This is a genomic window from Streptomyces prunicolor NBRC 13075, assembly GCF_000367365.1.
GTDB classification, from domain to species: domain Bacteria; phylum Actinomycetota; class Actinomycetes; order Streptomycetales; family Streptomycetaceae; genus Streptomyces; species Streptomyces prunicolor.
This window is the reverse complement of sequence record NZ_BARF01000133.1, coordinates 1-55,966: the sequence shown is the minus strand read 5'-3', so window position 1 is coordinate 55,966 and position 55,966 is coordinate 1. Positions and strand designations below refer to the sequence as shown.

The 55,966-nt window shown below is 65.8% G+C and carries 33 protein-coding genes and 2 pseudogenes; 25 read left to right on the top strand and 10 right to left on the bottom strand.

The features are described 5' to 3' along the window. Window positions 1-150: 150 nt before the first annotated feature. Window positions 151-1,092 carry a DUF5655 domain-containing protein gene (locus SPR02S_RS50050; protein WP_019064610.1) on the bottom strand — a complete coding sequence of 314 codons (942 nt, stop codon included), beginning with the start codon at window positions 1,090-1,092 and terminating at the stop codon, window positions 151-153. Window positions 1,093-1,608: 516 nt separating this feature from the next. Here SPR02S_RS50050 and SPR02S_RS63665 point away from each other — a divergent pair. The 4 genes from SPR02S_RS63665 to SPR02S_RS50025 all read left to right on the top strand — a co-directional run bounded on the left by SPR02S_RS63665 (window position 1,609) and on the right by SPR02S_RS50025 (window position 12,470). After that, the gene (locus SPR02S_RS63665; RefSeq protein WP_158698006.1) at window positions 1,609-2,937 is read left to right on the top strand and encodes a hypothetical protein; all 1,329 of its coding nucleotides are present in this window, start codon (window positions 1,609-1,611) and stop codon (window positions 2,935-2,937) included. 490 nt (window positions 2,938-3,427) lie between these two features. Next, window positions 3,428-6,913 (top strand): helicase-related protein, encoded by a 3,486-nt coding sequence (locus SPR02S_RS50035; protein ID WP_158698005.1) that lies wholly within the window; start codon window positions 3,428-3,430, stop codon window positions 6,911-6,913. Window position 6,914: 1 nt separating this feature from the next. Continuing rightward, window positions 6,915-9,629: a DUF1156 domain-containing protein gene (locus tag SPR02S_RS58240; RefSeq protein ID WP_019064606.1), complete on the top strand. Its 2,715-nt coding sequence runs from the start codon at window positions 6,915-6,917 to the stop codon at window positions 9,627-9,629. A gap of 45 nt (window positions 9,630-9,674) precedes the next feature. Next, entirely contained in the window at window positions 9,675-12,470 is a 2,796-nt protein-coding gene (locus tag SPR02S_RS50025) for an ATP-binding protein (protein ID WP_506410169.1), read from the top strand. 249 nt (window positions 12,471-12,719) lie between these two features. Here the strand turns inward: SPR02S_RS50025 and SPR02S_RS58235 are convergent, their stop codons facing one another. Beyond that, window positions 12,720-16,079 carry a patatin-like protein gene (locus SPR02S_RS58235; RefSeq protein WP_019064604.1) on the bottom strand — a complete coding sequence of 1,120 codons (3,360 nt, stop codon included), beginning with the start codon at window positions 16,077-16,079 and terminating at the stop codon, window positions 12,720-12,722. Window positions 16,080-16,767: 688 nt separating this feature from the next. Between SPR02S_RS58235 and SPR02S_RS50015 the strand changes: the two genes are divergently transcribed. The 8 genes from SPR02S_RS50015 (at window position 16,768) to SPR02S_RS49980 (ending at window position 25,879) form a co-directional block, all read left to right on the top strand. Then, window positions 16,768-17,901 carry a lipase family protein gene (locus SPR02S_RS50015; protein ID WP_158698004.1) on the top strand — a complete coding sequence of 378 codons (1,134 nt, stop codon included), beginning with the start codon at window positions 16,768-16,770 and terminating at the stop codon, window positions 17,899-17,901. Then, window positions 17,898-19,067, top strand: coding sequence for a caspase family protein (locus tag SPR02S_RS50010; protein WP_019064602.1), 1,170 nt, complete (start codon window positions 17,898-17,900; stop codon window positions 19,065-19,067). The genes SPR02S_RS50015 and SPR02S_RS50010 overlap by 4 nt, the downstream gene beginning before the upstream one ends. Window positions 19,068-19,106: 39 nt before the next feature. Next, complete coding sequence (locus tag SPR02S_RS50005; protein ID WP_019064601.1) at window positions 19,107-20,729, top strand: hypothetical protein; 1,623 nt, start codon at window positions 19,107-19,109, stop codon at window positions 20,727-20,729. Between the two features lie 352 nt (window positions 20,730-21,081). Further along, window positions 21,082-22,044, top strand: coding sequence for a PIN domain-containing protein (locus SPR02S_RS50000; RefSeq protein ID WP_019064600.1), 963 nt, complete (start codon window positions 21,082-21,084; stop codon window positions 22,042-22,044). A gap of 90 nt (window positions 22,045-22,134) precedes the next feature. Next, on the top strand, window positions 22,135-23,706 hold the full coding sequence (locus SPR02S_RS49995; RefSeq protein ID WP_019064599.1) for an AAA family ATPase: 1,572 nt from the start codon (window positions 22,135-22,137) through the stop codon (window positions 23,704-23,706). Beyond that, window positions 23,706-24,539 carry an HNH endonuclease gene (locus SPR02S_RS58225; RefSeq protein ID WP_019064598.1) on the top strand — a complete coding sequence of 278 codons (834 nt, stop codon included), beginning with the start codon at window positions 23,706-23,708 and terminating at the stop codon, window positions 24,537-24,539. The genes SPR02S_RS49995 and SPR02S_RS58225 overlap by 1 nt, the downstream gene beginning before the upstream one ends. 155 nt (window positions 24,540-24,694) lie before the next feature. Continuing rightward, window positions 24,695-24,916, top strand: coding sequence for a transposase (locus tag SPR02S_RS58220; protein ID WP_019064597.1), 222 nt, complete (start codon window positions 24,695-24,697; stop codon window positions 24,914-24,916). Window positions 24,917-25,165: 249 nt separating this feature from the next. Beyond that, window positions 25,166-25,879 carry a hypothetical protein gene (locus SPR02S_RS49980; protein ID WP_019064596.1) on the top strand — a complete coding sequence of 238 codons (714 nt, stop codon included), beginning with the start codon at window positions 25,166-25,168 and terminating at the stop codon, window positions 25,877-25,879. 441 nt (window positions 25,880-26,320) lie between these two features. Here SPR02S_RS49980 and SPR02S_RS49975 read toward each other — a convergent pair. After that, a pseudogene (locus SPR02S_RS49975) lies at window positions 26,321-26,740 on the bottom strand (tyrosine-type recombinase/integrase); the annotation flags it as partial. Window positions 26,741-27,502: 762 nt separating this feature from the next. Between SPR02S_RS49975 and SPR02S_RS49970 the strand changes: the two are divergent. The 3 genes from SPR02S_RS49970 (at window position 27,503) to SPR02S_RS49960 (ending at window position 38,066) form a co-directional block, all read left to right on the top strand. After that, the gene (locus SPR02S_RS49970) at window positions 27,503-31,207 is read left to right on the top strand and encodes a laminin G domain-containing protein (RefSeq protein WP_019064594.1); all 3,705 of its coding nucleotides are present in this window, start codon (window positions 27,503-27,505) and stop codon (window positions 31,205-31,207) included. 155 nt (window positions 31,208-31,362) lie between these two features. Continuing rightward, window positions 31,363-37,809, top strand: a complete 6,447-nt coding sequence (locus SPR02S_RS49965; protein WP_245607767.1) for an RHS repeat domain-containing protein — start codon at window positions 31,363-31,365, stop codon at window positions 37,807-37,809. A gap of 2 nt (window positions 37,810-37,811) precedes the next feature. Beyond that, window positions 37,812-38,066 carry a DUF7660 family protein gene (locus SPR02S_RS49960; protein ID WP_026151629.1) on the top strand — a complete coding sequence of 85 codons (255 nt, stop codon included), beginning with the start codon at window positions 37,812-37,814 and terminating at the stop codon, window positions 38,064-38,066. A gap of 222 nt (window positions 38,067-38,288) precedes the next feature. Here SPR02S_RS49960 and SPR02S_RS49955 read toward each other — a convergent pair whose 3' ends face one another. After that, entirely contained in the window at window positions 38,289-39,902 is a 1,614-nt protein-coding gene (locus SPR02S_RS49955; protein WP_019064590.1) for a tyrosine-type recombinase/integrase, read from the bottom strand. Beyond that, complete coding sequence (locus SPR02S_RS49950) at window positions 39,899-40,594, bottom strand: helix-turn-helix domain-containing protein (RefSeq protein WP_019064589.1); 696 nt, start codon at window positions 40,592-40,594, stop codon at window positions 39,899-39,901. The genes SPR02S_RS49955 and SPR02S_RS49950 overlap by 4 nt, the downstream gene beginning before the upstream one ends. Before the next feature lie 94 nt (window positions 40,595-40,688). On the opposite strand from SPR02S_RS49950, the gene SPR02S_RS49945 reads away from it, so the two are divergent. The 5 genes from SPR02S_RS49945 (at window position 40,689) to SPR02S_RS49925 (ending at window position 46,457) form a co-directional block, all read left to right on the top strand. After that, a complete protein-coding gene (locus tag SPR02S_RS49945; RefSeq protein WP_019064588.1) occupies window positions 40,689-40,919 on the top strand; it encodes a hypothetical protein in 231 nt (76 codons plus the stop codon). A 233-nt stretch (window positions 40,920-41,152) separates the two neighbouring features. Next, window positions 41,153-42,478: a DUF3631 domain-containing protein gene (locus tag SPR02S_RS49940; protein ID WP_019064587.1), complete on the top strand. Its 1,326-nt coding sequence runs from the start codon at window positions 41,153-41,155 to the stop codon at window positions 42,476-42,478. A 498-nt stretch (window positions 42,479-42,976) separates the two neighbouring features. After that, window positions 42,977-43,840 carry a DUF2637 domain-containing protein gene (locus SPR02S_RS49935; RefSeq protein ID WP_019064586.1) on the top strand — a complete coding sequence of 288 codons (864 nt, stop codon included), beginning with the start codon at window positions 42,977-42,979 and terminating at the stop codon, window positions 43,838-43,840. A 344-nt stretch (window positions 43,841-44,184) separates the two neighbouring features. Further along, window positions 44,185-44,745 carry a MobC family plasmid mobilization relaxosome protein gene (locus SPR02S_RS49930; protein ID WP_019064585.1) on the top strand — a complete coding sequence of 187 codons (561 nt, stop codon included), beginning with the start codon at window positions 44,185-44,187 and terminating at the stop codon, window positions 44,743-44,745. Beyond that, window positions 44,742-46,457: a relaxase/mobilization nuclease domain-containing protein gene (locus tag SPR02S_RS49925; RefSeq protein ID WP_019064584.1), complete on the top strand. Its 1,716-nt coding sequence runs from the start codon at window positions 44,742-44,744 to the stop codon at window positions 46,455-46,457. The genes SPR02S_RS49930 and SPR02S_RS49925 overlap by 4 nt, the downstream gene beginning before the upstream one ends. Before the next feature lie 318 nt (window positions 46,458-46,775). Here the strand turns inward: SPR02S_RS49925 and SPR02S_RS49920 are convergent, their stop codons facing one another. The 5 genes from SPR02S_RS49920 to SPR02S_RS49900 form a co-directional block, all read right to left on the bottom strand. Further along, complete coding sequence (locus SPR02S_RS49920) at window positions 46,776-47,609, bottom strand: hypothetical protein (RefSeq protein ID WP_245607766.1); 834 nt, start codon at window positions 47,607-47,609, stop codon at window positions 46,776-46,778. Window positions 47,610-47,806: 197 nt separating this feature from the next. After that, the gene (locus SPR02S_RS49915; protein ID WP_019064582.1) at window positions 47,807-48,379 is read right to left on the bottom strand and encodes an HAD domain-containing protein; all 573 of its coding nucleotides are present in this window, start codon (window positions 48,377-48,379) and stop codon (window positions 47,807-47,809) included. Window positions 48,380-48,409: 30 nt separating this feature from the next. Continuing rightward, window positions 48,410-49,108: a class I SAM-dependent methyltransferase gene (locus tag SPR02S_RS49910; RefSeq protein WP_019064581.1), complete on the bottom strand. Its 699-nt coding sequence runs from the start codon at window positions 49,106-49,108 to the stop codon at window positions 48,410-48,412. Next, the gene (locus SPR02S_RS49905) at window positions 49,109-50,020 is read right to left on the bottom strand and encodes a phosphotransferase family protein (RefSeq protein WP_019064580.1); all 912 of its coding nucleotides are present in this window, start codon (window positions 50,018-50,020) and stop codon (window positions 49,109-49,111) included. It lies immediately after the preceding gene. A gap of 76 nt (window positions 50,021-50,096) precedes the next feature. After that, window positions 50,097-50,864: a hypothetical protein gene (locus SPR02S_RS49900; RefSeq protein WP_019064579.1), complete on the bottom strand. Its 768-nt coding sequence runs from the start codon at window positions 50,862-50,864 to the stop codon at window positions 50,097-50,099. Window positions 50,865-51,088: 224 nt separating this feature from the next. Between SPR02S_RS49900 and SPR02S_RS49895 the strand changes: the two genes are divergently transcribed. The 5 genes and pseudogenes from SPR02S_RS49895 to SPR02S_RS63660 all read left to right on the top strand — a co-directional run. After that, complete coding sequence (locus tag SPR02S_RS49895; protein ID WP_019064578.1) at window positions 51,089-52,444, top strand: NsdA family TPR-like regulatory protein; 1,356 nt, start codon at window positions 51,089-51,091, stop codon at window positions 52,442-52,444. A 36-nt stretch (window positions 52,445-52,480) separates the two neighbouring features. Continuing rightward, window positions 52,481-52,981: an NUDIX domain-containing protein gene (locus SPR02S_RS49890; RefSeq protein WP_043259048.1), complete on the top strand. Its 501-nt coding sequence runs from the start codon at window positions 52,481-52,483 to the stop codon at window positions 52,979-52,981. A 182-nt stretch (window positions 52,982-53,163) separates the two neighbouring features. Continuing rightward, a pseudogene (locus tag SPR02S_RS58215) lies at window positions 53,164-53,702 on the top strand (GNAT family N-acetyltransferase). 397 nt (window positions 53,703-54,099) lie between these two features. Then, a complete protein-coding gene (locus tag SPR02S_RS49880) occupies window positions 54,100-55,116 on the top strand; it encodes a nucleotidyltransferase domain-containing protein (protein ID WP_026151626.1) in 1,017 nt (338 codons plus the stop codon). Between the two features lie 128 nt (window positions 55,117-55,244). After that, window positions 55,245-55,966, top strand: a 722-nt coding sequence (locus tag SPR02S_RS63660) for a hypothetical protein (RefSeq protein ID WP_158698002.1), incomplete at its 3' end; no start/stop codon positions are given.

Sequence of the window (55,966 nt, the reverse complement as noted above, 5' to 3'; positions counted from 1 at the left end):
GGCTCCAGGCGGAGCTGACCCAGGATGACTTCGAACTGGCAGGACCTGAAGAATGAGACCAGACCACGCCAGGCGGCCACCACTGACGACACGCGAAACGGGGGCGGGTGTGTATCGGAATACCGATGCACACCCGCCCCTGAACGAACGTCAGCGGCTTTCGACGCTTCGCCGGACGAGGTCAGTAGCTCTCACCAGGTCCTCCTGCGACCGGATCCGCAGCTCCAGAGGGCCGGTCCCCAGACAGCCGATCTTGCGTACGTCACGGGCGAAGCCCTCAACCAGTTCGACCGTGTCCGGGTCGACCGCAAGCCGGACCACGAGAGTGTGGCTGCGCGGTTGGAGGCGGACGGTGGCGACGTTCTTGATCCGCCGGTAGGCGACGTAATGCAGCTGGAACTCCTTCTGCACATCGGCATGAGAGATCAGCCTGGCGTCGAGGTCTGCATACAGATCCCGCAGCGACTGAGGCGACTCGTTGTAGAACTGCCGGACCGACTTGACCGTCGAGCCACCACCCTCAGCACCCGAGGAGGGTGCACTCGCCCCCGCGGACGTGTTCGAGGTCCGCAGTGGTGTTGCCGAGCCGGTCACGGAGGCGAGCAGCTGCAGAGCCAGCAGGCCCCCACCGAAGTCCCGGTAGCTTACGAGATCGATCCGACGACCGATCTCCTCCAACGCGTGCGCGTCGTGCGACGTGAAGTCTCCGGCGATGCACACCAGGCGGGGGTTGCTCCAGTCAACGGTGCCAGCTGCTTCGTCTCCTAGCCGCTCCTTCACCAGGTTCTCGAACTCATGCCGATGGTCACGCAGCCAGGACAGGTATGAAAGAGCTTGAGTGATCACCGCCCTGCCATTCGAACGTTTGTACTCAATAATCACCGGGTTGCCGTACTCGTCCAGCCCCAGCGAGTCGATCCGCCCTCTGTGCCGCGAACCGGTGCCGTACTCCGAGGCCAAGAACCGGATCCCGAGCATCGCGTTCATGTTGCGCTCGACCAACGTCTGCAGTTGGCGTTCCAGTGCCACCGCTGCTCCCGGTATCTCGGTCGCCTTGCCGTCAGCGACGCGGAACAGCTTCAGATCGTTCACCGGCTTCCCCCCATTCACCTCGATGGCCTCGCTCGGAACAATTGATTCCGGGTAGGCGTGTATTCCGCAGCGGTACTTGGCTGGCCCGATCAGGAGTGGTCGCGTCCCGTCTCGTGCACTCGGCGGGACACCATCTCAGGAGCACCTGGCAAGTACCCGGATGAGCCAGTCGGCCAACGATCGTGTGGCACCTGTACAGGTGCCGCGAATAGCGGCGATGAGCAGCAGATCATTCCGGTTTGGGGTCTGCTGCTGGTGCGGATCAGACATGTGAGCCTCCAGGAAGTCGACGTGTTGACGTTCATCCACCCTGGTTGCTTGCCTGACCCGCCCGAGCGATACCTGCCAGGACCGGACAGGCGCTGACGCCGACTGGGGTCATGTGACGTGGCAGGATGACTGCACGGTGTGATGGGTGGGGGAGGGCACGTGCCGGGTGTTCGTATGCCAGCGGAGAACGAACTCCCTGCTGGCCCGAGACGGTCGCTCGTATCTGCGCTGCACAGGGTGTACGGCATGGCCGGCAAGCCCTCCACGCGGGAGATCGCTACCGCGATCCGCAACCGTGACGATCTTCCCGGCACGCTCAGCCATGAGGGCGTGGGCGCTACTCTCCGGGGAGCTGGGGGCTTGCCGCGCTGGCCCAATCTAGAGTCATTAGTCCGGGTATTGGCTGATCGAACTATCGCCCGTGTCGATGCTGACGCCGCAGTAATCCACATCCATACGTTGTGGCTTGAGGCGGATGCAGAGCAGGCGCTGGGAGCCGGGGAGTCGTCCTCTGCAGATGCTGTCCATGCCGTCTCGCTGAAGAGTGGAAGCGCGGTCGACGCGAACGCGACGAGTCGCAATTCGCTGGATGTCAGCATGAGGGCCATGGCTGACCTGTTCTCCGAGATCAACGAGAACACTGGCACGATCGTGGCGTTGCTGCGCGATGGTGGAGCGGAGACGTTGGCATCTTCTTTAGTCGCGGATGGAGATTCCGCTAAATCCGATCTGCTGATGGAGGCTTCGACGTGGTCTCTGGAGGAAGTAATTGAGGCTGTTGAGTACTCGTTCAGTACGGGCAACCCAGAATTGCTCCTTCTGATCAGCTCGGCATGGCGGCCAGTGGATGAAACTGTGCAATTTATCGGCCAGTCCAGGAAAGATCTGAATCATCGGGCTATCCATCTGCTAGTGGTGTTCATTTCCTTATGGCGACCGGTAGGTGATGTCGTTGGGTTGCTATACGGGCTTCGGGCGAACGGACACCACGTGGAATCTCGCGTGGCGCTCCACGCCGCAGCTTGCCGATCGGTCGCCGAAGTCGTTGACCTCGTGAAGGCGTTACAGCGAAATGGCGGGCTAATAGGTATCAGCGAAGTGTGTATGGCATTGACTCGACGTCCTTTGCGGAACGTCCTGGAAGTGGTGCGCGAATTAAGAAACGCCGACAGCGGGGCCGCTGCGGATAGCATCCTGTGGCATGCGGCATGGGGACCCGTGGACGGCATTCCGACCCTATTGGCAGTACTGCGTGATGAAGGTCGTGACCAAGAGGCCGAATACGCTATACAAGCGGCGGCGTGGCGGTCGGCACGCGACGTGTCTGATCTTGTCGACACACTTCGACGGGAAGGACGAGATGGTGCAGCTGAGCAAGTGCTGGATGCAGTAACCCGCGTGCCTGTGGAGCGCGTGGTCGAACTCGTTCTGCTACTCCGGTGGCAGGGGCGAGACGAAGAGGTTGCCCAGTTGGTGGCGTTGGCTCGACGGCGGGGTGGACAAGAGCGGGACGCCCTTGCGGATGCTTTCCATTCCGTAGGACTGCAATCCGCTGCGGAGTCACTGCGCTCCTAGCGCCATGAGCCGACATTCGAGTCGTCCACCTGTCGTGCGCGATAGCTTCCGGCCGGGCTCTGGCCATCGCATATCGCCGTAAGCGGCATTCGGCCTTCGCCTGCACCCCCGACGTCGCCTGCCAGTTCCACCACCACGGAGCTCTGGTGAACCGACACACAGAACCAGTCTCTTGGTCACTCTCCTCAAGGCCTGAGCCGACTGCCAAGTCGCTCGGAGGGCCCCTCTTCGTCGTTCAAAGCCCTACGAGCGGCACCGCTGACGAGACGTCTAGGGTTATGGCTTGGTGAGGCTTGATGTGCTGGGTGGGTTTCGCACAGTTCGGGAGGCTGCGAGGGTGGTCGGGAGTCTCGTCCGCAGGGTGTGGCCTCGTCCGGAGCGGTCGTGTCCTCCGTCGGTTTCGGTTGGGACGCGATGAGTCCGGCGGCCTTGTCACTGGCATCGGCTAGGTTTGGGTTTGGCTGCTATGGGAGTGACGGAAGGACGGATCGTGAGTGATGTAGGCGAACGGGCCAACAATCGCTTGATCATGCTCGATGGTCACTTCGCACACCCCGTGAGAGTGGAGCACATCGAGCCGATCGGGACGGGCGTCTTTCTTGTCAGGGTCCGGCATGCCAATGGGGCGCCCGATGAAACTCAGGTGCTGGAATCTGAGCTTGAGGCGGCTCTTGCGAAGGTTGCACCAACACCTGAACTGGTTAATGCGCAGGATCTTTTTCTGTGGGTAGAGTCGCAGCGAATTAAGCACGCCTTCGCTCATGATCCGCTCTTCGCGGTTTCCATGAGTGGCGTTCGCGGTCTGCCGCATCAGATTGAAGCGGTCTATCGGCATATGTTGCCTCAGCCCAGGCTTCGTTTTGTGCTCGCGGATGATCCTGGTGCAGGTAAGACGATCATGGCTGGGCTCCTACTCAAGGAGTTGAAACTCCGAGGGGCGGTGGAGCGAATTCTGATCCTCTGTCCCGCTCCGCTCACTACTCAGTGGCAAGACGAAATGCTCGACAAGTTCGACGAACAGTTCGAGATTGTGTCAGGCGAGCAGGTTCGGCATCAGCTTGGGCAGAGTCCCTGGGAACGCTTCCCTATGGCCATCAGTAGTATCGACTTTGCCAAGCGTGACGACGTGCGCGATGAACTTCTTCGTGCCCAGTGGGACTTGGTCATCGTTGATGAAGCCCACAAGGCGTCAGCATTCACGAAGCGTGGTCGTGACGAGCGGGTCGTAAAGACGAAGCGGTACGTCCTGGTGGAGGGGGTAGCGCAGCAGGCTGATCGGTTGTTGCTGCTCACTGCTACACCGCACTCAGGTGACGAGGACAGGTTTACGCGTTTCTTGGGGCTGCTGGATCCTGATCAGTTTTCGACACCCGACCTCGTGAAGAAGCAGATTTCGGATGACGGCAATCCGTACTTCTTGCGGCGCCAGAAGGAAGATCTTGTAGACGAACAGAATCACGCACTATTTGTTGAGAGGCATGTCCGCACTCAGCCGTTCCAGCTCTCGACCGCAGAATATGCGCTGTACCAGGAAGTCACTGAATATGTGAACACCTACCTGGGATCAAGCGGCGGATCGAGGGGTAACGCGGTCGCTCTCGCGCGTACCGTTCTCCAACGTCGTCTCGCGTCGAGCCTGGGTGCCATCAGGTCCTCGCTGGCCAAGCGAGCCGACCGCTTGAGCGATCTGATCGATCAGCTGACCGCCATGGACCCCGCTGATCGAAACCGGCGCTTGGCCGCGCTGGGGCGTATGCCGGCGGACTCAGACTTCGAAGACGATGGCGAAGCCGAGTCGGACGACATCGACGAGATCGTAGATGACGCCCTAGCTACAGAGGTGAGCAGCGCGGAACAGATCTCCCAACTGCGTACTGAAGTAAGCGAGCTCCGCAAGCTGGTCTCCCACGCGGACCGGGTCCGAGCCCAGGGGGATGAGCGGAAGCTGGTGGCTCTGCGGGAGTGCCTAGCGAGGGCAGAGTTCGAGGAGCTGCGGGACGGCCGAGGGAAGCTCCTCATCTTCACGGAGCACCGCGACACCCTGAGCTACCTGGAAGACAACCTCCGTCGGCAGGGCTACTCCGTCTGCACCATCCATGGGGGTCACTCTCCAGCGGAGCGGAAGCGGATCCAGCACGACTTCCGGCAGAACAAGCAGATTTGCATCGCCACCGAAGCGGCCGGCGAGGGCATCAACCTCCAATTCTGCCATTTGATGATCAACTATGACCTTCCGTGGAACCCGGTACGCCTGGAACAGCGCATGGGTCGAGTGCACCGCATCGGTCAGAGCGCAGACTGCTGGATCTTCAACTTCTGTGCCACCAATACGGTTGAAGGCCAGCTGCTGGCAGGTCTCCACGCACGCCTCGAAGCGATGCGCGCCGACCTGGATGGCCGCGTCTACGACGTGATCGGCGAGCTCCTCACGATCAACGGCATCGACTTCGAACGGCTCGTCAAGGAGACACTCGCCAACCCCACCCGAGCCAACAGGGACGCTGCGGTCGCCGCGATCAACCGGCTCAACTCGGAGAAGTTGGCCGAGTATGAGAAGGACACAGGGATCGCCCTGGCGAAGAAATACGTGGACATCGACTGGGTCCGCGGCCAGAACTTCCTCTCCGACGAGCGTCGGCTCATGCCGGAATACGCAGAGGCGTTCTTCCTGCGTGCCGCGAGCCGCCAGCGCCTGCGTGTTGAGCGCCGAGCGGACCAGCTGCTCCGCATCGAGCACGTCCCTGTCGCGCTGCGCAGCGAAGATCTTGCGGCGGTGAAGCACCGGGGCCGCCCGGATTCCGAATACCGCAAGCTCACCTTCCGGAAGGAGGAACGAAGTCGCGTCGAGCACGAGGACTCGGTGCTGTGCTCGCCGGGCCATCCGTTGTTCGCGGCGCTTGCTGAGTCCCTGGAACGCGATCTCGCTGCTGACAATGTCCCCCAGGGCGCTGCAGCGTTCGTCGACCCGGGTGCTCTGGCCCCGTACTTCGTTCACCTCTTTGCCTATGAGGTGGTGGGTGAGGACGTCCACGGCGCCTCGGAGCTGGCGTTCGCTGAGGTCGTGGCGGTGATAGAGGACCAGGACGGCCTGCACCGGGGACCTGCAGATGTGCTTCACACGCTTACGCCCGCGACCCCAGTGGAAGCGCGGAAAGCGGCCGCTCTTTTGCCGGACCAGATCAAGACCGCGACCGACTGGCTGCGTGTGGAGGTCCAGCTTTCGCGGAGTACGGCGGAGCGGAACAGCAGGCTTGATCAAGCCAAACTCCGCGCCTCATACCTTGAGGAGGCGATGGATGCGCAGAAGCGCCGGCTGGAAAGCCGATGGGACACTTACGATGCCAAGGTCGCTGCCGGTGATGACTCGTACCGGCTCCAACGGGACAACGCTGCACGGCAGCTCAAGGAGCTGAAGCATCGACGGGCTTCCAAACTGGAGTCCCTCAACCGCCTTGGTGTCGTGCGCTCAGGCAAGGTGACGCACCTCGGCTCCGCCTCTGTGGTGCCGCCCCGCAGGCCAGAGCACCCAGACGTCGACGTCATGCGTCCCAACAGCAAGGAAGTCGAGGAGGCCGCGGTCGAGATCGCGATGGCTTTCGAAACGGAGCAGGGCTGGGAACCCGAGTACCTCGGACACTTGATGGACGGCAGCGGCTTTGACATTCGCTCGACACGGACGCTGCCCGACGGCAGCTCGCAGGTGCGCCGCATCGAGGTGAAGGGTCGCAGCGCCGCCTCGGGCGACGTGGGCCTGTACCGAACAGAGTGGTACGCCGCCCAGCGATGGGCGGCAGGCTTCTGGCTCTACGTTGTCTACAGCGCGACAACGAACCCTGTACTGATGAGGGTGCAAGACCCGTACCACACGCTGCCCAATGTGTCCGAAATCCGGCAGGTTACCGGCTATCGCGTACCGGGCGCTAGCATCCGAGCTCACGCGGTTGTAGAGACAAGAGCTGCGGAGCGAGAGGAATAGAGTGCGCGACAGCAGTGACAAGCGGCTGATCGAAGACGTCATCCCGATCGACGTCATCAGCCGCACGAGTGCCAGCGAGAAGGTGGGCGGTCGTGTCGGCCACCCCGCGTCGCTGCACCTCTGGTGGGCTCGTCGACCGCTCGCGGCCTCCCGCGCTGCCGTTTACTCGGCCCTTGTGTCGGCGGAAGGGCGGACACGTACGCTCGAAGAGGAGTCGAGCTTCTTCGACGCGCTCTGCACATGGGGTGCCGAAGACCACGCCATTCGCACAGCGCGTAGCGAGGTACTCGCCGCAAGCAAGGATGGTCCGCCGAAGGTCGTCGACCTCTTCTCCGGCGGAGGCGCCATTCCTCTGGAGGCACTGCGTCTGGGGTGCGAGGTCACGGCCAATGAGCTGAACCCAGTGGCCCACCTCATCGAGCGCATGCTCCTGGAGTTTCCGCAGAGTTACCCCGGTCTCGCTGACGACGTGCGTAAATGGGGTCAGACGTGGGTCGACGCGGCCTGGCGCGACCTGTCTGACTTCTACCCGACCGTCGACGGTGGCACGGGACAGCAGCACCTCCTCGCCGACGATGAAACCGAGCAGCGTCTCCCCCTGGCCTACCTGTGGACACGCACCGTGCGCTGCCCCAATCCAGCCATGCCCGAGCACGACGCCCATCTTGTCCGGCAGACCTGGCTTGGCCGGAAGAAGAACCGGGTCGTCGCCCTCAAGCCCGTGGTCGACCGTGATGCGCTGTCGCTGAGCTACGAGGTGGTTACGGGAACGACGGAAGATGATCTTGGGTTTGACCCGGCTGAGGGCTCGCGAGGCGGCCAAGTGACGTGCCGTATCTGCGGCGCACCAGTGACGGGCAAGCACGTCAAGGACGAGGCCCGTGCCGGGCGCATGGGTACGGCACCGCTGGCGGCTCTCGCGGCAAAACCGGGCCCGCGGCGGGGACGTGACTACCTGGCTGTCGGCGAATACGAACTCCCGGACGATGCGGAATGTCTGAAGCGCCTTGAAGAACTGCCGGTCGATCCGCTCAACGAGTCGCTTCCCGGCACCATGCGCATCACAGGCGGTACGTGCATGGTTTACGGGTTCTCTCAGTACCGTGATCTGTTCACTCCCCGGCAACTTCTTGCGCTGAGCACATTGGCCGCAGGTATCCGCACCGTCCACGACAAGGCCTGTGACGAGGGCATGGAGCCGGGTCGTGCAGCCGCGCTGTCGACGGCGTTGGCCATGGCACTGAACCGGGTCGCGGACCGACTGTCGAGCCTGTGCCGTCTTGACACGAAGAATGAGGGTGGAACGAATACGTTCGCCCGCCAGGCGCTGCCGATGGTGTGGGACTTCTATGAGGCGAATCCGTTCGCGGGGGCCTCTGGGGACGTGCGTAAGTACCTCAAGGAAACCGCCGACCTGATCGAACAGCTGTCTACTCTTCCGGGCGCTGCAAAGTGCGTGCGTGGGTCCGCCGCTTCCCTCCCGCTGCCCAGCGACTCCCAGGACGCGGTCATCACGGATCCGCCGTACTACGACAACATCTCGTACGCGGACCTGTCTGACTTCTTCTATGTCTGGCTGAAGAGGTCGGTCGGATTCCTGTACCCCACGGATCTCGGTGGGGAGCTGACGCCGAAGAGGAACGAGGCAGTGGTCGCTGCCTATCGTCACTCCGGCAGCAAGGATGACGCGCGCCGGCACTACGAAGACCTCATGGAGAAGTCGTTCAAGGAAGCCCATCGGGTACTCAAGCCCGGCGCACCGCTCGTCTGTGTCTATGCACACAAGACCACCTCGGGGTGGTCCAGCCTGGTCGAGGCACTCAAGGGCGCAGGCTTCACCATCACCGAGGCCTGGCCACTGGACACCGAGATGCCGGAGAGGGCAGTCGGTCACGGAACGGCCAGTCTGGCCTCGTCGATCTTCCTCGTCGCGCGCAAGCGCAAGCCCGACGCAGGTGTAGGCAGTGAAGCCGAGGTCATGGCCGAGCTCGGCCAGATCATCCTGGAACGCCGTACACGGCTGGAGGAACTCGGCATCACGGGCTCGGACCTGGTCATCGCCACCGTCGGGGCTGGTCTTCGGGCCCTGACCCGCTACGAACGTGTCGAGCAGGACAATGGCGAAGTACTGCCTGCGGAGACCTTCTTGGAGATGGTCCAGAGCCGTGTGCTGGACGCGCTCTTCGAGGGGCTCGCCGGCACGGATCCCGTTACCCGCTACTACGTGGCGGCTCAGTACTCCTATGGCTATGCGGCAGTCCCCTTCGATGAGGCCAACAACCTCGCCCGGATGACCGGCGCCAACCTCGACGGAACCGGCGGTCTTACGACCGGCCTCAACCCGCTCGTGTCCAAGGTCAAATCCACCGTCGTCCTCAGAGACTTCGAAGACCGTGGCGACGATGGTCGCCTGGGGCAGCCGGACAACGAGGCCAGCGGGACGATGCCGCTCTACGAGATTGAGTCATCCGTCGCGCCTCCCCTCATCGATGTCGCGCATGCTGTCCTGTGGCGTGCCGAACACCGTCCCGGGGAGGTGCGCCCCTATCTGATGTCCGTGAACGTTGATGCTGTTGCGCTCCGCCAAGTCATCCAGACCCTGGCGGGTCGGGCCCTGCGCGCCAGCTCAAGCGAGACGAAGAGCCGAGAGGCAAGCGCGGCAGAGCGGCTGCTGGTCTCATGGAGGACGATCGTTGGTGAACGGGGGCTGCTCTGAGGTGCTGGCCATCCACAACGTTGAAGTACAGGGGGTTGGAACGCTGTGAGTTCGAGTTATCGGCTGTCGCCTTGGACACAGGTTGCACGTCCGCATGATGACGTTGCGGCAGGCGTCCTCGACATGGGGACCTACGCGGCCAACCTGGCCGGGGTCTTTAGAGGCCGGACGGGTATCGCACCCGTCTACACGGACGCCGGTAGGTTCTATCAGGCGACGTACCTCACCAAGAAGATGGGGGAGTTGCTCACGGACGTCATGGACGTCCTCGCGGGTGGAACCGGCTCCCATGTCCTGCAACTCCGCACCCCTTTCGGCGGTGGTAAGACCCACAGCCTTGTCGCGCTCCTTCACCTGGTTCGCGACCGCGCCGCCTCCGTTGCTGCTTGCCCAGATTTGAAGGACATCTCTGATCCCGGCGACGTGCAGATCGCCGTGCTGTCCGGAGAGGAACTTGACCCTCTCTCGCCGATGAAGGCGACAGGAGTCGAGACACACACCCTTTGGGGAGAACTCGCAGCGCAACTCGGACGCTACGAGCTTGTAGAGCAACACGATCTGACAGGGTCCGCCCCGGGCGGAGATGTCCTCCGGCAGGTGATCGGTGACGGTCCGACCCTCATTCTCCTCGACGAAGTCCTGATCTATGTCGAGAAGGCTATGGCGCTTCAGCGGGCAGAGTCCACCGCCGGCCGCCAGGCCATGCTGTTTGTTCAGGCGCTCACGGAAGCCATCAGCGCGCAGCCACGTGCCGCCATGGTCTACAGCCTTCAGGCCAGTGTCGGTGAGGCCGTCGGTGCTGAGGGTCTGTTGAGCGACCTGGACAAGCTCGTTGCCCGAGTTGATGCCAAGCGCGAGCCTGTGTCAGGCGACGAGGTGCTCCGCGTTGTTCAGCGGCGACTCTTCGCGGAGTTCGGCGACGAGTCGGTCCACCGAGAGGTCGCTCGGTCCTATTCCGACGTCCTTCGGAAGCAGCTGCTGGCCACGGCGGAAACCGGCGACGCACGCCGGGAAGCCGAGGAAGCTGCAGACTCCCTGGAGAAGCGGGTACTGGCTGCATATCCCTTGCACCCGGACCTGCTTGATCTCATGTACCACCGCTGGGGGTCTCTGCCTTCGTACCAGCGAACCCGTGGCGCATTGCAGTTCTTGGCTTCGGTCGTCCACGCACTGTGGCAATCGGGAGCGAAGAGCCCGCTCATCGGGCCGGGTGACGTCGACTTCACTGATGAGGCGTCCCGTGGCGCATTCTTCTCCCAAGTAGGCGAGAGGGAGCGGTACACGTCCGTGCTGTCGAGCGACGTCACTTCGGAGGGCGCGGGGTGTACGACGGTAGACCGGACGCTCGGGGCTGACAGCCCGACGATCGCGCAGCTTCGGGTGGGGACGCGCGTTGCCACCGCCATCATGCTCTACAGCTTCGGGGCACGTGAGGGCGAAGACCGCGGCGTGCTCGAATCAGACCTTGTCCGAAGTGTCCTTGTTCCTGGCTTGACCCGGAACGTTGTCATCTCCGCATTGCACGATCTCCGCGAGGAGGAGCTGTACCTCCACTACACGGGACGCCGCTATCGGTTCGAGCCGACTCCCAACCTGACGAAACTCGTACGGGACGAGGCCAGCAAGTTCAACTCCAATGAGGTGCTCACCGAGGTTCGTGCGGAACTCGAAAAGCAGCTGCAAGGCAACAAGGGCGTAGCTCTGTGGCCAGAGACGCCTGGCGGTATCGCTGACGAGCGTCCCTTGTTCACGGTTGCCTACCTGCATCCGGACTGGTCTGAAGACCGCGATTCGCAGGAGAAGTTCATTGAACAGGCCGGCAAGGGAAGTCCACGGCGCTACCGCAACGGACTCGCCCTGGTCCTCCCGGACAAGGCCCAGTTCGACCTCGCCCGGCACGCCATAAGGCTGCGATTGGCTGCCAAATCACTCCTGGACCAGCACAAGAAGTACAACTTCAGCGCCGAGCAGATCGAGGAACTTCAAGACAAGGCGGCCAACGCTCGACGCGACGGCTCCGCGGCCATCGGCGCCGCCTACAGTACCGTGGCCATCCCCACACGATCGCGGTCAGGCGACGCACCCTACGTGCTTGAGCCTTCAGATCTCCGCACGATGCTGGCAGCAAGCCGTGCCCTCCACGAACGTGTCGTAGAAGCCCTCAGCCAGCGCGTGTTCACTTCTGTCACCACCGCGAAGCTCGTCGCCTTGGCCGGCTTGGGACCGGACCGGAAGGCGGTCACGTGCGCTGACTTGGTGGACTGGTTCTACAGCTACTACGAGTTCACCAAGCTCTGGGACAAGAAGGTCATCGCCTCGACCATCGCGAGCGCAGTCAAGACCTCCGAACTCGGCTACGCAGTCGGGCTTGTGCGAGAAGGGGACGAGATTGCTCCTCGCGACGCACGGCAAGTGCGCTTCGGGGAGCGCCTCACGGCCGATGAGATCGACCTCTCAGACGACGCAGCGATCTTCTGGCATGACTACGCCCGTGAGTGCCTGCAGGCGACCGTTGAGCCGCCCCTCAACGAGCCCGCAGCGCCCCAGCCCACTCCGCAGTCGCCAACTCCAAGTCCGCACGGAGGCACGTCGAAGGGAGGCGTTCCCGCTGCCCCAACTCCCAGTGACAATGTCCAGGTTGCGGACATTCAGGCAGTCCTCGACAGATCTGGCCTTTTCAACCTGCGGCGCGCCCTCTCCTGGCTTTCGGATCAGTCGGGTCTGGTTCGCATCGAGCTCAACATCCACGCTGAGGGGGAGTTCGATCGGGTCTCCTTCCGGAACGGCTTGGTAGAGCCTCTGGAGGAAGCAACCGAGGATCTCGACGTCAACACGCAGTAGCGCAGGCGCCGTTGCCCTAGATGGAAATCCAACGGCGCGCATGGGCAGATGGATGAGCGTCGAGTCGACCGGTCGCCGAGCTCCCGGCGTCCAACCGCGGCTCGATTGTCAGTAAAGGTGGCGAATTCGCCTGCCCGGTTGGAGTTGCAGGTCACCAGGAGCGCGGGCTCGGCCAAGCGCGCGATGTATCGGGCGGCGAGCGCACGCAAGCCCTCGGTCTGTGAACGGCCGTGCCCCTTTCTGGAGCCGCTAGGCGGAGCGCAGCAGCTTCCTTAGCCATTGGTGGACGGTCCTCAGCCATTGGTGGACGGTCCTCGCCAGTTTGCCGACCGCACCGCTGATCAGCACGCTCAGCACGATCAGTCCGCCGAGGACGATGAGGGGGTGCGATGGAGACTCCTGCAGCCAGGGGAGCACGTTGTCTCCGACCCAGCCCACGTCCTTCTCGGCACCGGGATTCGTGGTCTTCCCGAACAGGTCGTCGCGTTTGACCGTCGCGGCAGCCACGATTCCTGCGGTTAGGAGCAGGGCCAGGACGGTCGGAAACAGGCGGCGGCTCACGCCCCAGGCCCCCAGACCGAAGAGAAGGCATCCCACGGCCAGGAGTACGGCTGCGGTGAGCCCCAGCAAGGTGTCTTCCCCGGACATGACCCAGATGGCCACGGCTGAGCAGAGCACCCCGGCGATCGTCAGAAGCAGGGGCGATCCGCTGGTGAGGCCGGCTGCCCGGTAGCCCGCCATGGTCACTGTGCGGGCGGACGAGAAGAAGGGTCTGACCGACGCGGGGGGCTCCTTCACGCCTGTCAGGGCGCCAGTTGCCGTGGCCAGAGCCTTGGACACCGTACGCGTGAAGAGTGGCTGGCCCAGCTCCTTGGCGAATGTCTCGTCCGGGACTGGGCAAGTGGCGAGTTTCGAGGCCAGAACCAGCGCTTCGTCGAGCGTGGCAGCCGGCGCTTGCGCAGGCGTGGCCACAACCCCGGGCCTGACCGCCGAACGCATCAGTTTGCGCTGTTGCGGACTCCATTTGCGGTTCTTGACGGCCGAGACGGCGGTCTGTACCGCGGCCAGTGCCGTGTCCAGGCTCCCGGCCGCACTGAGCACCTCCAGGGCCCACGGCTCGTGGCGGGTGGCGGGTGTGCTGAGCATGTGCTCCGCGACGGTGGGCAGTTCGTTCGCGGCGATCCACTGCTGCCAGCGCACCGCCACCCAGAGGGAGGTCAGGGGGAGGCCGGCCGGCACGGGCAGGGCGGGGTCGTCGAGATACTCCAGTTCCTTGCGGACCATTTTCGGGGTGAGCAGGAACTCGGTCTCGCCCGGCCTTTGCACCGGCCAGCCCGCAGGCTCCATGCCGCCGAGCACCCGATGGCACAACTCCCGATAGAACCGCTCCGCCCGCAGGCCCTTCGGCGTGGGCAGCCTTTCGGCGTGTTCGAGGACGCGGCGTGGATCGAGTAGCAGGTGGACGAGCCAGCCGGCGCCGTCCAGCCGGCCCCAGGTCCAGTCGTTGGCTCGCCACGAGGGCTTGTAGAAGGCTCCGAAGTGATGCAACTGCATCCCGTTGAGCTTGTCGGCCGCCGTGACGCGCTGAGGGGCGAGCACGGTGCGGGTGTCCGCGCTCACCTGGATGAGCTCCACGGGCTGATCCACCTCCACATCGACGGGGAGCATGGAACGCGAGGCGATGTGCAGGTCGAGCAGCCGGGTCGGGACGGACACGGGTGACTGGGTGAGGAACTCCAGATAGTGCCTGAGCTGTTGTTCGGCATTGCGACGCCGCTCTTCCGCCTTCGGCCGGTCGAACGGACTTACCGTGTCCGTCGGTGCGCTGTCGGCATCGCCGACGAGCTCCTGAAGGGCTTGTACGACGGATGCCAGTGCTAGCCATCCGTCGTCAAGGGAACGGGTCGAGCCAGGTGTGGGGCTTCCCAGCTGTGCTGCGTAGTCGCTGGCAACCGTTGCGGCCACAGCGGAAATCGCGGGCCAGTTGGCTTGGGGCGGCTGACCGAGGTTCTGGAGCTCGTTGTCGACCAGGGTGTCGGTGTCCGGTCGTGGTCCTGCGACAAAGGCCGTATGGACCAGACGTGTCAGGTTCGACAGCTCGGTCCATTTGTACGGCCGGCAGATGTACGCCGCTCGCAGCATCGCCAGCACCGTGGCCTTGGCGCCGTCGAAGGCGGGCCGGCCGAATGCGGCCGCGCCGGTGATGTCACCCAGGGCTGGATAGACCCATTCCGTGGAGACCGCCTCTGCGGCTGCGTCCCGGCATTCCCGCTCCGCGCTGCGCCCCGGCGCGAGGTCCGCGATCCACGCGTCGGGCATCCGTTCCCTCGGCATCGTCGTCACGGCCCGCATGAGTGAGGCGATGACGGGCCGGATGAGCCAGAGAGCTTCGCGGGCGCGGTAGTCGGTCAGCATTTCCTCGGTGAGCAGGCGGCCGGTGCAACCGGGGCTCGTGGCGATCTCCGCCAGGCGCAGCCGTGTGTCGCGGATCGAGTCGACCCGGTCGTTGTGCTTTCGCAGGGCCGTCAGGTCCGCCTGGATGCTCTGGCCGAGGACGCTGCCCAGGTCCTTGAGCAGTGCCTCACCCAGGGTCCAGGGGGCGTCGAAGGACTCCTTTTCCGGAGGCGCTTCGCGCGGGTCCGGTGTTTCGCCGGGCGACGGGACGACGTACAGGAGCACTCGTCTGACCTGGTGTTCGGCCGGCCTGTCGAAGACGGACTGCAGCAGGGGGCCGATCGGCCGGTTCGCGAGCAGGCCGCCGTCTGCCACCCAGTGATCACGTGTGATGTTGGCGTACTTCTTCATCGCGGGATGCCTGAGGACCTTGGAGCCCGAAGCGGGGATCTCCTTCTCGAACGGGACGAACGCGGGCTCGAACGCTCCGGGATAGGAGGCACTGCAGCGCGCCGCGAGCGCCACGAGGTCGTTGCGGTCGGAACTCGTGAGCTGTTGCTCGTCGAAGACGAACAGGCCTCGCCGGTCCACGTCCTGGACCAGCGTCCCCAGGCTGTCGGTGAACCGGCTCGTCTCCCCCGTGAGCAAGGTGGTGGTGATGAAGACCCTGGTCTTCGCCCCGATTCCATCGGGCCGGTCCGGTGAACTGAAGTGCGGATCCACCGTCTTCAGCTGTGTGATCCCCGCCAGGAGTTCCTTGAAAAGCACTCCGTCGCCCTGCAGCAGCGAGGGCGGCTTGGTCTCCTTCGGGTCGCGCAGCAGGGTGTCGAAGGCACCGGACTTCAGCCAGAACTCACGCAGGTCTCCCAGATCGAGCGAGTTCGCCCTCGCCAGCCCGAGCAGCGCCCCGTTGATTCCTCCGGCGCTCGTGCCGGAGAGCATGTCGACGCTGACCGTGACGTCGAGCAGATCGAGGATCCGGACGTAGAGGTCTCTCACCTTGTCGTCGCAACTCGTCGACACACCGAGCTCGGGTTCGAACGTCAGCTCGGCATCCGGGTTCAGCTGCCGCGGGCGTCGCCGCCAGGACGCCTGTTGGAGCAGGTTCAGCTCGCGGGTGACGCCACCCATCCAGATCGCCAGGCTCACACCTCCCGTCATCGCGGTGGCGATACGGATCTCCTGAGTGTGCGCACTTACCTGCTCCACATCCATGCCGTTACTCCTCCGGCTCGGACCACTCACGTCCAGCTCGACCAGAGTCGCTCAGGACGCCGTATCTGGCATATCGCCGGATGGCATTCGGATCAGGGCGTGGCTTGCCGATCAGGTTGCCTTGTGTCGTCTGGCAGCGTGCGTCACTGCGGTCTCATGGATGGCCGCTGACCAGCTGGGGGTGTCGGTGTCCGCAACGCACGAGGTTCCCGTGCCATTGAGAGAGGTGTTCGAAGTCTCAACCTGCAGGCGCATGAGCCCTGTTGGTTGCCTATCGAGTCGCACTCGACCTGCCCCATACCTTGGTCGATGGGTCACCACGCTCATCGTCACCCGCGAGGGTGAGGGCCGCTGCAAGCATCCGCCGTGACAGCGGGTCCTGGTGTACCTGCGCCGGCATGCCCCTCCCTTCTCAGCTCTCTCCTGGGCATCACCATCAGCGCCGCTCTGAAGTGGACCCGCCGCGCTGGCCGGGACTGGAACACCTATCTCGCCACCAGAGCGTGAGTACTTGCGTCTGAACCCGAGAGTCCCCCTGCTCTTGCTGGGGCCTTCGACCCACTCCGTGTTGTTCCTGGAGGGCTTGCGGGGGGAGGATAGATCGAAGGGGCAGACCAGCACCTAGGTGGTGGCAGCGATGCCAGTGGTGTTTGTTCACGGGGTGGGCAGCCACGACGAGGATCGAGCAATGCGCGCTGCAGCGTTCCGCCAGCGGCTCTTCACCCGGTTCCTACTACCGGCGATCGGAGTTGACCCCCGGGACGACGCGGTGCTTCTCCCTTGGTGGGGCAAGGCGGGCAGCTTGCCCCGGTGGGGCCACGCGTGCCGTCCGGGCGCCATGGAGTCTTTGGGCGCGGCGGATGAGGCATCCCGGGTTCAACTGCTGGCAGCGGCTGAGGCACCTACGAGCGGCCGCACGCACGATGTCGTCTTGGATACTGCTCGGGACAGCGTCGCGGATGCGGTCGACCTGCTCTACAGCGCTGTCGATGTGGAATCGTGCTCCGACGACGAGCTGGACGAGCTGGCCAGGCTGGCCGTCCCGCTAGCTTCCTACTGCGATAGTTACCGCCGGTTCGACCCGACCGATCCGTTCTGGAGCGGCATAGGCGACGACACGGACCTGATCGAGGCCTTCATCGACACCGGCCGGGAGCCGGGCCCTCCCGAGGAGACCCTGGGCGCACGCGAGGCACTCGGCCGCGTCGGCGAGCGGCTCCGCAAGACCGCCCGGGAACTGAGGGTTTCCGTGGTCGGGACCCCTACCCGGCTGTCCGCCAGAGTCTTGCGGCGGCTCACCGACGATCCGGTGCAGGAATTCCTGGGCGACGTCTTCAAGTACCTCGCACAGCGGGGCACCCCCGAGGACCCCGGCGAGATCGTCCAGATCGTGCTGGACGACCTGCTGAAGGCAGCCGAACAAAGGCCGGCGGAGGAGCCACTGGTGGTCGTGGCGCACAGCATGGGCGGCGACATCGTCTACGACATCGCGAGCCACTTCCGCCCGAAGCTGGAGATCGACGTACTGGTCACGGTGGGCTCCCAGGTCGGGCTTTTCGCCGAGTTCTCTGCCTACCACGGTGTGCCAGCTGATCTGCCCAGACCACCCGACCGCCGGAAGGTGCCGGCGCTGGGCAACATTCGGACCTGGATCAACGTGGTCGACCAAAGCGACATCCTCGGCTATTGCGCGAAACCGGTCTTCGAGGGGGTTGAGGACTACCCGTACGCGTCCGGGAGGCTCTGGGCGCATTCCGCCTACTTCAAGCAGCCGAACTTCCACCGTCGGATCGCGAAGCTGGTGGAGGAGGCGACGACATGACCGTGTACAGGATCGACGACGGCCCGGACCCCCGGATTCACGCCTTGGTGATCGGGGTGGGAGAGTACCCAAACTGTGGCGACAAGGCCCGACCGGGTACGCCGCCGTATTCGCTGCTCCGGCCCCTGCGGCGTGAGTTGACCTGTGCACCGCTCTCCGCAATGCACGTGGCCCGCTGGCTGATCGAGGCGGACTGGTCCGCGAGCGCCGTGAAGCTTGGCACGGTGGATGTCCTGCTGTCGCCTGACTGCACGGTGCCCTGGTGGAACGAACCCATGCGGTCCAGGCCGAAGCGGGCCGTCTACGCCAATGTCAAAGAAGCCTGGCAGCGGTGGGTGAACACTTGCGACCAGCACAGCGGCAACATCGCACTGTTGTACTTCTGCGGACACGGCTGGGGCGGCGGGCAGAAGTACCTGCTGGTCGAGGATCTTGCCGAGGACATCGCCAACTGGCAGGACCGCGTGATCGACTTCAACAGGACCCGCCAGTCCATGCGGGCCTGCAGGGCGCTGACCCAGTGTTTTTTCCTCGACACCTGCTCGAACGATCCCACTGACCTGGCTCCGTGGGACATCCGCCCGCCCCATTTGATCGACGACAACCAACCGGAGGCCGAATCACGCCAGTTGGACAGGGAGACGAGGGCGAACAACCCGATCTACACGCCGACGCCCAAGGGCTTTGGGAGCAGGGTGCAGGCGAGCAAGGTCACCCCGTTCGCCGATGCCCTGGTGAGGACACTCAATGGGCTTGGGGCCACCCACGAAGGTGCCCATTGGGAGGTCCGAACCAGAGTGCTGTACTCGAAGTTCGCCGATGTACTCGATTTCTTCTCGCCCGGGGTACTCGCCGGGAACGATCTAGCCCCTCCCCGCAGCGACTTTGGGCGCGACACGGTCCTCCGCCGATGCCCGGCCCCCCCGATGGTGCCATTCCGGCTCGACTGCTCGCCGGCCTCAGCTCTGCCCCGTGCACATTGGGAGCTGCGGTGTCTCCAAACCGGCGCGCAGCACTTTCATGGGCCGGAGCCCCGCAAGTGGGAAGGTAAAACGCCTGCCTCCGCGTACGACATCACGGTGGACTGCAAGGACGGGATTCACAAATTGACCCAGCCGGGCAGAACGATCACGCCGGCGCGCTTCATAACCACGATTCCGATCTAGTGGCCGACTCCGGAACCGAAGGGCAGGTGAGCTGAGCAGGTGAGCAGCCAAGCGACCGGGGCGGAGCTGCGCTTCGAGCAGCCCGGTGTCCCCTCCGGCACGGTGGTTGGCACGGCTGAGATCACCGCAGACGGGCCCGAGACGCAGACGGTCGCCGTCGTGACGAGTGGGGTACCGGTACGCGTGCGGATACCAACCAGACTCGGTTACAGCGTCCAGGGCAGGCTGACTAGCGGCGAGCGGCTCACCGGCTACGCCGCGGTGGACGGGAACGAGCCGTGGGTGTTGTTGCCACTAGCCGTACTGTCGGACGGGCCGCAAGTGGCCGTGCCAGCGAAACGGTTCCCCGACGCCCCGTGGGCGGCAGGATGGACCTGGGACATCCAGTCACGCCGCTTCGTGTCGAGCCACTGGCTTGCCACGCTCAAGCGTCCAGAAGCTGGCGTCTTCCTGACCAGCGGCCTGCAGAAGGCCACCCATGCGGTCCAGGTCAGCCCATTGGGAGGACCGGCCAGTTTCGTGTTGCTGCCGGCCGAAACGCCGCTGTGGGTTACCGGAGATCGCCTCGAACCCGAGCCTGGACTGGCCGCAACGCTGCTCAGCTGCCTTCGCCGGGCCGACCTGTCGGCCGCCGAGGCTGTAGCAGCCGAAGTACTCCGCATCCGGGACTCGATCGACTCGCCATCCCGGATCCTGCTCGATCTCGCGCTCGGCTACTTCATGCTGGATGCCGACGACGACCGGCTCACCCACTGGTCCGACCAGTTGACCGACTCCTATGACTGGTGTGCCGACGCTCATGTGATCGCGGCTCACACGCTGCTCCGGCGTCCCGGGGGGCACGGGAAAAGCGTCGCCGAACGGCTGGAGAACGCACTCGCGTGCGGGCTTCCAGTGATTACTCAAGGCCTGCAACTGCTCAATGACTGCATTGACCTGATCCCTGGGCCCGAGCTTGCCGTCCGGCGCGCGGTGCTGCCGTACGCGGTTTGCGCCCGAACCGACACGGACCTGACTACGTTCTGGGGCGAACTGCCGGACGTCCCGAGGGGCATGCCGATCCTCGGTGAGCAGCCTCCGCACGCCCTGACGCTCGGCGTGGAAGCTGGCCCGGTGGAGCGGTTCAGTCCGATCGCCGCACCCGTCAAGGCACTGGTCGAATCGCTTCCGGCTATGCCGCATGCCGTCCGGATCGTCCTCGCCGATCTCCGTCTGAACCTGGAGGAAAGCCTGAGGTTGGCCTCTTGCCTCTCGCTCGCCCGGACCGCGCCTGAGATCGTGGGTCTGGGTTCGCTGCTCAAGGAGACGCTGCGACATGTCGAACGGCCCACAGCCGTTCTGGCCGCCAGACTTGCGAAAGCTGGAACCACTGACCGCAGCGCCGGTTCGGCCGCTCAGCAGAAACATGATCAACAGGCCTTCGGTCAAATGAGCGCGGCACTCGCGAAGGCCAATCGCACGCTGCAGATCCATGCGAACGCCGCCGACCGCGCCCGTTCCCAAGAACATGCACAAGCGCAGGCAGTCAACAGCGCGGCCACCTCCGCTGCCCATCTCGCAGTCGACATCCGTGAGGCGGTGAGCATGTTGCGGAAGGCGGGCGTCGAGGTCGGTGGAGGATCGGTGCGGCCGGTTAAAGGGTCTGCACGCTCACCGGTGTAATTGATGATCATGGAAGAGGCGTTAAATGACTGACGCCGTGACCGAGTTCGGCTACTCCAAGACCTCGGTATCGCCCAGAGCGCCGCACGAGTGCTCCTCAACCCGCACTTCCAGTTCGCTCTAGAGCAACTCAGCCCCGGAACGCAGGAATCTGGCGACGCCGACTCCTGAGTACGGACCATGCGGACTTATGACTGGGCCCGCGCTCCGCAGCCCGAAGCTCCGCCCAGTTCCCCCTTTGCGCGCCCGACTGCGATGTGCCTCACGGCGGGGCTGAGAGTGTCCAGGCTGGTGGACATGTAGCGCTGGAAACCAGCGGCGCTGTGTGGCCCGCCCCTGACAGGATCGGCGCATGCTCATCACACCCCGCCCGGGAACCGACCGGCAGAACCTCCTTGATGCGCTGCGGACAGTGCACACAGCAGCAGTCAACGAACGCGGCGGCGGTCATTCCAGCGCCTATCGCCGACTGCTGAGGTACCTGGAGTGGGCCCTGCGCTCAGCCCAGCAGTTGCGGAACCAGGTCAGCGCCGAAGACCTCACCGCCCTGGTCCTGACGAAGCGTCATGACACGCTCCTGGACGGCGTCGGGCACCTCGCGGGCACGGAGCAGCAGCGTGTTGTGAACCTGCTCGTGGACCAGGAACTGGCTGAGCGCGCCGAGATGCTCGAAGCGACGATAGACCTGCTGCGTTCGCTGATGATCCGCTGGGAGGGACCGGAGTGGTTTGTGGTTGCCGACTCCAGCTTCTACATCCAGAACGCCGACAAGCTGAAAGACGCCGACCTGCACCAGGTGCTGGGACTGCCGTCCGGAGAGCACATCCGGTTGCTGTTCCCGATCACTGTGGTCGACGAGCTGGACGCGCTGAAGGAAGCGGGCAAACACCGGCCGCGATGGCGAGCGGGCCACACACTGGGACTCCTGGACGGCACGCTGAACGGGTCCCTGTCCGGGGTCCTGCGCCGAGCCGGTCTTTCCCAGGGCGAAGTCCGTGGTCAGGTCAGCCTGGAGATCGTCCTGGACCCGCCCGGACACGTGCGGCTGCCCCTCCCCGATGACGAGATCGTTGACCGGGCGGTCGCGATCCAGTCCCTCGCGGGGCGCCCCGTGCGGCTGTTGACCTGCGACACCAGTCAGCACACCCGTGGGAAGGCGGTCGGTCTCCACGTGACGAAAGTTCCAGCGAAGGATCCCGGGCCGGAACCCGACTGGGAGACCCAGGACACCCCTGGAAACGGCACCCGCGCCAAGCGCCGCGAGAGACAGGCCACCAGCGCTACAACCCACCAGGTAGACGCGTCGGTGGACTAGCTAGGCTGACCTGCCTGGGTTCGGCTGCAAGGGTGTGCAGGCAGTGGCTGGCCGTGTGGGAGCGCGGGCGGGACAAGGCACGGAGGAAGAGTGCAGTTCACGGTCGTGGAGACGGGCCAACGACAACCCAAGGGTGTACGGTCCCAGGCCCTGCTCGTCAGAGATGCATGGAACGACTTCGGCTTCGTCACCATGTTCCACCTGGTGATCTATGACGGGGATGGGCGCCGCCATGGGATCGGCGAGGTGAAGATCGGCGAGCTGGGGATGCACCCGGGGCGTGATCAGAGCAACGAAGGCCCAGGCCGCGTTGCTCGCATGCCGCAGAGTTTCGAAGTACTCGGGGAGCGTCACTTTTCCTTGGGCCAAGATGACTCGTACTACGAACGCCTGCGCCAACTCGGCGACAGCATTCGCGTACCAGTCCTGACGGCGTTGAAGGACATGGCCTTCAACGAGAGCATCTTCGACCGCGTACAGCACGAGCAGGTGACGCGCGATTCACTCATGCGGTTCTTGAAGCCGACCGCCGTCGAGGAGCAGTTCCGCCGCATCGCTCAGGGCGGCGTTCGAGTCTCAGGATTCCAGGTGGCCTACGAGGCGCCGGTCCCCGCTGGAGGCGGGGGCAAGTCGGTGATCCTTCCGTTCGAGGTGTCTCCAAACTCGCGGCCGTCCACGAACATCCATGTGCTGACCGGCCGCAACAGCGTCGGCAAGTCCTACCTCCTCAACAGCTTGACCCGCTGTGTCGGCGACTACGAAGTCCCTGAGGAAGACGTCGGCCGCATCATTGAGTACAACCGAGGCACTCGCAGGTCCTTCGCGAACCTGGTCAGCGTCACCTTCAGCGCCTTCGACGAGTTCCCGCTCATCCACGACGACGATGTGGCCATCTCCTACGCTTACGTCGGGCTGAAGATCCCCACTGGCGGATCGCGTGCGCCACGGGTCAAGACATCTGGCCAGATCAAGAAAGACTTCGCGGACGGTGTGGAAGCCTGCCTGACCGGGGAGCGGGCAGACCGGTGGGCGAAAGCCCTGCGAACCTTGCAATACGGTGGCAGCGGTCTCCTCGACGAGACATGGCTGGCGGACTTCCAGGCCACCCGGAGCGCAAATATCCGCCGGCGCAAAGCGCGGCAGTTGTTCAGCAGCCTCAGCTCGGGTCACAAGGTGGTCCTGCTGACCATGACCCGCTTGGTCGAGCACGTCACTGAGCGTTCGCTGGTAATCATTGATGAGCCGGAATCCCATCTGCACCCGCCGCTGCTGGCCGCGTTCATACGTGCTCTGTCCGATCTACTCGCGGACCGTAACGGTCTGGCGGTCGTCGCCACACACTCGCCCGTCGTCCTCCAAGAGGTTCCGGCGTCCTGCGTGTGGAAACTGAGGCGTCATGGCAACGAGTTGGTCGCCGACCGCCCCACCATCGAGACATTCGGTGAGAATGTCGGCGTTCTTACCCATGAGGTGTTCGGGCTAGAGGTGACCGACTCCGGATTCCACCGTGATCTGAAGGCCGCAGTACGCCAGGGGCTTTCGTACGAGCACGTTCTCGGACGGTTCAATGGCCAGCTTGGCGGCGAGGCCAAGGCCATCGTCCGATCCCTCATCGCTGTCCGAAACTCCGACGGGCCCGGCAACGAGGAGGGGCGGATCTGATGTGGACTCTGCCAGTCCCTGAACTCTCGGCCCGCACGGTCTACCTGACCTGCATCAGCATGTCTCGACCGAAGGCTAAGACGCGCCTAGAGGCGCTGGAGGAGGAGGTGGTCAACGCCGCTGACCGGTTCGAAACCGCAGCTGTGGCCGCTGCCCTCCACACGTTGGCTGACCTCAAGGCCAAGCCCACCGACAAGGCCGACAGGGCCGAGTTGAAGAAGAACTACACACAGCGCATGTCCCGCAAGGGTCATCCAGGAAGGGAGGAATACGACAAACTGAAGGCCGCAGCCCCCTTGGGGCGTTGTCCTTTGTGCGGTCACCGGGACGTAGAGACCCTCGATCATCAGCTGCCGAAGACGGCGTATCCGCTGCTGTCTGTCGTCCCGTTCAACCTGGTTCCCGCCTGCCGCAGCTGCAACACGGTTAAGGGTGAGACCGCTCCGGCGAGCGCGGGTGAGCAGACGCTCCACCCCTACTTCGACGACGTCGGCAAAGAGCAGTGGCTTTTTGCCCGTGTCCATGAACTGGCCCCCGCAGCCGTCGAGTTTTATGTGAAACCGCTGGCGGGGTGGGACACCATCCTCACAACGCGAGTTCACGGGCACTTCCGCATATTCGGGCTTGCGTCTCTGTATGGATCGCAGGCAGCTCGGGAGATGAGCAGCCTCCGGTACATCCTGAAACGCAAAGCCCCGTCGATGGTCGGCGATCACCTGCGGGACGAGGCCGCAGGCTTGGCCGAGGAAGATCCGAACCTGTGGCGGGCAGTCATGTACCAGGCGCTGGCTGGCAGCTCGTGGTACATCGATGGCGGCTTCGCTTTGGAGTAGTCGTGCGCAATGGCAGCCAGCGTCCAGCTCGCGGGCTCAGAGGCTTTCCAGGGTTTCGGCACTCAAACGCAACGCCCTACGAGCTCGTAACAGGATCTTGTTGAGGTGCCCTAGTCGGGCGTGACCGATGTGACGATTCGGCCGTACGGGAGAGTATGAATGTTCGGCCGTGGATCGTGGATGACGGCTTGTGGATGCTGATCGAATCGCTGCTGCCGCCCTGGCCCGAGAAGTCGCCGGGGCCACGGCCGGAGGCGGACCGGTTGTTTCTGCAGGGCATCCTGCATGTCCTCTGCAACGACGTGGCCTGGCAACTTCTGCCGCTACCATGCGCGTCCCTCTACCACGCCGGTCTTCGCCGCGTCTGGGCGATCTGATGCGGCATGGAGCGCGAGGGTACTTCTGCGTTTCTGATGTTCCCACGGCCCAGACGAGAAGGATGAGCGCGACGAGGCACAGGAGATCCTGGCGTTCGCGAGTTTTCTGATGCGGCGCCTGGACATCGCGGACGAGAAGCGGAACGCCGCAGAAGCGCTGCCCTGACAGAGCTTCAGTCCGGTACGAACTCAAGGTACTTGGTGGGCTGCAGATCACGACATGACGCAGCCGCGAAGAAGGGGGAGCTTGTGGCCGAGTCGCCGAAGACTGGCGGGCAGGTGCGGTTCCAGGCAGTGGGCTCCGACGGTCGAAGTTCCGCCTCGTGGACCGTGTTCGCGAACGGTAGTTCGTCCGACGTGTACATCGCGGCTCGGCCGATTGCGGGAAAGGTCAAGATCAGCCTCCACGAATCGGGGAGCTGGCGGCACGCCTTCATTAACGATGCCGCGGCGGCGCCGTTCCTCCAGCCTGGGGCGGACCGGGCATTCGACAAGTTCGCTCCAGCAGGCGAACCCATAGCCCCCGGATGGCTGCTGGCCTACACCATTGTCTTGCCCGAGTCGGAGCTACAGCCGTACCCGGCTGAGCGGAAACAGATCACGCCACTGGCGGTGGCCGGTCCTGCGTCGGCGGTAGCCGTGATGATTCTCCTCGGCGCTGCATCGGCTGCACCGGTGCAGTGGGATCCATCCCTGAGCGAAGTGGGTCGGTTTCAGTTGGCCGACGGGGGACAGGTGCTGCTCCTGGCACAGACAATAGCTGTGCCCGACACCTGGAAGCCCGACATGGAACGAGCGAAGGCGGAGGCACGACACCAGGCAGAGCAGAACGGGGTAGACGTGGCCGCAACGATGCCGGTCGTGGCCTTGATCATGGCGGGCGAGGACGGTGGCCGGCTGACGGTCGAGGTCTCGGCGTGGGAGTACGGTAAGGACTCCGACGAATTGGGTGGTCCCTCGTGATGACCAAGCGATATGGCCACGCTGGGGTGGGTTGTCAGTTGTCGACAAGAGCCTTTGCACTGAATTACGGTGCGGGTCGGTAGCCCCTCGATGGTCGACTGCCCCGCCCTTACTGTGGGGGCACGACGCCGTCCGGTGGACAGCCGGTGGACAGACGCCTTTGGACGGCGCATCACGGGGTACCACGAGTCAACCTGTTGCACGTGCTCTGATCAGGAAGAACGTCACTTGGCGGCACGACCAAGCATCACGCAACACGATCGCTCATGGTCTTGTAATGCGTAGGTCGTCGGTTCGAATCCGACAGGGGGCTCCGGCGAAGGCCAGGTCACATAGCCCGTGACCTGGCCTTTTGTGTTGCTCGGGGCATGACGGGTCACACGGCTGGGGTGCCGTGGGACGGCTTGCGTGAGCGATGCGTGAGCGGAGCGGCTCGGTGCCCTACTTCTTGGGCTTCTTCCGCGCCTTCTTCTTCTCCGCCTTGGCCTGGGCTTTCGCTTTCTCCTTGGCCTTCTGGGCGGCCTTCGCGGCCTTGCGGGCCGCCTTCTCCGCCTCGGCCTTGCGCTGGAGAGGGACCAGCTTGGCGGTGGCCTCGGCGGAGCTCTTGCCGACGTGGGGGAGGACGCTCTGGTAGAGGTCCCGCGTGATGCGGGTGTCGCTGTGCCCGAGGGTGTCCGACACGATCTTCACGTCGATGCCGGCGGCGAGCATGAGCGTGGCCGCGCCGTGGCGGAGGTCGTGCAGCCGGATCGGCGGGAGGCCGGAGGCGGCGACGAGCCGTTCGAAGAGGTCGGTGACCTTGCCGGGGTGCAGCCAGGAGCCGTCTTCCTGGGTGAAGACGAGACCGGTGTCGGCCCAGGGCCGCCCTGTGCTGGTCCGTTTGGTGCCGTCATCACCGGCACCAGCCGCCCAGATCCATCGCCACTGTGGAACAACGTCATCGCGGAAGCGGCAACATGACATCACCACGACGATGATGAATGCCAGCTGTTGCGGATGCCCCATTGAGTTGTCGATATCTCCATCAGGCGAGTACCCGGCTGACGTGCGCCGACCTCACGAGGAGTTTCCTCGAAACGGCCGCTCGTGAAATGACTGGCGAGAGTCTAAATTCGGCCATCGAGCTGCCGTGCGTGGCGTTGAAATCCATTCGGCCGCACGGCCCCGCTTGCTCGCGACGCAGTCCGCGGCTCCCGCATTGCTGCGCTGCGCACGCCAATTCAGAAGTCTGCTGAAGAGCGCTCAATGAGGCTGTGAGCGAGGGTTTTTGAAGGTAAGTCAACTGGCTTCGGGGCTACATTCGAGACCAGGGGGTGTGGGTGGTATCTGGTCCACTCATCCCGCGGTCGGCAGGGCTGGCCTGTGAGGGTGGCACACGTCGAATACAAGCCAACATTCACTTTTCAGGTTTAGAGAGAATGGGCGACAAGGGGCTGCCGCGCTCTGAGGTAAATCCTTGACGCAAGGTAAGAGAAGGGTTTGAATTCGCTTACTTTGAAGATCTTGTGACTCTGGGGGCGGGGTTCTGTGCCGTTGGCGTGGGGTGGTTCAGGTGCGGTCGGACGCCGTAGACGTAGACGCGGTCGGCACGGGAGAGCGGGAGCTACCACGGCCGCGTTGGCAGTGCTGCTGGGGGTGCTGGCGTTGCCGACGCAGCATGCTTTCGCTGCTCCGGCTGAGGGTTCCGCACCGCTGACCGAGGGACAGCAGGCGCTGGTCGAGGCCGAGAAGTCTGGTGAGCAGGTTGAGGTCGTGGCTGAGCGCACCGAACGGGAGACGGTATTCGCCAACCCGGACGGCAGGACCTTCACGCTCCGCAAATCGATCTCTCCGACCAGGGTGGCGAAGCAGGATGGCGGCTGGACGGATCCGGACGCGACGTTGGTCAAGCGCGCGGACGGGTCGCTCGGGCCGAGGGCAGCCGTGGTGGAAATGTCGTTCTCCGACGGTGGTGACGGCAGGTCGCTGGTGACCATCGGCGAGGACGGACAGTCGGTCACCCTGGGTTGGCCGGGTAACTTGCCGGAACCGCGGCTGGACGGCACGCGCGCGGTGTATGAGGACGTCCTCCCTGACACGAACCTGATCCTGACGGCGACTGTGGAAGGCTTTCGGCAGGTTCTGGAGGTCGAGACGCTGGCGGCGGCGAAGAACCCGGCCCTTGCGTCGCTCGAGTACTCGATGAATGCCGAAGGGCTGCGGGTGCGGGAGGGTGCGGCCGGGAGCATGGAGGCCCTGGACGGCAACGGCCAGGTCGTGTTCCGATCGCCGTCCGCGCGGATGTGGAACTCCGCTGGACGAACCGAGAGCGGCGCGGGAGTGAGTGCGCAAAACCTGGCGGTGCGAGCGCTCGACACGGTTTCCTCGGACGAGGAGACACCTGCCGCTACATCGACCGTCACGGACGAGGAGTCGCAGCCAGCCGGTCCGGTGGAAGAGGGCGACCCGCTCGCCGGTCCTGGCGCAGGGGACGAGGCCGCAGTGATGGACGTGGAGGTGACGCAGGACAAGGTCACGGTCACGCCCGACGTCGGCCTCATCGCGGACACCACGGAGACCGAACTGCCGCTCTACATTGATCCGTCCGTGGAAATGAACGAGTCCGAGCGAACGGTTCTGTCCTCGGACGGAGACGTCTTCTACAACTTCTCCGGCGGCGACAACGGCATGAGTGTGGGCCGGTGCAGCTCTGCGGTGATCGGCGGGGTGCGCTACCTCTGCACGACCGGCAGTGCCTACACCAACCGCATGTACTTCGAGTTCACGCCGGGCAAGCTCAAGGGCAAGCAGGTGTTGGACGCGACTTTCGCGGTGACGGAGACCTGGTCGTTCTCGTGCGACGCGCGCTGGGTGGACCTGGAGCGTACGGACGGAATCTCCTCGTCCTCAAAATGGCCGGGGCCGGGTGGTCCGAAGTCGGACAACTCCTGGGACCAGATGGTCGACCGTAACGTCTCGGCGGGCCGTGGCAGCGCGTGCAGTCCGTCCCAGCCGCGCGCGCAGATCGAGTTCAACGACAACCCGGCGGAGACGGACGAGAACCTCACCTCGACGGTGAAGGCCTTCGCCGACGGTAAGTTCAAGACGCTGACGCTGATGCTGAAGGCGAAGGACGAGTCGGACCCGATCGCGTGGAAGCGGTTCGACGACGATGCCGTCATTGACGTGGTCTACGTCGGCAAGCCTGCCGTTCCCACCGAGTACGGCCTAGAGACCGGTACCAACCAGATCTGCTCCAAGACCGCGTCCGCGCCCACGACATGGTCCGATCCCACTCCGAATCTCGCCGCGACCCCGCAGACGGCCGCCGGGGGCGAGGCTTCTGCCTCCTTGCGGGTGTACTTCGACCTGGACGTGAAGAACACGGACGGCACGTGGTCGGACGCGAAGGAACCCTCGACCGGTTCGGAGAGCCCGACCAGCGGATACGTGGGCGACGGTCACGATCTGAACAAGACGTGGGACGCAACCCTCACAGACGGCAAGCAGTACCGCTACCGCGCCTGGACCCGCTCGTACTACAACAGTGGGGACAGCATTCTGGGCGGATCCGCCACGAAGTTCTGCTACTTCATCGTCGACAGCAGCGCACCGAAGCCACCGACCGTCACCTTCACCTCGACGTACTCCGCGTGTGTGCCGGGCGACTGCTTGCCTAAAGGGCGGCCGGGCCAGTCGGGCACGGTGGTGTTCGGACCGGCCGGCGGTGACACCAATGTTGCCTACGCCTACAAGCTGTCAACGGACAGTGCCTGGCGGCCCTGGAACACAAAAGCGACAGTGACGGAAACGATCACCCCGGTGGACTCGGGCACGATCACCCTGGAGGTAATGGCCAAGGATTCGGTCGGACGCACGGGACAGAACAAGATACGTTTCCTGGTCGACGAGGGTGACGGCCCAGTAGGCCAGTGGACGTTCAACGAAGCCTCGGGTGCCGCCGTGGATGTCTCGGCCGGTGCCGACACCTCTCTCCGCGACGATGCGACTGTCAGCGGTGCGACCCGGGTGAACACCGGCCGTCGGGGTGTAGTCACAGAGAACGGTGCCACCGGCGAGGACAAGGCCCTCAAGACTGGCGGCACCTCGTACGCGGCGACCGCGGGAAAGGTGTTGGAGACGCAGGCGTCGTACACCGTCTCGGCCTGGGTGCGACTGGACGCGACCGGGACATCGGCGACGGTGATGGGTCAGGATGGCACGTACAACAGCCCCTTCTTCCTGGGCTATTGCGCCGGGGTGAATCGGTGGTGCCTGCGCCTGTCGGACGCGGACACGGCGACGACGGGACTGGACAGTCAGCGGGTGAATTCCCTGGACGCGCCCCAGGTGAAGGTGTGGACGCATCTGGCCGCGGTCGTCGACACCGAAGCGAAGACGCTCACCCTGTACGTCAACGGTGCGCCACAGGGCAGTGACACTCTGACCACGGGGGCCTGGTCGGCGGCAGGCCCGCTGCAGATCGGCCGTGTGAAGTACAAGGGCTCGTACGCGGACTACTTCCCTGGCGAGGTGGACGAAGTAGCGGTGTGGCAGGAGGCCAAGCTGGCCGACGCGATCGCCCGTGAGGCCAGCCCGGCCGACGCGAACGGCAAGGCGTATGCCGAGCTGGTCGCGCAGTACAACCCGGAGGGTTCCTCCGGGACGACCTTGACCGACACATCCGGCTACGGCAACAGCCTGACCCTGTCCTCGTCGGGCGCTTCCCTGGACGGCGAGGCACTTGTCCTGGACGGCACGGCGGGAGCGGCGACCGCGGCGCGGCCACTGGTGGCTGACAACGGTTCTTTTACGGCCGCGACCACGATCAGCGTGGACACCATGGCCCTGACGGGCAAGCCGGACGGTTACAAGGCGCAGGTGCTGGGCCAGCGGACGGCGTCCGGTTCCGCGTGGAGCCTGTGGGTCGAGAAGACCGGCACCGAGAGCGAGCCCGTGCTGGACGACGACGGCAATCCGGTCCTGGACGACAACGGCGTGCCCCGGACCAAGGACGTCGCGGTGGCCCGCTGGCACTTCGGGCAGCTGACCGCCAACGGGGATGGCGTCTCCGTGGTCAGTGACGATGCCGCAGTCCTGGACAGCGAGGTCGGTCTCGTCGGGGCCTACGACGCCCGGAGCCGGCAGATCACGCTGTTCGTCGGCAGCGAGCGGCAGGGCGACGCACTCGCCTACACGGCTGCCGTCGGCAGCGGTGAGTTCGCGGCGGGCAAGGCGTACCTCGGCAGCGCCTGGGGCAACTTCCTGCCCGGGAAGATCACCGACATCCGGCTGTGGGCGGGCGCGGTCACCGACGCCACCCAGGTCGAGGAACTCATCGGCTACTGATACGCCACCCGTGGTGGCCGTTTCACTCCTGATCAGGGGCGATACGGCCGCCACGGCACCTTCTGGGAGATCTCTCTGTGTTTACTCGCTTGTTTCCATCTGGCCGACGTGGCCGACGCAGAGCGCTGACCGTTCTTCTCGCGGCGGCCCTGTCCGTGCCCGCCCCTCTGACTCCTCTGGCCTCGGCCGCGGAACTGCCGGGCCGCCCGGATGTGCCCAACGTCAAGCCCACCAAGGTGCGGCAGATCACTACTCCCCAGGCCAAGGCCGCCCGGGCGAGGGTAGCTCAACAGAAGAAGGCCGATCAGCGCCTGGTGGCCTCCGCTAGGACGGAGCGCCAGGCATCCTGGCCCAGGCCCTCCGTCTCGACGACGGATCTCACCGGCGCGTCCAAGGCGAAGAGCCTGGTGGTCGTCAAGGCGGCGAAGACGGGCACCCCCGCTGCCGCAACACCGGCTTCGGGCAAGGCGAAGGTCGCTGTTCTGGACCAGAAGACTGCCCGCAGAGCAGGCGTGACGGGCGTTCTGTTCACGGTGGCGGCGGACAAGCCCGGCGCGGCTCAAATCACCGTCGACTACAGCTCCTTCGCGTCCGTCCTGGGCGGCAACTGGGCCTCTCGGCTCGAGCTGGTCACCCTCCCAACGTGCGCTTTGACGACCCCTGGGAAGGGGGCCTGCCGCACCACCACGCCCGTGGCGTCCGACAATGACGTGACCAGCCAGAAGGTCACTTCTCGCACGTTCGTTGCCTCGACCGCGACGCCGACTGTCATGGCCCTGACGGCCGCATCGGCCACCACGTCAACGGCCGGCTCGGGCGACTTCAACGCCACTCCGCTGGCGGCGTCCGCCGCTTGGACCGCCGGTGCCTCCTCCGGGGCTTTCAGGTGGTCGTACCCGCTTACAGCGCCCCCAGCCGCCGCAGGCCCCGCACCGTCCCTGGGATTCTCCTACGACTCCGCGAGCATCGACGGCCGTACCGCGAACACCAACAATCAGGGCTCACAGGTGGGCGAGGGCTTCAGCCTGACCTCCTCCTACATCGAGCGCAAGTACGGTGTGTGCGACGACGATGGCCAGGATGACAAGTTCGACCTCTGCTGGAAGTACGACAACGCCTCCCTCGTCCTGAACGGTTCTGCCAGTGAGCTGGTCAAGGACGACACCACGGGCGTCTGGCACCTGAAGAACGACGACGCCTCGAAGGTCACGAGACTCACCGACGCAGACAACGGCGACAGCAACGGCGAACACTGGCAGATCGTCACCAGTGACGGAACGACATACACATTCGGACTGAACAAGCTGCCTGGCGCGGGCAGTGAACGCACCAACTCGGTGTGGACGGTCCCGGTGTTCGGTGACGATGAGGACGAGCCTGGCTACGACAAGGGCAGCGAGTTCAAGAACCGTGCCGATACGCAGGCTTGGCGCTGGAACCTGGACCTGGTCCAGGACGTCAACGGCAACGCTTCCACCTACTGGTACACGGCCGAGACCAACAACTACGCCAAGAACGGCGACAAGACCGCCCTCGCCTCATATACCCGCGGCGGTTACCTGGAGGAGATCCGCTACGGGCAGCGGGCCGACACCCTGTTCAGCGCCACCGCCTCCAACAAGGTGACCTTCACGTACAAGGAGCGCTGCACCGCCTCCGACTGCTCGTCGCTGACCGAGGACACCGCCGACAACTGGCCGGATGTTCCCTTCGACGCGATCTGCGCGGCGAGTGAGGACGACTGCAGGGCCACCGGCCCGGGGTTCTTCACCCGCAAACGCCTCACCTCCATCAACACCTACTTCTGGTCGCGGGCGGCGGAGCCCGACGCCTTTCAGCCCGTCGACTCCTACGCGTTGGAACAGGAGTTCTGGGACGGCCAGGACATCGGCAACAGCTCCGACCAGGTCCTGGTGCTGAAGTCCTTGAAGCGGACAGGAAAGAACGGCACCGACATCTCCGTGCCACCCGTCGACTTCACCTATCAGCAGCGCCCCAACCGGGTCGACTCCACGAGCGATGACATCCTCGCCCTGACCCGCCCACGTATCGCCTCTATCGTCGCGGAGACGGGCGCGATTACCTCGGTGACCTTCTCCGACTCCGAGTGTGTGCGCGGCAGCAGGATGCCGACTGCCGAGGACGACAACAACCTCGCCTGCTACCCGGTCTACTGGAACATCAACGGCGGCGATCCGGCGCTGGACTGGTTCCACAAGTACCGCGTCACTGCGATCACCACCAACGACCCTGGCGCCGGGAACCCCGGCACGCAGACGGCGTACGACTACGACACGCCCGGCTGGCACTACAACGACGACCCCTTCACCAAAGAGAAGGAGCGCACCTGGTCGACCTGGCGCGGCTACCAGAAGGTCACGACCTACACGGGTGACGTCGGTGCCACGCGCTCGAAGACGGTGCAAATGTTCATGCAGGGCATGAACGGTGACAAACGGAAAGACGGCACGACGCGGTCGGTCACCGTCAAAGGCATTGACCTGAGCAATGTTTCCGGGGTCACGACCGACGATCTCGATGTCGCCGACGTGACCGACCACGACTACTACAGCGGGCGCCTCCGCCAAGAGATCGTCTATGAGGGCACCACCGCGCTCTCTGCCGCCATCCACGATTCCCGGGCCCAGGAGACGGCCAGCCAGCAGAAGTCGTACGCCCACGTGAAGGCGTACTTCGTCGGGACGGGCCGTAGCTACAGCGACACGTATCTCACCGCTGCCAGAAAATGGCGTGTTACGGCGACATCGAAAACCTTCGACACGACCTATGGGATGGTCACGCAGATCGAGGACCACGGCGAATGGTCGGCGGCGGGGGACGAGGCGTGCACACGCATCTGGTACGCGCGCAACGACGCCAAGGGGCTTACCGCTCTGGTCTCCCGCAGCCGTACAGTGGCCAAGTCCTGCGCGACCGTCGAGACATCTCTGGGCCTCCCGGCGGACTCCGGCACCCGCGGTGACGTTCTTTCCGACACCGCGACCGTTTATGACACTCCTTCGGTCACCGCATGGGCCCCCGACCAGGTCCCGACCCTCGGTCTGGCCACCTGGACCGGCCGCGCCAAGGCCTACCCCGCAGCCTCCGGCACAGCCGAGCGCAACCCGCTACAGGCAACCGGCTGGCAGACCCTCACCACCACGACGTATGACACGGCGGCTGCCAAACTGGGCCGTCCCTTGGCCGTCACCGACGCCAAGGGTCGGACCACGACCACCGCCTACTACCCGGCGGCCGCTGGTCCGCTGACCACGGTGGTCGTCACCAAGCCCAAGCTGGCCACCAACGGACAGGCGCACCAGACAACCACGGTCTACGACCCGGCGCGCGGCGCCGAGAGCTACACCCTCGACCAGAACACCAAGCGCACCGAGAACACCTACGACGCGCTTGGGCGCATCACCGCGACATGGTTGCCCAACCGGTCCAAGTCGGGCAACGACACTCCCAATGCCAAGTACGCATACAGCCTGGAGCGAGACAAGGCGCCCTGGACATCGGTGGCCACGCTCAAAGCCGACGGCAGTACATACGAGACGTCGTATTCGCTCTACGACTCGCAACTGCGTCCGATCCAGACGCAGGTTTCCTCGCCGCAGGGTGGCCGGGTCCTGACCGACACTCGCTACGACAGCCGCGGTCTGGCCTACGAGACCTATGCCGACGTCTACGACAACCAGAACGCGCCGAGCGGCACGTACTCCCAGGTTCCATACGGCGGTGGCACCCAGACCGGGACGGAGTTCGACGGCGCCGGCCGCGCCACGACATCCACTCTGTTGGTGGACGGCGTGAAGAAGTGGTCGACGACCACGACCTACACCGGTGACTCGACGGCGACCACGGCCACGCAGGGCGGCAACGCCACCCGCACCATCACCGACGCCTTGGGCCGCACTGCCGAGACCCGCACCTACGCGGGTACGGCCCCTAATGACACGCAGTACGGGTCCACCACCGACACGTCCTACATGCGGGTCCGCCGCTCCTACACCCCCGACGATCTGCTGGAGACGGTCACCGGCCCGGACGGCACCAAGTGGTCCTACACCTATGACCTGTTTGGTCGACTCGTCCAGGAGGTCGACCCGGACAAGGGCACCACAGTCACCAGCTACACCGAGCTCGACCAGGTCGACACGACCAAGGACGACGAGGACAACCTCCTCCTCTACAACTACGACGAGCAAGGCCGTAAGACGGCCATGTGGCAGACCGACCGCACCGACGCCCACAAGCTTGCCGCCTGGACGTACGACACGGTTTTGAAGGGGCTGCCGACCGCGTCCATTCGCTATGAAGGCGGGAAGGCGTACACCAAGCAGGTCACGGCCTACGACACCCTCGGACAGGCCACCACGGCGACGCTCACCCTGCCGTCCGACGACTCGCTGGTCACCTCCGGAGCCCTTGCGACACCGACCGTCACTTTCGAGACGACGTACCGGCCCGACGGCACGGTCGGCAGCACCAAGGAGCCGGCTGCCGGCGGTCTTGCCGCAGAGACGGTGGAGACGCGCTACAACAGCGCGGGACTGCCCAACGAGCTCTCCGGCGCCTCCGGTTATCTCCTCGCGGCCGATTACACCGCACTGGGCCAGGTCGGCCAGCTCCAGTTGGGCACCGCGTCCGGCACCAAGCGGGTCTTCGTTACCAACACCTGGGAGAAGGGCACCGGTCGGCTGCTGAACGCGGCCGTCGACGACCAGACCCGCGGCGCCGTTCAGGACCGGACCTACGCCTATGACCAGGCCGGCAACCTCACCTCCGTCACCGACACCGCAGACATCGGCACCGGCACCGACAACCAGTGCTTCGCCTACGACACCCAGCGCCGGCTGACGGAGGTTTGGACGCCGAAGACCGCCGACTGCATCGCCTCTGGGAGGACCACGGCCAACCTGGGCGGACCGGCGTCGTACTGGACGTCGTACACCTACACCACGGCCGGGCAGCGCAAGACCGAGAAGCAGAACACCACAACCCCGGCCACCACCATCTCCTGCTACAACGACACCACTCGGCCGCATGCCCTGACTGCCACCACGACCGGCAGCACCTGCACCGGGGTCGCGGCCCAATACACCTACGACGACACCGGCAACACGGAGAAGCGCGCAGAGAAGGCCGGCTCCACCACCAGCCAGAGCCTGGTCTGGAACAGCGAGGGCAGCCTCACCAGGCTCACTGAGGGCGCGGCGACGACAGCCACCAACTACCTCTACGACGCTGACGGTTCGCTTCTCATCCGTCGGGACAACGCCACCGACGGCGAGACCGTCCTCTACCTCGGCAGCACCGAGGTCCACCTCAAGTCGGGCAAGAAGTGGGCCAACCGCTACTACAGCGTGGCCGGTGCGACCATCGCCCTGCGCACCAACCAGTCCGGCACGGAGAAGCTGAGCTTCCTCGCCACAGACCATCAGGGCACGAGTTCCGTCGCCATCACCGCCGATTCAACCCAAGCCCTGACGAAGCGCTACAGCACGCCCTTTGGCGCGAGCCGGGGAGCGACGACCGGCGTCTGGCCCGACGACAAGGCATTCCTGGGTCAGTCCGCCGATGTCGGCACGGGCCTCACCCACATCGGGGAACGCGAGTACGACGCTTCCACCGGCCAGTTCATCAGCGTTGACCCCCTCCTGGACCTTGCCGACCCGCAGCAGTTCAGCGGATACGTCTATGCCCAGAACAACCCCGTGACGCTGAGCGACCCCAGTGGCCTCATGGCTTGCGCGACACCTGACGAGTGTGGGGGTGGCGCACAGTACGGAAACAACACCCCGACGAGGAACAGTGGGGGTAAGCCGCTCAACGACCCGTCCTGGGGGTGCAACGGCTGCGACGGCAACAGCTACGACGACGGCTGGTGGACCACAAGCGGGTGGAGTTCGGCGCCTGAAGGGCCGGTGCTCAGCCCCGGTCTGATGACGGTCTTTCCAGGTGTCGTCGTCCCTGACGACTGGACCGGTGCCGGGGAATTCAAGCAGGCACTTCAGGAGGACCTTGGCACCGCCTACTGTGGGCTGGAATGTGTCGCCGGTTGGATCACCAACCCTGCGGATACTGAGCAACTCGCCGGCGGTTACCAGACTCTGGCGCTGGCGAAGTGGCGTGCGTGTGGGCGCATTGAAGCCTCATGCTCGCAGAGTGTCTCCTCGTTTGCCGAGGCTCTCGGTGCCGCAACTGCCATGGCCATGGGAGCGGGAGGCGGCGGCCTTCGAGGACCCAGGCCCGGCCCCGGCATGGGAGGGGGAATTCCTGCCCAGGGTACGATCGCGCCGGGGGCGGTGCGGTTCACTCAGGACAGCATTGGTGCCAACTTCAAGAACGGGAAGTCGGTCCAGGGTCTTGTAGATGATCTGAAGACCGGAAAGGTGACTGCCGGGGATCTTCCGCCCATTCGAATTTTCCAAAAGGACGGCAAGATTTACAGTCTCGACAACCGTAGGCTCCATGCCGCTCGAGAAGCTGGCGTGAATGTTCGGTTCGTTCGAGCAAGTCCTGCGGATGTTCAGAATGAGTCCTGGAAGTTCACGACGAAGAACGATGGTTCATCTATCGTGGTTAGGGGGAAGTGAATATGGGCTTGCATGAAAAAGCAGACCTAGTGAGAACACGCGATGACTTCGCCCGATTCCTCACCGATGTTTTGGCTGATCTCCAGAATCGGCCTCAGGATTGGGAGAACGGTACGCTCGAAAGGTTCCTCGAAGCGTGGTCTGCCTGGGTGGTGGACATGCCTGGCTGGTATAAGAACCGCGGTGAGCGGATTCCCGACCAGCCCGACTGGAACCTCCTGGCGGCCATGGTTATGGCGGCTCGCGTATACGAATGAGCTGAAGGGTCCTCGCTCTCCGATTACGGCTAAAACGTGGCCGGAATCGGAGAGCGGCCCACGTAGGTCGTCGGTTCGAATCCGACAGGGGGCTCCTTTGAAGGCCAGGTCACATCGCCCGTGACCTGGCCTTTTGTGTTGCTCGGGGCATGACGGGTCACACGGCTGGGGTGCCGTGGGACGGCTTGCGTGAGCGATGCGTGAGCGGAGCGGCTCGGTGCCCTACTTCTTGGGCTTCTTCCGCGCCCTGTTCTTCTTCGCCTTGGCCTGGGCTTTCGCCTTCTCCATGGCCTTCTGGGCGGCCTTCGCGGCTTTGCGGGCCGCCTTCTCCGCCTCGGACTTGCGCTGGAGTGGGACCAGCTTGGCGGTGGCTTCGGCGGAGCTCTTGCCGACGTGGGGGAGAACGCTCTGGTAGATGTCCCGCGTGATGCGGGTGTCGCTGTGCCCGAGGGTGTCCGACACGATCTTCACGTCGATGCCGGCGGCGAGCATGAGCGTGGCCGCGCCGTGGCGCAGGTCGTGCAGCCGGATCGGCGGGAGACCGGAGGCGGCGACGAGCCGTTCGAAGAGGTCGGTCACTTTGCCGGGGTGCAGCCAGGAGCCGTCTTCCTGGGTGAAGACGAGACCGGTGTCGACCCAGGCCGGTCCCCATGCCTCGCGGTCAGCCTCCTGCTGCTTGCGGTGCCGCTCCAGGACGCTGACGGTGTCGTCGTCCAGGGCCACGACACGGAAGCCGCTGTCGGTCTTCGGTTCGGACGCCTCGACGTCCCATCCGTCCTGGACGAGTTGGCCGGTGACGGTGAGGGAGTGCCGGTCGAGGTTGGTCTCCGACCAGGGCTGGCCGCACGCCTCGCCGCGACGCAGGCCGCGGAAGGCGATCAGGTGCCACATGGCGTACAGCCGGTCCGCGGCGACGAAGTCGAGGAAGGCGCCGGTCTGTTCCGGCGTCCAGACCATGACGGAGGAGGGCTTCTCGCCTGTCTGCTGCCACCGGGCGACCCGCTCGTCCGTCCACACCAGGGCCTTCGGCTTGCGGACGGGGTCGATCTCGACATGGGCCGCCGGGTTGAACGTGATGATCTGTTGGCCGATCGCCTCGTTCAGGGCGGCGCGGAGCGTGGCCTTGACGTGCTGGCGCGTCGAGGGGCCCGTGATGCGGCGGAAAGGCGGCATCGCGTCGATGGCCGTCTTCATGGCCTTGCGGCGCGCCCGGTTCCCCAGGCCCTTCCACGGCACGGACGCCAACTCCTCTACCGCCGCACGCCGTTGGGCGTTCTGCTCCAGGATCTCGGCGTTGGCGTCGGTGATGGCGGTGAACATCTCGCTGAGGTGGCTGACGCGCAGTCGGTCGAGGCGCCGGTCGCCGATGTGGGGCTTGAGGTGGACGCGGACGTCGGTCTCGTAGCGGCTGACGCCCGACTTCCGGATGCGCTTGCCCGCGAGCCACCGGTCCAGCCACTCGCTCACGGTGAGGCTGCCGACGAGGTCCTGGCCGGCGTTGAGGCGACGCCGGGTCTCCTCCACGTCGGGCAGGGGAGTCTTCTCGCTGCTGACTTCCGCCAGCATGGCGGAAATCAGTTCCGTGCCTTCGGGGTCGTCGAACTCAGCCAGGCCCAAGAGGGCGCGGACGTGGTCGAGGCCGGCCTGGGCGGCCTTGCGACTGTCGTAGCCGCCACGGGCGAAGGACCTGCGGCTGCCGTCCGTACGCGGCGACAGCTCCTGGCGTATGGAGTAGGTGCAGTGGTTCTTGCCGTTGCGCTTGGGGCAGGACGTGCCGAGTTCCTTGCCGGTCTTGGGGTCGCGGCAGGAGCAGCGGCGGTAGGTGGAGCCCTTCAAAGATCGTTCTCCTCGGTGGTGCCGGTGTCAGGTTCGGGTGGGTCGAGGTCGGCGAGCGGCGAGGGCAGACGGGGTGGGATGCCGCCGCCTTCGCGGATGGCGTCGCGGTGCCGGCGCAACTCGTGCTTGGCCCTTGTGGCCTGGTCGGTGTAGCGGGCCAAAGCGCGCTCGGCTGCTTCTCGTTGGACGCGGTTGGCGGCGGTCTTCACCTTCCAGAGCTCGTAGTCCTCGCTTTCCACGGCGGCCAGGGCCGAGCGGAGTTCGAGGTCGTGGGCCAGGAAGTGGTCGAGCATGTAGTCGGTGGCGTCTTCGGCAGATGAGTTGCCGACGAACCACTGCAGCGCGTCCCAGGTCGGTTGCGGGTCCTGGTAGGGGAGTTCGCGGACTTCGGTGACGTAGCCGACGGGGTAGATCAGGCTGATCGGGGACACGCGCAGAGCCTTCGCGAGCACCATGATCTCGACCAGCGGCAGGACGGCGCGGCGGCCGGACTCCATGTTGGCGATCACGTTGCGGGGGATCGGATAGCCGATCTCCTCGCACCTGTCGGCCACATCCTGTGCGCTCCACCCCAACTCCTTCCGTCGTCTGCGGACCTCGCCGGCCACGGTGGCCATGACGTGGTCCTCCCATTCGAGGACGTCGTTCTCGTCGTCCTTCTCGTATCCATGGTCGGAACGGCGTTGTGTCATGAAGACACATTAGCTCGCTTAGCGTTGTTTCCATGGCCTGGAGACGAGCGCGATTGCCGTGTTCGCCGAGGGCTCAGCCATGGATGGAGCGCGTATGCGTGCGAACGAACCCGCCGACCGGGTGAAGGGCATGAGCCGCGAGGAGCTGCTGGAGCTTCCCGCTGCTGTTGACCTGGAGACGGGCAACCGGGCATTGGGGCTCGGGCGGAGCAAGGGATACGAGTTGGCGAAGCGGGGCCTGTACCCGTGCAAGGTGCTGAGGCTGGGCAACGCCTATCGGGTGGTGACCGCAGATCTCCTGGCCCTCTTGGGGCTGGCCGCATGAGGGGGCGGGTGCGTAGCAGTCGTTTCTGCGCTGAGCTGACACAGAAACGCTGGACTGTGGACAGGCGTGACCGTACTGTCCGTGGTCCCTCGCGGTACCCGAATGCCTGCGAGAAGAGGGAGAGCCCCCGGCGGTGCAACGCCGGAGGCCCCAAAGCTCCCCAGCAATCCACTGCGAACCGACCCGGCGGCACGGACATACACGTCCGCTACCGCCAGACGAGGAGCTGCCGAGTGCAACCCGAGAACCCCGAGCCCTATTCCGCCCCCGCAAAGGCGAGCTGGCCCACGACCGCCGTACCCGGCCGGCCCGGCGCCCACCTCCGCGCCGCGCAGGCCGGCGACGTCGATCCGGGTCACGGGGGCAATGCGACCGCCCGTAGCGCCGATGAGGCGGATGCGTCGAACGGGCTGGAGGCGATACCCGATGCGGAGCCGACCCACGGCTCGAAGCTGCTGGACGAACTGCGGTCGCAGATCGCCCAGTTCGTGATCGCGCCCTCGCCGGAGGCACTGGACGCGATCACCTTGTGGGTGGCGGCGACGCATCTGCAGCCCGCGTGGCAGCACGCCCCGCGCCTGGCAGTGGTGGGTCCCGCGAAGCGGTGCGGCAAGTCGCGATTGCTGGACGTGCTTACCGAGACGGTCCACGAGCCGATGCTCACCATCAACACCACGCCTGCGGCAATCTTCCGCTCCATTGATGAGGGGGAGCCACCGACACTCCTGGTGGACGAGGCGGACACCATCTTCGGCACGCCCAAGCAGGCGGAGCGGAACGAGGAGACGCGCGGCCTGCTGAACGCCGGTCACCAGCGGGGCCGTTACGTCACCCGGGTGGTCGGCAACGACCACACCCCGCACAAGTTCGCCACCTTCGCCATGGCGGCCATCGCAGGGATCGGCGACCTGCCGGACACGGTCATGGACCGGGCGGTGGTGATCCGGATGCGCCGCCGGGCCGAAGGGGAGAAGGTCAGGCCCTTCCGCTCCCGCCGCGACATCCCGGCCCTGCACGATCTGCGCGACCGCATCCACGCGTGGGCCAGGCCCCTGCTGGACGAGGCCGCGAACCAGGAGCCGGACATGCCGGTCGAGGACCGCGCCGCCGACACCTGGGAGCCCCTGGTGATCGTCGCCGACCTGGCCGGTGGCTCCTGGCCGCGCCGGGCCCGTGTGGCGTGCGCACGGATGGTCGCCGCCGAAGCGGCGGCCGAGGAGGACCACCCCAGCGGCGCGCGGATCCTTGCCGACATCCGCCGGGTCTTCGCCGCTCAGCGTGAGGTGGACAGCCTGTCCACCGAGGAACTCCTCCATCAGCTGCGCCAGGACCCCGAGGCTCCCTGGGCGGAGTGGGGACGCGGCGGGCTGACCGCCCGCGAACTGGGCAGGATGCTGCGGGACTTCGACATCAGGCCGGGCAACGTCCGGATGGCCGACGGAACCCAGCGCAAGGGCTACATGCGCAACAAGTTCCTCGACGCCTGGCGGCGGTACTGCCCCACCGTCCACCCTGTTCCCTCAGGGAACGCCCAACCTGCTCGTCGGAGCGACGGCTGAGCCCCGACGCCGCTGGTTGCCGTCCGTGCCGTCCCTGCCGTGATCTCGCAGGTCAAACGGCCTGCGGCCGAGACGGCAGTCGGGGTCAAGACGGCAACGTGATCACGACCAGCGCGTTGCCCGCCCAAGACGCTGCCCAGATCCGTCTTACGACGTCTTAGGCGTCCTTGCCGTATCAGCGCTGGTCACGGCCCTGCCCGTCGAGACGGGAGACGCACCGGCGCCGTCCTGGCTCGACAGGGCCACCCGAGCCGGGGTTCAAGCACGACGAACTGCCTGACCCTCCCTTGCCGCAGGGCTGAAGACGCCGACGGCACCCGCCGGGACGGAAGACCGAAGCCACTGCCGTACCTGCCCTGACCTGCGCTTGCAACGGCCAAGACGCCCAAGACGCACCACACCGCTACCCCAGGAGTGCCTCGCTTGACCCCCCTGCCCCTCGCCCATCCACCACTTCACCAGCCGCCGGGCGACCGGTCGAGCAAAGGGCGGTTGACGATGACCAAGCACGATGCCGAGCGATACGTGCTCGGCGCGGCCGGCATCGTCATTGTTGCCCTGACCGCCGGAGCGTTCTGGCTCTCGTACGCGCACTTGGCCGACGTCGCCGGCCAGCACGGGCTGGGAGCGTCACCGGTTCGCCGCTGGGCGTGGCCCGCCACACTGGACGCGTTCATCGTCGCGGGCGAACTGCTCATGCTCCGCGCGGGCCTGCGCCGGTTCACCGACGGCTGGGCCATCGCCGTGACCGCCATCGGGTCGGTCGGCTCCATCGCGCTGAACGTCGCCGGGGTCAGCGGCACGGGCAACGTCGGCATGGTCCCGCGCCTCGACTACGTGGTCGCCGCAGTGCCACCGGCCGCCGCGATGGTGGCCTTCGGCGTACTGATGCGGCAGATCCACCAACTCGTCGAGCAGCCTGGCGACCACTCGGACCCGGTCTCCATCCAGGTGTCGGAACCAGCGCTCACCACATCCGTCCAGCCCGTCGAGCCGTCGTCCGTCGCGGTCGCGCAGCCTGCTGAGACTCCGGTCGAGCGCGTCCAGCCTGCCGAGCTACCGCGCGATCCCGTCCAGGCCACTGAGCTATCGGCCGCCGGATCCGTCCAGTCGTCGGAACCACTTTCCGATACTGCGGAGAGCAAGCCGCGCGGTGGCCGTCCACCCGGAGCCCCGCTCGACGTACTCGTGGAGATCGGACGGGCTGCTGCCGCTGAGCAGGGCAAGCTCACCCGAGCCGTTGTCCGAACGGCAGTTGAGGACAAGGGGCTGACGATCGGCAGTAAACGGCTGACCGAGGTGATGGACACCCTCCGGGCCCAGCCCGAAGCCGCCTCCGACACCGGTCCGGCCAGCGGCTGACCGGAACCTCTACCGGGTGACCTGATCCCTTTCCGGTCACCCGGCCTGCGGGTCACCGCCCCACGCGTCCTTGCTCATCCACACCTGTGGACGGGGCGGTGGCCACCCGTGCTCCACCGGACCTTCCCGACCACCTGCCTGCCCTAGCGCCCTTCGCCGGAGAACCGTTCATGACGCACGACCCGCACCACCCCGAGGACGCTCGTGACGAGCCGCTGCCGTTGAGGAAGTCACCTACGCTGATGGGGCGTTTGCGCCGCGCGTTCGGACGGGCTGCCCCTGGCGGAGCCAGTAGTACCCCGAGTCCGACTCATGGCCGGACTTCGGGGGTCTCCGCCCCGGGGGTGGCGGAGACGGCCCAGCACCAGGGGACGCCGGACCAAGAGTTCGAGGCTGAGGGCGGCCCCGACTCGGACACGCTCCACGCCGTCCAGCGTGAAGTACTCCATCCCGCCCGCTCCGCCGAGACCGCCGCCGGCGAGCCCGCTGTGCAGAGCGTGCAGCCCATGATCCGCCGCTTCACCGGCACCAAGCGCGTCGTCCGCGTCGGCCCCCTGCGCTTCACCGGCAACGAGCACACCCAGCTCCAGGAGGCAGCTGTCGAGCACGGCTACAAAGGCGACTCCGGATTCGCCGCCGACATCGTCCTCGCCTTCATCACCGGCAGGTTCACCGCCAACCTGCCCCTGTCCGAGGACCGCCGCCGTACGCACATCTTCCGCGCCCAGGTCCTGCGCGAACTCAACCGGATCGGCGTCAACGTCAACCAGATCGCCCGTGCCCTCAACAGCGACCACACCCCACCCGACATCCGCCGGCGCCTCACCGAACTCCACGACCTACTGGAGCTGATCGCCGAAGCCCTGCGCCAGCCCGTCGACCCTGAGACGGAGGCGTCCGCGTGATCGCCGCCATCAAACCGGCCGGTTCCAACACCCGGGGCCTGCTCGCCTACCTCTACGGCCCCGGCCGCCAGGACGAACACCTCGATCCGCACATCGTGGCGGGGTTCGCGATGCTTGGCATGCCCGACCCCGGCCGCGACGAGAACGCCACCCTCACTGAATTGGCCCGCCATCTCGACGAGCCCGTCCGTCTGCGCAACAGCGAGTTCGGCAAGAAGGTCACCGACCACGTCTGGCACTGCCCCGTCCGCGCCGCCCCCGAAGACCGCTATCTCTCCGACGCCGAGTGGGGCGAGATCGCCCAGCGCATCGTCGAGGCGGCCGGCATCGCACCCGCCGGTGACGACTTGGCCTGCCGCTGGATCGCCGTACGCCACGCGGACGACCACATCCACATCCTCGCCACCACCGTCCGCGAAGACGGCCGCCGCCCCAAACTCCACGACAGCGGCCTCCGCGTCGGCGACGCATGCCGCGAGATCGAAAAGGACTACGGGCTACGCCAGTTGAAGAAGGGTGACCGCACCGGCATCCGTCGACCCACCCAGGCCGAGATGCACAAGGCCAAACGGCTCGGCTGGGAGCAGACCAGTCCCGCGTGGCTCGAAGACCGAATCCGTGCCGCCATCCCTCACGCCAAGAGCGCCGAGGAACTGCTCGCCTACCTCGAAGCCGACGGCATCCTGATCAAGGCCAGGCGCGGCCCGTCGGGGGATCTCCTCGGCTACGCCGCTGGCCGCCCCGGAGACATCAACGGAAAGGGCGAACAGATCTTCCACTCGGGCAAGAGGATCGCCACCGACCTCACCCTGCCCAAGCTCCAGGCCCGCCTGGAAAACGCCGTGCCGGAGGAGCACCCCACCGCCCGCCGCAACCGCCCCAGCACCTCCTGGCAACAAGCCACAGACGCCGTAGACACCTTCCACACCGATCTCACTGACGACTCCCACGCCCAAGCCCACATCACGGCCCTCGGTGAGCTCATCGAAGCCACCGCCCAGAAGGCCCCCGACAACCTGCGTCCACAACTCCAAGCCGCCTCAAGGGCGTTCGCCCGAGCCCAGCGGTCTCAGGTCTGGGCGGAAGACCGTGCCGCGCACACCTTGCGCAGTGCGGCACGTGACATCGTCCACACCGCCACCGGCCCCGACGGCAGCGCGCTGGCTGCCTTGATCGCAGCCCTGGTCTGGGCCGCGGTTATCGCCGGGCGCTGGCACGAAGCGCAGAACCACGCTCAGCAGACCGACGCCGCCCGCCAGGCCGTCCAGCACCTCCAGACAGCCGCCGACCGTGCGCTAGCTCCGACGCTCGCCGAACTCGCAGCCCGACCGCCAAGGGAGGAGGCGCGTCGCGTTCTGGTCAGCGATGTGCGAGCAGCTGTCCCCGACCACGCCGAGCGGATCCTCTCCGATCCGGCCTGGCCAGCACTCGCCACCGTCCTCGCCGACGCCGAAGCCCGCGGCCACCAACCCCATCAGCTCCTCAAGGAGGCCGCTGCTCAGCGCGAGTTGGACACTGCTCGCCAACCCGCCCGCGTGCTCATCACCCGCATCCAGCACACCGGCCGAAACCCGGCACCCAACCGCCGTGCCGAGGCCGCCCGCCGACGCTCGACCATTGCAAGCTCGACGCCTGTCCAGCAGAGCCGGGGGCCCCAGCCCTCACCGGTAGCGGTGACGACTGCTGAACAGCGGCATCAACAGCGCCGGTAGGCGGGAAATGCTTCGTTTGCCGAGCCAGCACTGCCAAGCCGAGATAGCGCCCTCGCCTTTCGTGGTGGCGAGGGCACGAGCGCGTCTTGCGGCTTGTCCCCGTGGCTATATACGTGAGTAGCGATGCCGTTTCGGCGTGAGCCGGGGAGTCGCGCACCCTTGCGGCTAGGTGCTGTACACGAGACCGGGAGTCACCCGCGCCCCGGTTGGGGGAACCGGCGAAATGGGGTGCTCGGGTGACGGAATACGCGGGCGCAAGGTCAGTCGGCTGGGCAACTTCGGCTCTGGCGGGACTCGCAGTGATGGGTCGGCGCCCCGTTAGCCGAGCTTTCGTAGCACCTCGGCGATGGTAGCCCGGTATGTCCGCAGCGCCTGCAGCCCGGCGGTGTAGCGGTCGCGGTGCTGTGCGATGTCCAGTGCCTGCTGCTGTGCCCGTGCAGCGTGCCAGAGCTCGGCCGTGTGGTGGCGTTGCTTGCAGGTGACGTCCGCGACGGCGGTGGCCCGCTCCCGTTGCGTATGCCGGGTGTTGCCGTCACTGCCCCGCTGCCAGGCGGTGTCCGTGTACGCCGCGACGGGGTCGGGATAGCGCGTGAATCCTTGTTCTGCGACACAGCGGGACCACACGTCCCAAGCTGCACGGAGGCGCGGATCGCGCTTGACCGCCTTGTCGACCTCGATCGCCCGTGTACTTGCGTAGAGCCAATCGCGCTTGAGGTCGATGCCGCGCAGCAGCAGCCGGCTCGCCTCAGCGTTGCAGGCGGGGAAGTCCGCGTACTCGGCATTGGTCATACGGCGGCCCTTCGGCGGGAGGGCCAGGGGCTTGGCCGGGTCCCAGCCGTAGCCCCAGCGGCGGGCGGCGGCGAGATCCAGGGCGCCGTAGTCGGTGCTGACCGCGATGGCGACGACGGGGTCGCTGGGGTAGCGGGGGTCGAGCGGGAAGTCCGGGTGGCCGCGCTCCGCCATGCACTGCCGGACCAGCAACGCTGATGCCCGCTGCGATCGTTGGTAGTCCTGCGGCGTGTAGTCGTAGCGGTCGGCCGGCAGGGGGCCGAGGTCCGACGCCGTGCGGATGACGTCCGGGCGCTCGGGACCGGAGACGCAGATCGCCGCCAGCACCGCCACGACACCCAGTCGCCACCCCCGCCTCGTCATGCGGAGAGATGTTAGCGGGCGGCGCGCAGCGGCGGCCGTGGCCCCCAGCAGCTCCTCCAACAGGCCGCCGACCAAAGCGCCTTGGACGGCCCCGACTCTGGGCGGCGAGGACCCGGCAGCCATCGCCGCTTTCTACTCAGGAGGGTGTCGGTGCTTGCCTCTTGGCCGGCCAGGCGCTTCCTGCAGCCTTATCGCTGTTATGCGGCCCTGGCTGAAGCGTCTGGAACACCGGCCCGTGTGACGGGCAACAGCGCTGCCCACGCCAGGACTTCGACCAGGTGCTCGGCCAGGAGTCCGACGTGGGGGTCAGGCTGAACCAGGGTGGTCGCCTGGCCGCGGGTGCTGCGTTCCGCCGCCCATTCGTGGTCGCGGCTGGTGAAGTCGTCGTCGATCCAGATAACTGGCGCGTCGCCGAGCCAGGTGTCGACGTGATCGCGTTTCCACAGATACCCGTTGGGGTGGCTGGTGGTGATCTGCGGGCGTGGGAGGTCGACGAACGGCAGGGGTGGGAGGCCGAGGAGCGGTCCGATCAGAGTGCTGGCATCGTGGCGCCAGCTGGTGCACCAGACGGGGGTGACCAGGCCGGTCCGGATCACCTGCATGAGCAAGGGGCCGTGCGCAGGGTTGAGCCAGATGGTGACCGGGTCGTCGGCGCTTCGGTCAGCGGGCACGACATCGTGCCGGTTGTGGGTTGCCGGACTGGCCTCTTCGGCGTCCGGAAAAGGTATGAGGACGCCGTCGACGTCGAGCAGGAGGTAGGGCGGGCGCATCGGTTTCTCCCAGGGGAGCCGGGTTGGGGGTCAGAGCTTGCGCGCGGTGATGAGGAGAGTGGTGGGCCAGCGGCCACCGTGGCGCGCGTCATGGAACTCCTCGGCCGAGGTGAGCCAGAGCCCGGCGCGGTCGAGGTGTTTCTCCCAGCGGTTGGTGTCGAAGTCCCAGCGGGCGATGGGCAGTTGGCTGCGGTCGGGGAGGGTGACGTAGTCGCGGCGGGGCCGGTCGTCGGTGGCGGGGCGTAGGCCGCCGCGTTGGGGGTGGGGGACCGAGAAGGCGAGAGTGCGCCGGGGTTTGAGGTGCTGGGCGATGGCCGGGAGCAGAAGCTCGGGGGCAACGAGACCGATGGCGCCGAAGACTGAGTAGACGGCGTCGAACTGCTCGTCTGTGGCTTGCAGGTAGTGCAGGGCGTGGCCGGCGACGAAGGTGAGGTTGTTCAGTCGACCGTAGTGCGAGCGGGCTCGGCGGACCTGGAGGCCGACGAGGTCGACGCCGGTGACGTGGGCGCCGTAGCGGGTGGCGAGGTGGGCAGCGTTGTGGCCGGGGCCGCAGCCGAGTTCGAGCAGTCGCTTGTGGCGCAGGTCCGGGCCGAGGATTTCGGCGCCGGGCCCGCTGCCGGGCCGGGTGGTCCATTCCATCCGGGCGGGCACGGCCAGCGGTTCGGCGGGAGCAGCCGTGGTGCGTTGCAACGCGTGGACGTACCAAGGGGAAGCCTGGGCGGCGAGCACCTAGACCTCCAAGAGGTGCAGGACATCGGTGAGGTGACGGCGTACGGCCTTGATGTACGCGGGGTCGCTGGCCGGGTCGTTGATCCAGCGGATGGACTGCTCCATGAACCACTCGACGGCCCACATGCGGTGCCAGCCCAGTGCCCACTGCTCGGCGGGCAGTCCGCCGCGTTCGGCGAGAGCATCGGGGGTGCCGCCTTCGGTGACGTAGGTGTCCAGGAAGACCCGCAGGCGCACGGGATCGGGGGTGTCGAGGGTGCCGTGCCAACTGGCGAGGTCCAGGAGGCCGGGGCCGGTGAAGGCGCGGGCGAAGTCCAGCAGCCGCCAGCCGTGCCGGCCGATGTGGAGGCTGGTGGGGTGGAACTCGGAGTGCACCCAGCCGAACGGCGCCACCGTCGTACCGGCCGAGCGGGTCTCGGCTGCCTGGGCGATCCGGTCGAGCGCGTCTTCGACGCCGTCCGTGTCCTGCCACCGGTCGGCTTTGCGGAGTTGGCCGAGATGCTCCAGGGCTCGGGTCGGCAGGGTGCGCAGCCGTTCCTGGTCCAGGACGGGCAGGGCGGAGGCGGTGCGGGTGCCGTGCAGGACGACGGCTGCGGCTGCGCCGTCGAGGTCGTCGGCCTCGCGAATCGGAGCGCCGAGGTCTTCCAGCAGCATGCCGAGCCAGCCGTCCAGCACCGCGGAGGCGTGAACGGTGGGCACCGGGACACCGAGGGTGTGGGCCAGCCGGAGGGCCTGGTCCTCGCTGTCGAACGGCCTCTTGGCGTACTTGAAGATGGCGGTGGTGTCGTCGGGGAAGGTCAGGCGCTCGACGCCGGACATGGACCACACGCGCACCTCCTCGCGAACGGCGGTGGTGCGGCTCGCCAGGGTGAGCAGGTTGTCGAGGAGTTCGGTGGTGGGGTTCGCGGTCACGTGGGGGCTCCAGGGGGTTGGTGGCGTCCGGGGCGGGCGAGAGGTGCCGACCCGCCCCGGAGCCAAGATGGTGGTGCTACGCGGCCGGGTCCACGCGGTGGGCGTAGACCTGCTCGATCCAGCCGGACTTGAAGGCCGCGAGGTCGTCGCGGAAGGCGGTCATCGAGGCACCGTAGGGCGCCACGACGCCACCGCTCTGGTCCGGCACGGACTGGCAGCCGTGCACGAGCCGTCCGCCGAGGGCGGCGTGGGCCTTGATGGCCTCGATGCGGCGGTGCTCGTTGAACCAGCCGCCGTGGTAGACCTCGTCGAGCATGCCGCCCGTCTCGTCGTCCAGGTCGAAGACGACGGAGGTGGCGGCGGGGAAGAACCAGCACGGGCCGACGTTGGAGATGTGTCCGTCCAACTCGACCTTGTTGAGCGCCATCAGCGTGGCCGCCTCGCGCAGCGTCCGCAGGTGGTCGGCGGTGAACTGCGGCAGGCCGAGGCCGGCGAGGTGCTCGTCGCGGAAGAGGTACGCGTACACCTCGTAGGCGGTGGCGAGCACCATGGAGGCGTCCGAGGTGGACTTGGCGTGGGTCTTGATGAACTCCAGCGCGAGCTGCTCGACCGCGCTCTCGGTCGTCTCCTCCACGTTCAGGAGCTGGGACTTGACCAGCTCCCAGTCGGCGACGAGCCACGTGCTGGACTCGAAGCGGAAGAAGTACTCGGCCGGGTCGATGGTGATGCGCCGGCCGTCGATCTGGATGCCGGGCAGGCGGCTCCAACGCTCGTCGAACGCCTCGGGCAGTACGACCGTGATGGCCGTCGTGTCCGTCGTAGCTGTGGTGTCGATGGTGGTCACCGTGTCTCCGTCTCTGATCGGCCGGGTCCGGGCACAGGAATGCCCGAACCCGGTGTAGGCGTACGGAACTTCGGGGGCCGCCCGGCCGAAGGGGGAGCCTGGTCTCGGTGTCGGACCGGGGCCGGGCGGCTGATGATTAGTGAACCCTCCGTCACGCACAGTGGGTACGGTGAGAGGCAGTTGAAGCGGTATACGCGGTTTACAGCCCCGGACGGGAGGCGAGCGTGGCAGCGCCGAGAGACCCCAACTCCCGCCTGCGCGACACCATTTCCGCGACCGGCTGCACCTACGAGGCCCTGGCGAGAGACGTCCGGCGCATCGCGGCCGAGAACGGCGAGATCCTCCAGACCAACAAGTCGGCCGTCTCCCACTGGGCCAACGGCACCCGCCAGCCCACCGGCCGGACCGGCCAGTACCTCGCCGAAGCCCTCTCCCGCCGCACGGGCCGCATCATCACCCGGACCGAGATCGGTCTACGCGCACCTGATGGCGAGGGGTCAGCCGAAGGGGATCCTGTTCTTGCCGCAACTGACCTCGGCCGGGCGGACGTTGAGCGCCGCCGCTTCCTCGCGGTGGCCGCCTTCACCACCGCTGGCGTCGCGATGCCGCTGGCTCACGACCATGAGGCCACTGCTCGCATGCTCCGTGCCCGCACTGGCACGTCCGTGGTCGGAGCGGAGGACGTGGACGTCGTACGGCAGATCACCGCTGCCTTCAGCGCGGCCGACGAACGCCTCGGCGGTGGGCATGGCCTGACCACGGTCACCGCGTACCTCGCCGACACCGCCGCCCCCATGCTCCGTGGACGTTTCCCGAGCGAAGTCTTACGGCGGGCAGCCTTCGGCGCCGTGGCCGAACTCGCCTACCTGGCAGGGTGGAAGCACCACGACCTCGGCCAGGAGGGCGCCGCCCAGCGCTACTACCAGGTCGGCTACCAGCTCGCCTGGGAAGCCGACCCGCACGGCCACGCCGCTTGGATGATGCGCGCCCTCGCCCACCAGGCCCTTAGCCTCAAACAGCCCCACCACTGCGTCGATCTCGTTGAAGGCGCGCTCGTCCGTGGTCTCGGGTACGTCGACGGCCAGACCGAGGCGCTCCTGCACATCACCCACGCCCGCTCCTACGCCGCCGTCGGTGAGAGGCCCGCAGCGGCCCGCGCCCTGCTCGCCGCCGAAGACGCTCTCCTGCGCGACGACGTTCCTCAGCCCAGCTACTCCCGGGTCAGTGGCCCCGCCGCCGGCACCGTCGCCAGCCACACCGCCCGCACCCTTACCGACCTCGCCGACCACATCGGCACCGAACAGCAGCACCGAGACGCGCTGATCCGCTGGGACCCCGAGAAGTACAAGCGCGTCCACGCTCTCACCTACGCCGACCTCGGCGACAGCCTCGCCGCCCAAGCCCGCGCCGACGAAGCCGTCGCCGCCTGGTCCCAGGCCCTGACCCTCATGGAGGGAATGACCTCCGACCGCACCCGCAAAGCCATCACCTCACTCCGCTCCACCCTCTCCATTTACCAGCGCCGCAAAGTGCCCGGAGCAGCCGAACTCGCCCGCCGCGCACGCGAAGCACTGGCCTAAGCTGCCCACCAACCGGCCGACGAAGGGACACCAGCCGTGGCTCAGCGGACAACCGATGACCAGCCCAAAGCCCTACCGCCCGCCCTCGAATCCATGACCCTGCTGGTCGCCGCAGTCATCGTCCATGACAAGGCCACCAACCGCGTCGTCCTTCTCCAGCGCAGTGAGAACGCCAAGTTCGCTCAGGGGATGTGGGATCTTCCCGTCGGTAAGAGCGAACCCGGCGAGCCCATCACCGAGACTGCGGTGCGCGAGCTGTATGAGGAGACCGGCCTGACCGTGAAACCTGAGGCTCTGACGGTCGCCCACATCATCCATGGCGCCTGGGGCGTCGAGGCCCCGAACGGTTTCCTGACCGTCGTTTTCGTAGCCCACGAGTGGACCGGCGAACCGGAGAACCGCGAGCCACGTAAGCACGCACAAGTCTGCTGGGTCGATGCCGAGGCCATTCCTGAGGAGTTCGTGGACACCACCGCGAGCGCTCTCGGCCGGTATCTCACCCGTGGTCCTCAGGTGTCGCTGGACGGATGGGCATAGGGACGAGTGCGGCGTCATCATGCCCGAACGCAACGGTATTCGTCCCCACCTTTCGGCCCCCAGATGCTTGTTGAGCTATCACATCGTCGGCTCAGGCATACAAACCTGGTCGGCGGCCCGGACCTCACCCTGACGTGGGGTCAGGGCCTGTCCGCTGATGTTGCCACCTGGAGGATGGCCGCATAACCACGGCGCCTGCCATCGAACTGCGTACCTTCACCACCCTCGACACCGTCCGCAGTGACCTCCTCGACGTGTACGCCGAGGTGCGCGCCCTGCTGCTGCACTTGCCGAACTACGCGGTCACCGCGTTCGGCGAACGCCTGGACCGCGACGGTACTGAGGCGGGGTTCGTAGCCGTCCTCGCGTACGCGGACGGCCATTCGGTCGGCTACGCCTACGGCAACACCATCGACCACGGCGACCGGTACTGGCAGCGCACCAGCCCGACGCCGGCGGAGAAGTACACCGAGCGCCCGTCGGTGGCCCTGAAGGAGATCGGCGTCCGCCCGACCTGGCGGAAGACCGGCACCGTCGGCGCATTCATGACGCACTCCTCGCCACCCGTGAGGAGCGATACGTCACCCTCATAGTCAACCCGGTCGCCAGCGACGGAAAGGTCCACCTGCTCTACAAGTCGTGGGGGTACGAGGACATTGGACGGAGCCAGCCGTCGCCGGCCTCGCCGGTACTCACGGTGATGCTCCAGGCGAACCGGTGACCAACCCCGACGAGATCGCAGACGACCTGGTCGTGGATATGGGCACCGCTGACGTATGGGTGGTGACTTCCACAATCACGCTGTGGGGTTCTGACCAGGCGCGATGGTCGACGGCCGGTCTGATCTTGGCCCGACTTCCTCATGTCAGCCTCGCTCGCGGTGATGTGCCCCATGGGCTGTTGGGTGTGGTGGATCTCCGCCCGGCTTGCATGTCGGCCTGGGCGCCGCGGGGCGGTGGGTCGTCACGGGCCGGGATTGTCAGTGGTGAGTCGTAGCCTCTTGGGAACGATGTGGTGCGGGTTCGGCACGGGGCCGAGCTAGGGCGCAGTGGGCATGTGTGGCTTCGCGACTGAGCCCACTTCCGAGAGTGACGCACCATTGGGCGAGAGGACCAGGGATGGCCGCGCTTCCCACCCAATTCGGAAAGGCACTTAGCGCCGTCGAGCCGGATGAGGACGCTGCTCACGCGCAAGACGCACACGCGCAGGTATCGACAGTGCTGGAGGATGACGAACGCCTTCGTAGCCTCGGAGTCGATCCATTGCTCATTGGGTCGTACAAACGGCACGTTTCCATCAAACGGGTGAAGGACGTCGATGTATTCGCACGGCTGACCAAAGCCGATGGGTCCCTCAGGCCAGGGGCAATTCTTGATCATGTTGCCGATATTCTTGGCGTGGCGTTCCCGGGAGACGTGGAGCGTCAGCATCGCTCGGTCAAGGTCGACTTCCCCAACTACGACTTGTCGGTGGACGTGGTGATCGCACGACCGTGTGGAGATCACTGGGAAATTCCTCAGCGGATCGAGGAAGACGGCCTGGCGCGGTGGGTCGAGACCAACCCGACCAAAATGACGGAGCTGACGACTGCGGCGAACAAGTCGTTTCTCCTGTACGAGGACGACGAAGACAGCGGTGTTTACGTCCGGATCGTCAAACTCGTCCGACAGGTGCGCCGTACCTGGGTCGATGACCAACCGGGTGGCTACTTCTTCGAGGTCCTGACCTACCACGCCTTTCAAGAGTTGCAGCCGGACGAGCAGACGGTCGCTGCATACCTCACACGGATCCTGCGACGGATCGCCGAGATCCTGCCGGAGCACGTGGATGAAGGACCTGTCGATCCCACGCTGTCCGATAAGACGATCAAGACGAAGGCCACAGCAGAGCAGATTGAGGCGGCGGCAGACCAGATGGCGAGAGCTGCAGATCTCGCCGAGGCAGCACTTGGTGAAGAAGATAGGTGTGTGGCAGCTGTGAAGTGGCGTCGGCTTCTGGGTACGACCCAGAACACCGAGGTACCGGAGGATGTCTTTCCACTGCCCGACTACTGCAACGCGGACGGTACGACCAAGAACAGGAGCGTCATCAAGGGTGCGCTGGCGGTCCCGGCGGGGCAGGACCGCTACGCGTGAGTGGGGCCGATAGCTGGGACGCTGACCTGCTCCGCGAGGGCTTGGTAGCACATGGCTTCACCGACGATGGTGTACGCCTACGAGGACCTGTTCCTTGGCTCCGTGCTGGTGCCGAAACCTGGGCGCGCGTGGAGATCGAAGTCGACGAACGCTTCCCCTTTCATCCACCGCAGGTCCGGCTTCTAGACACGGGAGCACAGCTGGAGGTCACCTTTCACGTCGACCGTGCAGCTCGTCCTGGAGTCTCCGGCAACTTGTGCTTGTGGGACGACGTATGGCCGGCCGACAGAGCGCCGTGGACTGCCCCCGACACGTTGCTGTCCCGAATCGCTGGCTGGCTCGAGCAGACGGCGGCTGGATGGCCGGGAGACAACGTTTGTGATCTTGAGCGGTACCTCGAAGCAGACCTGACGACGTTCGTGCTCTATGACGCCGAGAGCCTGGCTCGGCTCGAGGGCCACGTCGTGCGCACCCGCTGCGGCTCCACGAGCGGCACTGTGGAGATCTGGAATACCCCGCACCGTTTGAAGAAGCGCGCAGGGCGCCCTGGATTCAGCCGGGCAAACAGGCAGCTCGCGTGGGTGGAGGATCTGGGACGGATTCGTAGACCTGTCCGGTCCTGGGCTGATATTTACGATGCGCTCGGGGAGCGCGCGGCTTCGGTAGAGCGACTCATTGCAGCTGGCGCGGTGAGCCTGGTACTGCTCCGCTACCAACGCGGTGACCAGCAATCGGTCCTGGCTCTGACGGTGAAGTATGCGGCCGATGAGATCAAGGTGCGAGCCTGCGAGAGCGCGGACACAAGCAGTCAGACACGTCAGATGCGAGCTGGCACGATGGCGCCACAACT

What these genes read in the sequence shown, in the direction of transcription:
- SPR02S_RS63665 (WP_158698006.1), top strand. Translation starts at nt 1,609, where the DNA reads ATGGCCGGCAAGCCCTCCACGCGGGAGATCGCTACCGCGATCCGCAAC.
- SPR02S_RS58235 (WP_019064604.1), bottom strand. Translation starts at nt 16,079, where the DNA reads ATGGATGTGGAGCAGGTAAGTGCGCACACTCAGGAGATCCGTATCGCC.
- SPR02S_RS50015 (WP_158698004.1), top strand. Translation starts at nt 16,768, where the DNA reads ATGCGCGCTGCAGCGTTCCGCCAGCGGCTCTTCACCCGGTTCCTACTA.
- SPR02S_RS50010 (WP_019064602.1), top strand. Translation starts at nt 17,898, where the DNA reads ATGACCGTGTACAGGATCGACGACGGCCCGGACCCCCGGATTCACGCC.
- SPR02S_RS50000 (WP_019064600.1), top strand. Translation starts at nt 21,082, where the DNA reads ATGCTCATCACACCCCGCCCGGGAACCGACCGGCAGAACCTCCTTGAT.
- SPR02S_RS58225 (WP_019064598.1), top strand. Translation starts at nt 23,706, where the DNA reads ATGTGGACTCTGCCAGTCCCTGAACTCTCGGCCCGCACGGTCTACCTG.
- SPR02S_RS58220 (WP_019064597.1), top strand. Translation starts at nt 24,695, where the DNA reads ATGAATGTTCGGCCGTGGATCGTGGATGACGGCTTGTGGATGCTGATC.
- SPR02S_RS49960 (WP_026151629.1), top strand. Translation starts at nt 37,812, where the DNA reads ATGGGCTTGCATGAAAAAGCAGACCTAGTGAGAACACGCGATGACTTC.
- SPR02S_RS49950 (WP_019064589.1), bottom strand. Translation starts at nt 40,594, where the DNA reads ATGACACAACGCCGTTCCGACCATGGATACGAGAAGGACGACGAGAAC.
- SPR02S_RS49945 (WP_019064588.1), top strand. Translation starts at nt 40,689, where the DNA reads ATGCGTGCGAACGAACCCGCCGACCGGGTGAAGGGCATGAGCCGCGAG.
- SPR02S_RS49935 (WP_019064586.1), top strand. Translation starts at nt 42,977, where the DNA reads ATGACCAAGCACGATGCCGAGCGATACGTGCTCGGCGCGGCCGGCATC.
- SPR02S_RS49920 (WP_245607766.1), bottom strand. Translation starts at nt 47,609, where the DNA reads ATGACGAGGCGGGGGTGGCGACTGGGTGTCGTGGCGGTGCTGGCGGCG.
- SPR02S_RS49915 (WP_019064582.1), bottom strand. Translation starts at nt 48,379, where the DNA reads ATGCGCCCGCCCTACCTCCTGCTCGACGTCGACGGCGTCCTCATACCT.
- SPR02S_RS49880 (WP_026151626.1), top strand. Translation starts at nt 54,100, where the DNA reads ATGGCCGCGCTTCCCACCCAATTCGGAAAGGCACTTAGCGCCGTCGAG.